This window comes from Mesorhizobium sp. 113-3-9 (assembly GCF_016756515.1).
Classification (GTDB): domain Bacteria; phylum Pseudomonadota; class Alphaproteobacteria; order Rhizobiales; family Rhizobiaceae; genus Mesorhizobium.
Map to the genome: position 1 here is coordinate 3,092,749 of NZ_AP023246.1, position 57,517 is coordinate 3,150,265.

At 63.6% G+C, this 57,517-nt stretch carries 48 protein-coding genes (2 of these 48 running past the window's edge); 23 read left to right on the forward strand and 25 right to left on the reverse strand.

Going from position 1 to position 57,517, the window contains the following annotated elements; translation table 11 throughout:
• Positions 1 to 469 carry the 5' end (the start) of an ABC transporter permease gene (locus tag MesoLj_RS14975; RefSeq protein ID WP_181180002.1) on the reverse strand. Its footprint begins 536 nt before the window's first position, so only the first 469 of its 1,005 coding nucleotides appear in the window; its start codon is at positions 467 to 469; its stop codon lies beyond the left edge, outside the window.
• 263 nt (positions 470 to 732) lie between these two features.
• Between MesoLj_RS14975 and MesoLj_RS14980 the strand changes: the two genes are divergently transcribed.
• Entirely contained in the window at positions 733 to 1,041 is a 309-nt protein-coding gene (locus MesoLj_RS14980) for a hypothetical protein (RefSeq protein WP_202326502.1), read from the forward strand.
• Between the two features lie 130 nt (positions 1,042 to 1,171).
• Here MesoLj_RS14980 and MesoLj_RS14985 read toward each other — a convergent pair whose 3' ends face one another.
• Positions 1,172 to 1,672 carry a peptide deformylase gene (locus tag MesoLj_RS14985; RefSeq protein WP_140774241.1) on the reverse strand — a complete coding sequence of 167 codons (501 nt, stop codon included), beginning with the start codon at positions 1,670 to 1,672 and terminating at the stop codon, positions 1,172 to 1,174.
• Between the two features lie 211 nt (positions 1,673 to 1,883).
• On the opposite strand from MesoLj_RS14985, the gene MesoLj_RS14990 reads away from it, so the two are divergent.
• Positions 1,884 to 2,906, forward strand: coding sequence for an LLM class flavin-dependent oxidoreductase (locus tag MesoLj_RS14990; protein WP_202326503.1), 1,023 nt, complete (start codon positions 1,884 to 1,886; stop codon positions 2,904 to 2,906).
• Between the two features lie 58 nt (positions 2,907 to 2,964).
• Positions 2,965 to 3,612, forward strand: coding sequence for a ThuA domain-containing protein (locus MesoLj_RS14995; protein WP_202326504.1), 648 nt, complete (start codon positions 2,965 to 2,967; stop codon positions 3,610 to 3,612).
• Positions 3,613 to 3,832: 220 nt separating this feature from the next.
• Here MesoLj_RS14995 and MesoLj_RS15000 read toward each other — a convergent pair whose 3' ends face one another.
• Positions 3,833 to 5,851, reverse strand: a complete 2,019-nt coding sequence (locus MesoLj_RS15000; protein ID WP_202326505.1) for an amidase — start codon at positions 5,849 to 5,851, stop codon at positions 3,833 to 3,835.
• 258 nt (positions 5,852 to 6,109) lie between these two features.
• On the opposite strand from MesoLj_RS15000, the gene MesoLj_RS15005 reads away from it, so the two are divergent.
• Positions 6,110 to 6,364, forward strand: coding sequence for a hypothetical protein (locus tag MesoLj_RS15005; RefSeq protein WP_202326506.1), 255 nt, complete (start codon positions 6,110 to 6,112; stop codon positions 6,362 to 6,364).
• A 78-nt stretch (positions 6,365 to 6,442) separates the two neighbouring features.
• Entirely contained in the window at positions 6,443 to 6,643 is a 201-nt protein-coding gene (locus MesoLj_RS15010; RefSeq protein ID WP_202326507.1) for a hypothetical protein, read from the forward strand.
• 36 nt (positions 6,644 to 6,679) lie between these two features.
• Here MesoLj_RS15010 and MesoLj_RS15015 read toward each other — a convergent pair whose 3' ends face one another.
• On the reverse strand, positions 6,680 to 7,900 hold the full coding sequence (locus tag MesoLj_RS15015) for an alpha-D-ribose 1-methylphosphonate 5-triphosphate diphosphatase (RefSeq protein WP_202326508.1): 1,221 nt from the start codon (positions 7,898 to 7,900) through the stop codon (positions 6,680 to 6,682).
• 437 nt (positions 7,901 to 8,337) lie between these two features.
• Between MesoLj_RS15015 and MesoLj_RS15020 the strand changes: the two genes are divergently transcribed.
• Positions 8,338 to 9,096, forward strand: coding sequence for an SDR family NAD(P)-dependent oxidoreductase (locus MesoLj_RS15020; protein ID WP_202326509.1), 759 nt, complete (start codon positions 8,338 to 8,340; stop codon positions 9,094 to 9,096).
• Complete coding sequence (locus MesoLj_RS15025) at positions 9,093 to 10,028, forward strand: sigma-70 family RNA polymerase sigma factor (protein ID WP_202326510.1); 936 nt, start codon at positions 9,093 to 9,095, stop codon at positions 10,026 to 10,028. Before MesoLj_RS15020 ends, MesoLj_RS15025 begins: the two co-directional genes overlap by 4 nt.
• A 101-nt stretch (positions 10,029 to 10,129) precedes the next feature.
• Here MesoLj_RS15025 and MesoLj_RS15030 read toward each other — a convergent pair whose 3' ends face one another.
• The gene (locus tag MesoLj_RS15030) at positions 10,130 to 11,164 is read right to left on the reverse strand and encodes a class I SAM-dependent methyltransferase (protein WP_202326511.1); all 1,035 of its coding nucleotides are present in this window, start codon (positions 11,162 to 11,164) and stop codon (positions 10,130 to 10,132) included.
• Between the two features lie 282 nt (positions 11,165 to 11,446).
• Here MesoLj_RS15030 and MesoLj_RS15035 point away from each other — a divergent pair, with 282 nt between their 5' ends.
• A complete protein-coding gene (locus MesoLj_RS15035) occupies positions 11,447 to 13,447 on the forward strand; it encodes a putative bifunctional diguanylate cyclase/phosphodiesterase (RefSeq protein ID WP_140774230.1) in 2,001 nt (666 codons plus the stop codon).
• Between the two features lie 55 nt (positions 13,448 to 13,502).
• Here MesoLj_RS15035 and MesoLj_RS15040 read toward each other — a convergent pair whose 3' ends face one another.
• From MesoLj_RS15040 to MesoLj_RS15050, 3 genes are all read right to left on the reverse strand, one after another.
• Complete coding sequence (locus MesoLj_RS15040) at positions 13,503 to 14,651, reverse strand: amidohydrolase (RefSeq protein ID WP_202326512.1); 1,149 nt, start codon at positions 14,649 to 14,651, stop codon at positions 13,503 to 13,505.
• Between the two features lie 48 nt (positions 14,652 to 14,699).
• Positions 14,700 to 15,155: a hypothetical protein gene (locus tag MesoLj_RS15045; protein ID WP_202326513.1), complete on the reverse strand. Its 456-nt coding sequence runs from the start codon at positions 15,153 to 15,155 to the stop codon at positions 14,700 to 14,702.
• A 119-nt stretch (positions 15,156 to 15,274) separates the two neighbouring features.
• The gene (locus MesoLj_RS15050) at positions 15,275 to 15,718 is read right to left on the reverse strand and encodes an SRPBCC family protein (protein WP_202326514.1); all 444 of its coding nucleotides are present in this window, start codon (positions 15,716 to 15,718) and stop codon (positions 15,275 to 15,277) included.
• A 251-nt stretch (positions 15,719 to 15,969) separates the two neighbouring features.
• Here MesoLj_RS15050 and MesoLj_RS15055 point away from each other — a divergent pair, with 251 nt between their 5' ends.
• The 4 genes from MesoLj_RS15055 to MesoLj_RS15070 are packed head-to-tail and all read left to right on the forward strand — an operon-like array spanning position 15,970 to position 19,833.
• The gene (locus tag MesoLj_RS15055; protein WP_202326515.1) at positions 15,970 to 16,830 is read left to right on the forward strand and encodes an FAD binding domain-containing protein; all 861 of its coding nucleotides are present in this window, start codon (positions 15,970 to 15,972) and stop codon (positions 16,828 to 16,830) included.
• Entirely contained in the window at positions 16,830 to 17,306 is a 477-nt protein-coding gene (locus MesoLj_RS15060) for a (2Fe-2S)-binding protein (RefSeq protein WP_140774225.1), read from the forward strand. Before MesoLj_RS15055 ends, MesoLj_RS15060 begins: the two co-directional genes overlap by 1 nt.
• A 2-nt stretch (positions 17,307 to 17,308) precedes the next feature.
• Complete coding sequence (locus tag MesoLj_RS15065) at positions 17,309 to 19,570, forward strand: xanthine dehydrogenase family protein molybdopterin-binding subunit (protein ID WP_202326516.1); 2,262 nt, start codon at positions 17,309 to 17,311, stop codon at positions 19,568 to 19,570.
• Between the two features lie 17 nt (positions 19,571 to 19,587).
• Positions 19,588 to 19,833: a MoaD/ThiS family protein gene (locus MesoLj_RS15070; RefSeq protein WP_023778960.1), complete on the forward strand. Its 246-nt coding sequence runs from the start codon at positions 19,588 to 19,590 to the stop codon at positions 19,831 to 19,833.
• A gap of 121 nt (positions 19,834 to 19,954) precedes the next feature.
• Here the strand turns inward: MesoLj_RS15070 and MesoLj_RS15075 are convergent, their stop codons facing one another.
• From MesoLj_RS15075 to MesoLj_RS15095, 5 genes are read right to left on the reverse strand one after another with little or no spacing between them, the layout of a single operon-like run.
• Positions 19,955 to 22,576, reverse strand: coding sequence for a GAP1-N1 domain-containing protein (locus tag MesoLj_RS15075; RefSeq protein ID WP_202326517.1), 2,622 nt, complete (start codon positions 22,574 to 22,576; stop codon positions 19,955 to 19,957).
• Between the two features lie 8 nt (positions 22,577 to 22,584).
• The gene (locus MesoLj_RS15080; protein WP_202326518.1) at positions 22,585 to 23,433 is read right to left on the reverse strand and encodes a TRAFAC clade GTPase domain-containing protein; all 849 of its coding nucleotides are present in this window, start codon (positions 23,431 to 23,433) and stop codon (positions 22,585 to 22,587) included.
• Complete coding sequence (locus MesoLj_RS15085; protein ID WP_202326519.1) at positions 23,430 to 24,476, reverse strand: TRAFAC clade GTPase domain-containing protein; 1,047 nt, start codon at positions 24,474 to 24,476, stop codon at positions 23,430 to 23,432. Before MesoLj_RS15085 ends, MesoLj_RS15080 begins: the two co-directional genes overlap by 4 nt.
• Entirely contained in the window at positions 24,473 to 25,510 is a 1,038-nt protein-coding gene (locus MesoLj_RS15090; RefSeq protein ID WP_202326520.1) for a GTPase-associated system all-helical protein GASH, read from the reverse strand. Before MesoLj_RS15090 ends, MesoLj_RS15085 begins: the two co-directional genes overlap by 4 nt.
• Positions 25,507 to 26,850: a metallophosphoesterase gene (locus tag MesoLj_RS15095; protein WP_202326521.1), complete on the reverse strand. Its 1,344-nt coding sequence runs from the start codon at positions 26,848 to 26,850 to the stop codon at positions 25,507 to 25,509. Before MesoLj_RS15095 ends, MesoLj_RS15090 begins: the two co-directional genes overlap by 4 nt.
• 280 nt (positions 26,851 to 27,130) lie before the next feature.
• On the opposite strand from MesoLj_RS15095, the gene greA reads away from it, so the two are divergent.
• Entirely contained in the window at positions 27,131 to 27,613 is a 483-nt protein-coding gene (gene greA, locus MesoLj_RS15100) for a transcription elongation factor GreA (RefSeq protein ID WP_202326522.1), read from the forward strand.
• Between the two features lie 13 nt (positions 27,614 to 27,626).
• Here greA and MesoLj_RS15105 read toward each other — a convergent pair whose 3' ends face one another.
• Together MesoLj_RS15105 and MesoLj_RS15110 are read right to left on the reverse strand one after the other, a co-directional pair.
• Positions 27,627 to 28,595, reverse strand: a complete 969-nt coding sequence (locus tag MesoLj_RS15105) for an ornithine cyclodeaminase family protein (protein ID WP_202326523.1) — start codon at positions 28,593 to 28,595, stop codon at positions 27,627 to 27,629.
• A gap of 198 nt (positions 28,596 to 28,793) precedes the next feature.
• A complete protein-coding gene (locus tag MesoLj_RS15110; RefSeq protein WP_244735434.1) occupies positions 28,794 to 30,665 on the reverse strand; it encodes a putative bifunctional diguanylate cyclase/phosphodiesterase in 1,872 nt (623 codons plus the stop codon).
• 364 nt (positions 30,666 to 31,029) lie between these two features.
• Between MesoLj_RS15110 and MesoLj_RS15115 the strand changes: the two genes are divergently transcribed.
• Complete coding sequence (locus MesoLj_RS15115) at positions 31,030 to 31,722, forward strand: N5-glutamine methyltransferase family protein (protein WP_202326525.1); 693 nt, start codon at positions 31,030 to 31,032, stop codon at positions 31,720 to 31,722.
• A gap of 242 nt (positions 31,723 to 31,964) precedes the next feature.
• Here the strand turns inward: MesoLj_RS15115 and MesoLj_RS15120 are convergent, their stop codons facing one another.
• From MesoLj_RS15120 to MesoLj_RS15140, 5 genes are all read right to left on the reverse strand, one after another.
• On the reverse strand, positions 31,965 to 32,231 hold the full coding sequence (locus tag MesoLj_RS15120) for an acyl carrier protein (protein WP_140774214.1): 267 nt from the start codon (positions 32,229 to 32,231) through the stop codon (positions 31,965 to 31,967).
• 162 nt (positions 32,232 to 32,393) lie between these two features.
• A complete protein-coding gene (locus MesoLj_RS15125; protein ID WP_202326526.1) occupies positions 32,394 to 33,950 on the reverse strand; it encodes a class I adenylate-forming enzyme family protein in 1,557 nt (518 codons plus the stop codon).
• A complete protein-coding gene (gene asnB, locus MesoLj_RS15130; protein WP_202326527.1) occupies positions 33,940 to 35,967 on the reverse strand; it encodes an asparagine synthase (glutamine-hydrolyzing) in 2,028 nt (675 codons plus the stop codon). Before asnB ends, MesoLj_RS15125 begins: the two co-directional genes overlap by 11 nt.
• Before the next feature lie 6 nt (positions 35,968 to 35,973).
• Positions 35,974 to 36,957 (reverse strand): NAD(+) synthase, encoded by a 984-nt coding sequence (gene nadE, locus MesoLj_RS15135; RefSeq protein ID WP_202326528.1) that lies wholly within the window; start codon positions 36,955 to 36,957, stop codon positions 35,974 to 35,976.
• Positions 36,954 to 39,704, reverse strand: a complete 2,751-nt coding sequence (locus tag MesoLj_RS15140; protein WP_202326529.1) for a non-ribosomal peptide synthetase — start codon at positions 39,702 to 39,704, stop codon at positions 36,954 to 36,956. The genes nadE and MesoLj_RS15140 overlap by 4 nt, the downstream gene beginning before the upstream one ends.
• Before the next feature lie 348 nt (positions 39,705 to 40,052).
• Here MesoLj_RS15140 and MesoLj_RS15145 point away from each other — a divergent pair, with 348 nt between their 5' ends.
• Positions 40,053 to 40,784: an AAA family ATPase gene (locus tag MesoLj_RS15145; protein WP_202326530.1), complete on the forward strand. Its 732-nt coding sequence runs from the start codon at positions 40,053 to 40,055 to the stop codon at positions 40,782 to 40,784.
• A gap of 452 nt (positions 40,785 to 41,236) precedes the next feature.
• A complete protein-coding gene (locus tag MesoLj_RS15150; RefSeq protein ID WP_140774209.1) occupies positions 41,237 to 41,650 on the forward strand; it encodes a DOPA 4,5-dioxygenase family protein in 414 nt (137 codons plus the stop codon).
• A 35-nt stretch (positions 41,651 to 41,685) separates the two neighbouring features.
• Here MesoLj_RS15150 and MesoLj_RS15155 read toward each other — a convergent pair whose 3' ends face one another.
• The gene (locus tag MesoLj_RS15155; protein ID WP_202326531.1) at positions 41,686 to 43,515 is read right to left on the reverse strand and encodes a dipeptide ABC transporter ATP-binding protein; all 1,830 of its coding nucleotides are present in this window, start codon (positions 43,513 to 43,515) and stop codon (positions 41,686 to 41,688) included.
• A 191-nt stretch (positions 43,516 to 43,706) separates the two neighbouring features.
• Between MesoLj_RS15155 and MesoLj_RS15160 the strand changes: the two genes are divergently transcribed.
• The 5 genes from MesoLj_RS15160 to MesoLj_RS15180 are packed head-to-tail and all read left to right on the forward strand — an operon-like array spanning position 43,707 to position 49,387.
• Complete coding sequence (locus MesoLj_RS15160) at positions 43,707 to 45,059, forward strand: LLM class flavin-dependent oxidoreductase (protein ID WP_181180000.1); 1,353 nt, start codon at positions 43,707 to 43,709, stop codon at positions 45,057 to 45,059.
• An 11-nt stretch (positions 45,060 to 45,070) separates the two neighbouring features.
• Positions 45,071 to 45,844, forward strand: a complete 774-nt coding sequence (locus MesoLj_RS15165) for a DUF427 domain-containing protein (RefSeq protein ID WP_202326532.1) — start codon at positions 45,071 to 45,073, stop codon at positions 45,842 to 45,844.
• A 53-nt stretch (positions 45,845 to 45,897) separates the two neighbouring features.
• Entirely contained in the window at positions 45,898 to 47,535 is a 1,638-nt protein-coding gene (locus MesoLj_RS15170) for an ABC transporter substrate-binding protein (protein WP_202326533.1), read from the forward strand.
• 20 nt (positions 47,536 to 47,555) lie between these two features.
• Complete coding sequence (locus MesoLj_RS15175; protein WP_202327304.1) at positions 47,556 to 48,509, forward strand: ABC transporter permease; 954 nt, start codon at positions 47,556 to 47,558, stop codon at positions 48,507 to 48,509.
• Positions 48,506 to 49,387 (forward strand): ABC transporter permease, encoded by an 882-nt coding sequence (locus MesoLj_RS15180; RefSeq protein ID WP_202326534.1) that lies wholly within the window; start codon positions 48,506 to 48,508, stop codon positions 49,385 to 49,387. Before MesoLj_RS15175 ends, MesoLj_RS15180 begins: the two co-directional genes overlap by 4 nt.
• Positions 49,388 to 49,397: 10 nt before the next feature.
• Here MesoLj_RS15180 and MesoLj_RS15185 read toward each other — a convergent pair whose 3' ends face one another.
• Positions 49,398 to 49,766 (reverse strand): response regulator, encoded by a 369-nt coding sequence (locus tag MesoLj_RS15185; RefSeq protein ID WP_202326535.1) that lies wholly within the window; start codon positions 49,764 to 49,766, stop codon positions 49,398 to 49,400.
• A gap of 17 nt (positions 49,767 to 49,783) precedes the next feature.
• Entirely contained in the window at positions 49,784 to 52,051 is a 2,268-nt protein-coding gene (locus MesoLj_RS15190; RefSeq protein ID WP_202326536.1) for a PAS domain S-box protein, read from the reverse strand.
• Between the two features lie 398 nt (positions 52,052 to 52,449).
• On the opposite strand from MesoLj_RS15190, the gene MesoLj_RS15195 reads away from it, so the two are divergent.
• Positions 52,450 to 52,593 (forward strand): hypothetical protein, encoded by a 144-nt coding sequence (locus MesoLj_RS15195; RefSeq protein WP_140774202.1) that lies wholly within the window; start codon positions 52,450 to 52,452, stop codon positions 52,591 to 52,593.
• Between the two features lie 25 nt (positions 52,594 to 52,618).
• Here the strand turns inward: MesoLj_RS15195 and MesoLj_RS15200 are convergent, their stop codons facing one another.
• Entirely contained in the window at positions 52,619 to 54,952 is a 2,334-nt protein-coding gene (locus tag MesoLj_RS15200) for a cation:proton antiporter domain-containing protein (RefSeq protein WP_446720311.1), read from the reverse strand.
• A gap of 88 nt (positions 54,953 to 55,040) precedes the next feature.
• Positions 55,041 to 55,733, reverse strand: coding sequence for a DUF2270 domain-containing protein (locus tag MesoLj_RS15205; protein ID WP_140774201.1), 693 nt, complete (start codon positions 55,731 to 55,733; stop codon positions 55,041 to 55,043).
• Positions 55,734 to 56,053: 320 nt separating this feature from the next.
• Between MesoLj_RS15205 and MesoLj_RS15210 the strand changes: the two genes are divergently transcribed.
• Positions 56,054 to 57,517, forward strand: the beginning of a protein-coding gene (locus MesoLj_RS15210; RefSeq protein WP_202326537.1) for an autotransporter domain-containing protein. Its footprint extends 3,912 nt past the window's final position; the window shows 1,464 of its 5,376 coding nt (coding positions 1–1,464); it begins with the start codon at positions 56,054 to 56,056; the stop codon falls past the right edge of the window.

Sequence of the window (57,517 nt, forward strand, 5' to 3'; positions counted from 1 at the left end):
TTGATGGCGCATAGAGCACGTCGGAGGCAAAGACGATGCGGCCCGAACCGTAGACCGAGGAGGCGATGGCAAGCGTGGCGAAGATCGGCGGGATTTCGGCAATCGCCACCATGATGCCGGTGAACAGGCCGATGGCCGCTGCAAGAAGGGCGCCGCAGACAACGGCCAGCGTGAAGTCCACGCCCCAGGTGGAAATCCAGATCGAGAAGGCGACGCCGACCACCATCACCGCCACCATGGTGAGGTCAATGCCGCGGCCGACGACGATGAAGCCCATGCCGACCGCCAGCGTGCCGAGGATCGAGACGTTCTTGAGGATGGCAATGATATTGCCCTGGGTCAGGAAATTGTTGAGCGTCGCGGAGAAGGCGAGGAAGAGGATGACCGAGATCGCGACGACGACGAGCTCCTGGGACATCTTGATGCCCATGCGCGCGCCGTCGGATTTGCCCGAACCAGCCAATTTCATTCCTCCCTCGCTGCCAGCGTCAAGCGGCAGCTTGCCCGAGCGGCATTGCCGCTCCGGCGTTTCCTCCACAGCCCTGAGCCGGCTGCCTCCCTGAAGACCATTGCGGCTCGGGGCGGAAGGGGCAATTTCGATTTTCTGATACGCTGTGCAGTTCGCTCCGGCGGACGGCAAATCGCGGGACAGGTAAACCGCTGCCTGGGAACCTTTGTTCGGCTGGTGATTTTGCCTATATAGGAATGCGAATGGCCAGAAGGGTGTTGCCGATGACGACGAAACGCTTTGCGATCTGCGCTCTTGCCCTGGCGATGGCCTGTGGCGTGTCCGCGCCGGCATTTGCCGGAGCCAAGCACCACCACCACCGGCATCACCACACTCAGAGCCAATACTACAGTCAGGCCGGGTCCGAACGCTACGTTCCCGCCGATGACGATCTCATCGGCTTCCTGTTCGGTGGCCCGCGCTATTACGACCAGCAGCTGTTCACGACCGCCGCTGGCGCCTGCTCCTACGACCGGGTGAGCCCGGACGCGAACGCGACGAACAAGATCAACGATCATCACTGCGGGAAATGAAGGCCGGAGAGATTCAGGCTGCTTCCCATCCCGCAAAGCGATCGGGGCGCAGCCATTCCTGGCCTGGATTGCAATCAGCGCGGAACGATGTTGCCGGCCAGTGCCGGTTCCCTGCGGTTTGTCGTGGCGCCTACGAGGCTCGCATCAGTTTGCCGTAACGCTTGATCAGCCGGTCGCGCTTCAGGCGCGTCAGCCTTTGCGTCCAGAAGACCCCGTCCAGTTGATCGATCTCATGCTGGTGGCAAACCGCCAGCAGGCCATCGGCGTCCTCGAACCGCTCGTTGCCATCCAGATCCTGATAGCGGACCCGGATGCGGGCGTGGCGCTCGATATCCTCCGTGACACCGGGCATCGAGACACTGCCTTCCGCATGACGGATCATTTCGGTCGAGGCCTGGATGATCGATGGATTTACGTAGATCCCCGGCTTTGCGGCGGAGGGAAGCTGGATCACGACCAGGCGCCTCAGAATGCCGATATGCGGGCCGGTGATGCCGATCCCCGGCGCCGCGTGCATGGTGTCGACAAGGTCGCGGGCCAATCCGTGCAGGTCGCCGTCGAACAGCTGTACAGGTTCCGCCACGGCGCGGAGGAGGGGATTGGGGAACCTTATGATCGGCCGAACCGCCATGGACCACTTTCTCAAATCGCCAATCATTGCCTTTTCAGCGGGACCGCAGGCGATCGACGGCCCCTGGGCATGAGACAGGACGCGGGGCATGAGACGGGACGCGGCCGGTCACTCCCTGTGTATGGCGCCCTTTGGTGTTGCTCAAGGCGACGGTGTGTAACCCCGCTGTTTTGGCATTGAAGCACGCGCCGCTCGCATATACTTCAGGGCCATGAAAAAAATCGGTTTCCTGTCATTCGGGCATTGGACGCCCTCGTCGCAATCGCAGGTGCGCTCGGCTTCCGACGCGCTGCTGCAGTCCATCGATCTCGCCGTCGCGGCCGAACAGCTCGGCGCGGATGGCGCCTATTTCCGCGTGCATCATTTTGCCCGCCAGCTGGCCTCGCCATTCCCGCTGCTGGCGGCTGTCGGCGCCAAGACCAGCCGCATCGAGATCGGCACCGCCGTCATCGACATGCGTTACGAGAACCCGCTCTACATGGCCGAGGATGCGGGTGCCGCCGACATCATCGCCGGCGGCCGCCTGCAGCTCGGCATCAGCCGTGGTTCGCCCGAGCAGGTCATCGATGGCTGGCGCTATTTCGGCTACCAGCCGCAGGAAGGCAAAAGCGACGCCGACATGGCGCGGCATCACGCCGAGGTTTTTCTCGACACGCTGCGTGGCGAAGGCTTCGCACAGCCCAATCCGCGGCCGATGTTCCCCAACCCGCCTGGCCTGCTTCGGCTCGAGCCGCATTCGGAAGGCCTGCGCGAGCGCATCTGGTGGGGTGCGGCCACCAACGCCACCTCGGAATGGGCGGCGAAGCTTGGCATGAACCTGCAGAGCTCGACGCTCAAATTCGACGAGACCGGCAAGCCGTTCCACATCCAGCAGGCCGAGCAGATCCGCGTCTATCGCGAGGCCTGGAAGGCGGCCGGCCACAGCCACGAGCCGCGCGTCTCGGTCAGCCGCAGCATCTTCGCGCTGGTCGACGACCGCGACCGCGCCTATTTCGGGCGTGGCAATGAGAGCCGCGACCAGATCGGCTTCATCGAGGAAAACACCAGGGCGATCTTCGGCCGCAGCTACGCCGCCGAGCCTGACGTGCTGATCAAGGAATTGGCGCAGGACGAGGCGATCGCCGAGGCCGACACGCTGCTGCTCACCGTGCCCAACCAACTCGGCGTCGACTACAACGCCCATGTCATCGAGGCGATCCTGACCCATGTCGCGCCGGCACTGGGCTGGCGCTGACGGCCACGCCGTGTAACCATCTCCCGAGGCGCGGCGCGCGGTTCGGGAGGTTCACGGCATGGCGAAGAAGGCCCTGATTGCCTGGGGCGGCTGGGAAGGCCACACGCCCGAGCGTAGCGCCGGGGTTGTGCGCAAACTGCTTGAGCGAAACGGATTTGATGTCACGCTGGGCGAGGGCGCGGCGATGTTCGCCGATCCGGAATTGTCATCCTTCGACCTCATCGTGCCCGTCATCACCATGTCGACGATCGAGAAGGCCGAGCTTCAGAACCTGACGCAGGCCGTTCGCGGCGGAAGCGGGCTCGGCGGCTTCCACGGCACGATGGGCGACAGTTTTCGCAACGAGCCCGACTACCAGTTCATGACTGGCGGCCAGTGGGTCGCGCATCCCGGCAACATCATCGACTATCAGGTGGTCATCACCCGGCCGGACGATCCGATCACCAGCGGCATCGGCGACTTCGCCTACCGGTCGGAGCAGTATTACATGCATGTCGACCCGAGCAATGAGGTGCTCGCGACGACGATTTTCAGCGATGCGCATTTCCCGGGCATTGGCGGGGTTGCCATGCCGGTGGTGTGGAAGCGCAGGTATGGCGCGGGGAAGGTCTTCTACAGTTCGCTTGGGCACACGGCGGATGAGTTCGCGGTGCCGGAGATGGCGCTGATCGTGGAACGCGGTTTGCTCTGGGCGGCGCGGGGGTAACAGTAGCCGTTGGCGCTCTACGGCGCCCCCCTCTGTCCTGCCGGACATCTCCCCCACGAGGGGGGAGATCGGCCGTCACCGCGGCCTTCGCGAATTTTCAAAGTTGCAGGAAAGAGCGAGGCGTCAAAGCTGCTAATCTCCCCCCTCGTGGGGGAGATGTCCGGCAGGACAGAGGGGGGGCGTGACGGAACTCGACGGTGGGTGTTGGCTTTACCGCTGCTCACCCAATCCCGCCCGTAACCACATAGGCGCCAGCACTACGCCCATCCTCCAGCCGCACCACCGCCGTCACGATCGAGCCATACGAAGCGCGCCAGACGCTGTGGGACCTCTGATGCTCGGCGGCGAGAACGAAGGCGCTCCCGTTGAAGCGCGTGCCGCTCCGTTGCATGGTGACGGGCTCTCCGTTGACGTGCACCTTGATGCCGGCGTTCTTCGCCTCGACGGGCAGATCGAGCGTGATGACGATTTCGTCCTGATCGCCCAAGGCGCGCGTCTCGGCGGCAAGTGCGATTGCGAGCGGTGGCGCCTTGCCGCTGCCGGCTTGAGTGGATCGGCCCGAAAACACATCATCGGCCAGCTCAGGCGTGCGTGGCGGGCTCGTCCGGCGCTGGGTCGATTGTTCGAAATCGCCGGCCATGCGCAGCAGCCTTTCGTCGTCATAGGCCTTGCCGGCGAAGGTGAGGCCGACGGGCATGCCGATATCGGCCATTGTGCCCATCGGCACGGTGACGGTCGGGATGCCGAAATGGCGCCAGACCAGATTGCCGTTGGCGACCCAGGTGCCGTTGCGCCAGGCGAGGTCGGCCGACGCCTCGTTGATGTCGGCGTCGGCCGGTCCGACATCGGCGGCGGCCGGCAGCACGACGGCGTCGATGCCGTGTGCGTCCAGCCAGTCCTCGAAATCGACGCGCCTTGTTGTTTCCAGCCCCGTCAGCCCATCTGCAATCGTCGGGATGTCCTCGAAGGGCGTGACGCCGGATTTCGCGCGCTCGACATATTCAGCAACATCGAAGCCGCCTTCATAGCGGTCGGGCAGCGTGCCGGGCGGCTGCGGAAAGATCCTGGGGCCGTCGACCGAGGCGAGATCGGGAAGCGCCGGGTCGGCATTGGCGCGCAGGAAATCGTCCCAGCCCCAGATGCAGAGATCCCAGATTTCGCGTTCGGCGAAATCCGGCGGCACCAGCCCGCGCTCTGCCATGGTGCGCGCGCCGGGGCGATCGCGTTCGTAATTGGAGACGACGGGAAAATCGACCTCCACCACCTCGGCGCCCAGTCTTTGGAGGTCGGCCGCTGCCTGCTCCCACAGCGCAAGCACCGAGGCGCGGGTTTCGATCGGCCGGTCGGCTCCGCTGTCGCGGCCGATATACATGCGGGGCACGCCGAGCCGTTTGCCCTTCAGTGAACCCGCGAGCGTCAATTCGGTGTAGCGTGGCGGCCGCGCCTCGGAGCTCCTGGGCAGCGCGACCCAGGGCTGCGCGCGCCAGAAGTCGCCTCGCGTCTCAGGATCGTCGGCGACGATCACGTCGAGCAGTTCGAGCATGTCGGGCACGCTGCGCGTGTGAGGCACGACCACGTCCATGGTCGGCACCAGTGGCCAGTTGCCGCGCACGGAAATCACGCCGCGCGAGGGCGTGTAGGCGACAAGCGCGTTGTTGGTGGCCGGCGCGCGCCCGGACGACCAGGTTTCCTCGCCAAGCCCGAAGGCGCAGAAACTGGCCGATGTCGCCGTGCCGGAGCCATTGGACGAGCCCGAGGCAAAGGCGGCGGTCAGATAATCGGCATTGTAGGGGCTTTCGGCGCGGCCATAGACGCCGCGCTGCATGCCGCCATTGGCCATTGGCGGCATGTTGGTGAGACCGACCAGCACCGCGCCGCCGGCGCGCAGCCGGGCGATGGTGAAGGCGTCCTCATTGGCGACGAGATGCTCGAAGGCCGGCGAGCCGGCGGCGACCGTCAGGCCTTTGACCTTGTAGCTGTCCTTGGCGGTGTAAGGGATGCCGTCGAGCGGCCCGAGCAAGGCGCCGTCGCGCCGACGCCGGTCGGAAGCGGCGGCCTCCTCGAACATATCAGGATTGAGCACCGGAACGGCATTGAGGCTGATGCCGTGACGGTCGAAATGCGCGATGCGCCTGAGATACACCCCGACCAGTTCGACGCTGGTGACGAGGCCCTCGTCGAGCGCACGTCGCAATTGTTCGATGGTGGCTTCGACGATGTGCAGGCTGGCATCGGTCATCTTCTGGTCCCCGGCTCGTTTCCAGGCCATGGATGAGCGAGGCCGCCGGCTTCGGCAAGGGCCAACACGCAGTCTTTGTCGGAACGTGTTGTTCCTGCGGTCGCCAGCCAGGCGATTCTTGCGCGTCCCGCCGCATGACATGGCCCCATGTCGGCGATGCCGCTGGCATATACGTTCCATTGTGATAAAAAAAGCATCACCTGTTGCAACTTCAGGCGAGCGGTTGCGTTAACGGCTCCCGGGGACACGAGGTTTGCATTGGACCGTTTTGAGATCCTGAACGAGCCGACAGGCACGTATTCGATTTTCGACAGATTCACGGAGTTGCCGGCGACGGCGGGAGGCAAGACATTCATCGGGCTCTACCGGCACGAAGTGCCGCTGGCGCTGCTCGCCATCATGGAGGCTTTCAGGCCTGGAGCCGGGTCACTGCTACCGTCACTCGCGGTGCTGGGCGGCTGGCGTCAACAAAATGACTTGAAAGATCATCAATCGGACGGCTTGCAAGCGTAAGTTGAATCTCGCAGAAGTTGCGCCGAGAGCATATGATTGAAGAAAACACCGCCGCTATCCCAGCATGAGAGGGGAATCATGTCTGACCAGAATGCCCTTATCCGCGCGGCCATTGGACGGCTGCTTTCGGAGAAAACCGGAGCCGCGGTCATTTCCATGAAAGAGAGTGTCGCCGAGCTGCTGGCCATGACCGGCGCGGTGCAGACCGTCGAAACCCTGCAGGACCTGCTGCTGGAAATGGCCGAGGTGCGCGGCATGACGGTCATGCTCGACGTCTAGGGCAAGCCACCGTTTCACGTTTTTCCTGGAGCAGCCTCAGCGCAATTCGAACCCAGCCGGTACCCGTTGAGCCGCGTGGCCAAGGTGTTCCACTTGCCGCGCCGGTGCCAGCGTGCCGTCGCCGTAGATCATGCGTCCGGCGCGGAAGGTCGCACGGACGCGTGGTACCGGATGGCGGTCGGCCACGACGAGATCGGCCAGGAGGCCGGGCTCGATGGCGCCGCGATCGGTGAGCCCCACGGCCCCGGCAGGATTGGCGCTTGTCAGCGCCGCCGCTGTCACCAGCCCTTCGCCACGCAGCTCCGCCAGGCCGAGCACGGCCGGCAGGATCGAGGCCGGGTGGTAGTCACTCGCCAGCATGTCGAGCAGCCCGGCCTCGTAGGCCTGCCGCGCGGAGAGATTGCCGGAATAGGATTCCCCGCGCAACGCGTTGGGTGCGCCCATGGCCGTGTGCATGCCGAGCCTGCGGGCTTCGCGCGCTGCTTCGAGCGTCACCGGGAATTCGCTGAGCGCGGCGCCCAGGCCGTGGACGAGTTCCACCTTCTCCAACGTGTCGTCGTCATGCGAGGCCAGCACGACGCCATGGGCCCGCGCGCGGGCCGACAGGTCCTGCAGCGCGTTCAGCACGTCGCCCTGGCCCTGGCGGCCGGCCATGCGCTTGCCGACGACCTCGGAGGCCGCGGCAACGGACATGCCGCGCTCGTTGGCGACGCGGGCGATGTAGAGTTCGACGTCGCGGTATTGCCCTTGTCCGGGTGTGTGGTCCATCAGCGAGATCAGGTGCAGCCGGCCCGCATCCATCAGCTTCTGCAGCATGGCGATCGCGGGGGTGAAGGTCACCTCGAAGCGGGCATGGATGCGGTGGTCGACCAGCAGGTCGTCCTTCAGTTCGGCGATGGTCTCGATAATCGCCGACGTATGATCTTCCGAGCGCAGCACGCCGCTGGTGACACTGGCGCCGATGAAGGAGAGCGCGGCATAGGCCGTGGTGACGCCACATGAGGCAAGCTTCTTGTCGAGCTCGGCGATGCCGATCCGCATCGGCACGTGGACGCCGGTGCGCGGCTCGACTTCCTTCTCCACCATGTCGCCATGCATGTCGATGAAGCCCGGCAGCAGCAGGCGCCCGCCGCCCTCAATGTCGGCATGCTCGACCGGCGCGTCGCGGATCTCGGCAATCCGGCCGTCTTCGATCCTGACGGCGCCGTTCGGGACGACACGGTCGCGCAGGACGATCTCGAATTCACTCAGCCACATCTGATGTCTCTTGCAAGGAAGCTGTTTCAAGGTGGGTTTCGCGGTCGGCAAGGCCGGCGACATCATCGGGGTGATGCGTCTCGAGGACCTTGCCGAGCCCGGATCGATAGCACGAGGGACGATCAATCAGGCGAAAATTGTATGGTCATGGCAGGGCCTGTAGCTTGGCGTGAACGGGTTGCGGGGCGCGCTGACCCGAGTGGACTGGTCGGTACCTTATGTTGCACGAATCAGCCCGTCGCGCGTGACCATAAGGCTGTTCGCTATCGTCTTTGTGACACCGGGGATCGTGTGAAACGAGCGGCATGTGCCGCGGCGCGCGCGCTGCGACCCTTGCCGCCAAATCGCTCGTCGCCGCCACGTTTCTTCCGGCAGTGCTGACTCTTTTCCGAAAGCTCGAACGTCTTAGCTACAGTGAAGCAATGGAGCAGGGTCAAATGAGCCTCAAGGACAAGAAAATCGTGGTCACCGGTGGCAGCCGGGGACTTGGCCTCGGGCTGGTCGAAGCGCTGGTCGAGCGGGGCGCAGAGGTGACCGTCGTCGCGCGCGGCGCCGAGGCGCTGGAGGCGGTCGGCGCGCGGCTTGGCGTTGCAACGATCCGCGCCGACGTTACGGACGAGGACGCCGCCTATCGCATCCTCGGCGAGGTTCGCCCCGACATAGTGGTGCTGAACGCTGGTGCCGTCCCCCGGATGGGCCGGCTGGATCAGCTGAAGTGGGAGGATTTCTCCGTCGCCTGGGAAACCGACGTCAGGGCCGGACTCTACTGGCTGCAGGCGGCGCTCAACCTGCCGCTCAAGCCGGGCAGCCGGGTGCTGGTGGGATCGAGTGGTGCCGCCGTTACCGGATCGCAGATGTCGGGCGGTTATGGCGGCTCCAAGCGCATGCTGTGGTTCATGGCCAAATATGCCAATGGCGTGGCGCAGGAGAAGAAGCTCGGCATCCGCTTCCAGGCGATCGTGCCGCGGCAGATGATCCTCGGCACGGGAATCGGGGATGCGGCAGCCGGCGCCTATGCCGGCTCCATGGGCATCACGCCAGAACAATTCGTCACCCGTTTCGGCGCGCCGATGCCGCCCCGGGCGTTCGGCGACAGGGTGGTTTCCGTGCTGGAAGACCCGCAATATGCCGAGGGCGTCGTCTTCGGCCTCAACGGCGACGCGGGCGTAACGGTCATGGAGGGTACAGCGGCTTGAGCGAGCGGGAACCTGCCGTGGATCGCGACCGACAGGAAGGGCTGCTTGCCCTTGCGACCGCTCTGCGGCCGGAACTGCACCGCTATTGCGCGCGCCTGATGGGGTCGGTCATCGACGGCGAGGACGTGGTGCAGGACACGTTCGCGCGAGCCTTCGTCGCCCTGGACGAACTGTGCGACGTGCCGCAGCTCAGGCCCTGGCTGTTCCGGATCGCCCACAACCGCGCGCTGGACCTGCTGCGCAGTCGCGCGATCCGCGCCTCGGAGCCCATCGAGGCAGCGCTTGAAATTGCCGATGACAGCAAGGTCGATCCGGTGGAGATGCTGATGCACAGGGAGGCGGTAGAGACCGCCGTGTCGCGCTTCGCGGAGCTTCCGCTGCTTCAGCGCAGCGTCGTCATCCTCAAGGATGTGCTCGACGAGCCGCTGGCCGAAATTGCCGCCTTGCTCGGCATTTCGGTCGATGCGGTGAAGGCGCATCTGGCACGCGGCCGCGCCCGGCTTCGGCAGATCAATGCCCAGGCCGAGCCGCTTCCCGACGCGCGCATCGCGTCGGCCGCCGTGGTGCGCTATGTGACACTGTTCAACCGGCGCGACTGGGATGGCTTGCGCGCGCTGCTTGCCGACGATGTGAGGCTTCAGCAGTCCATGCATCCGCCGCGCTCGGGTGCCGCCGATGTCGGGATGTTCTTCACCATCTATGCAAAGAGCGATGGCCTGTGGCTCAAGCCGGCATGGGTCGAGGGCCGTGAGGTGATCGCCGTGTTCGAGCACCGGACCGCGCCGAAGCCGATCCACTTCATGTGGCTGGAATGGCGGGAAGGGCGGATCAGCTTCATCCGCGACTATCGCTATGTCGGCTATGTCACCGACGATGCCGAACTGGTGCTGCCAGGCGACGCAGGATCCTTCGGCCGCGGCACCGGATATTGATGAGCGGCGACCTGGCGCCGATCTCGCTTGGCGACGTTTGGCTACCGGCAGCAATGCGCAAGCATCACCGCCGGGCTGATGGCAAGGTTCAGCGGAGGTTGTTACCCGCGCTTTTCAATCACGGCGTACAGCACGTTGCGGTTCTCGCCGAAGTATACCTGCGCCTCGACGGTGTTGCGATCGACGCTGGCATTGACGATGTTCCACATGTCGACTTCCGAGCGCAGCAGCAGCACCCAGTCCATGAACGTTTCCCGGTAGCCGGCGTCGGGGGTGCCCTCGGCGTAGTTGGCGAACAGGAATGTGCCGTTCGGCTTCAGCATCTGCAGGCAGGTCTTGGTCAGCTTCACGGCGACGTTGTGCTGGAGGTAGTCGTAGAGGCCGGAGGCGTAGATGAGATCGAACTTGCCGAGCTTGTGGCCCCTGGTCAGCACCGTCCGCACCGAGCCGTCGATGGCCTCGACCGCGGTGCCATGGAAGTCGCGCGCGATCAGCCCGACGCTCTGCGGATCCTGGTCGAGCGCGACCCAGCGCTTGAGCCGGCCCTCGGCGAGCGCGACGGAGCGATTGGCTTCGCGCAAATGGCCGGCGGCGATCGCCAGCACCTCGGTTTCCGGTCCGTTCCTGGCCGCGGCCTCGTCGACATAGCGGGTCAGGAGATCGCGCCGTTCCCGCGCCGCGACGCATGACGGAACGTTCTGGGTATGGCTGTAAAGCGCCTTGCCGACCTCCGAGGCGTTGGCCACGCTCTCGGCCACGTGCGGGTCGCAATAGATGTAGTCGAGCAGTTCCGCGTCGCCGGAATACCCCCTGGGCTTGGTGAAGGACCAGTGCGTCAGCGGATCCTGGAGGAAGTAGTTCAGGATCGGGTGGTTCTGCGCCACCGGTATCAGGGCTTGCCAGACGTCGGGATGAACCTTGGCACGCAGCGCATTGAGCAGCGACAGCAGGCGGCGCACGATCTCGGCCGGAAATTTCTGCTGCTCGACCTGTTGCTGTGTCGCGTGGAGGATGAGCGCCAGTTCGGCACGGGCGGTTTCGAACGCTTCGCCATGATGTTCAAGCGTGCCTTTACGCAGACTGCCGGCGATGATCTCTGCGGTAATCAGGCTTTGCCCATCGAACACGGTTTGCACACCAGGACTCCTTGGTTAACAGTCAGTTAACTTATTACTTAGAATGCTCCATTTGCCAACGGAGGGTCGGGAGCATTTTATTGTTATGATTAATTTCCCGCTAACCATCTCAATTTATTAGCGATCTTGCAGATAAGAATCCGGGTTCGAGTTAACGCAAACTTGTCTGGCGCCACTGCATTTTACCGCGTGGCAATCGTGTCGCGTCCCAAGGAGTCGTCCTGCGTGGGGGCAGAAGCTGGAAAAGAGTTCGGATCGCAAAGCCCCCTTCGAGAGGGGTTTGTGAACGAGCGCGCGTCATCCAGATTGGCCGATACGGTGGATGTGGAGCCGTATGATCCGCGCCACGAACTGGGGGCCGACGAACTCCGCATCCTTTACCGCAGGGAAGCCCAGGCGAAGCGAAGGGCGGAGGCCAGGCCGGGCCTGTGGATCGCCGTCGTCATCTATGTGTTGTTTTCGGTATCGGATCTGCTGCTGATACCTGACGTGGCGGCCTACACGATCACCGCGCGCTTCGCGGTTGGCCTGACCGCACTGCTGGTCCTGGAAGCACAGCTTCGCCGGGGTGCCGCGACGGAATGGCTTGACGTGACTTGCGCCGCGGCCATCATCTTTGGCTATATCGGGTGGTTGTTGCCCGCATCCATGGGCGCAAACAAGGAAAGTGTCGCCTATTACATGGTATTCGGCACGATCTTCATGATGAGTGCCAATCTATTTTTTACGTTCAGGTTCAAGGTGTCGATCATAACGTCGACAATCATATTGTGTATCTTGTATGTGGTAAATTACTTTGTTCCGGCGTCGCTGACGTACAAGATGGTATTTGGTACTTTTTACGTTTCCTGCTTCACGTTCACCTCCTATGTGAACTGGAAGCTGAACGAGGAGCGCTACAACGTCTTCCTGAACGCTCTCGAGGCCAAGATCCAGCACAAGGAGGCCACCGAACGCGGCAAGGCCCTGCTGAGGCTGTCGCGGACGGATCCGCTGACAGGCCTGGAGAACCGGCGCGCCATCGACGAGAAGCTGCGCGATTACTGGAGCGACTGGCAAAAGCTCGGCAGCAAGTTCGCGGCCATCCTCATCGACGTCGACTTCTTCAAGAAATTCAACGACTGCTACGGCCACCAGGAAGGCGACCGCTGCCTGATCCATGTCGCCAATGCGCTGAGCGATCTGATCAAGAACTACAATGGCTCGATCGGGCGCTACGGCGGCGAGGAATTCATTGTGCTCGCCCGCATGGACAAGAAGAGCCAGGTCGCGGAGCTGGCGGAAGCCATCTGCCGCACAGTGGAGAACCTCGCGCTTACCCACGAGCTCAGGCGGGACGGGATCTCGATCGTCACGGCGAGCGTGGGTGCCGCCTTCACCAGGACGCAGGCTGGCGCCAAGCTGGAGAAGATCATCCACGAGGCCGATCGCGCGCTCTATCTGGCAAAGGCCAGCGGCCGCAATTGTGCCCGGCTGTTCGACCCGACCGATCCGCAAAGCAGCGACGAGAGCGAAAACCTCGCGGCCTTGCTGAAGATCGCGATCGGCCAGAGCCTCGTTTCGCTCGTCTATCAACCTATCCAGGATGTCGTGTCGGGCCGGGTCGAAGCCGTGGAGGCGCTGATGCGTCTCAAGATGCTGGACGGCACATTGGTTCCGCCGAGCCTGTTCATTCCGGTGGCGGAGCGAACCGGCGCGATCCTGGAACTGGGGCGCTGGGCGATAAGGACGGTCTGCTCCGAACTGCTGGCGGACGATCACATCCGTCTCGTCAGCGTCAACGTCTCTCCGATCCAGCTCAAGACGCCCGGCTTCGCGGCGTCCGTCGCGACCATTCTGGGCGAGACCGGCGTGACCGGCAACAGGCTGGCCTTCGAAATCACCGAAGGGCTCGAGATGGAGATGCACTCGGACATCCTGCGCTGCATCAGCGACCTGAAGCTGCTGGGCATCAAGATCTGGCTCGATGATTTCGGGACCGGATTCGCCGGCCTTTCATGGCTGCGTCTGATCGATTTCGATACGGTGAAGATCGACCGTTCGTTTCTTCACGATTGCGGCACCCCGAAGGGCATGGCCATGCTCCAGGACATCATCGCCCTGGTCCGCAATCGCGGCCACCAGATCCTGGTCGAAGGGGTGGAAACCGACGAGCAGATCGCCCTCATGCGCGAGTTCGGCATCGACAAGATCCAGGGCTTTCGCGTGGGCCGACCCGTTCCCGCCGCGAATTTCCAGGCCAAGAGGGCCATCCACAAACGCCCGTTCCTCAGGTCCGCCTGACAGGCGCGGACGAACGCGGTTTGCGAGGCCGCGACCGGCTTGCGGCGGCGCCAACTCACCCCAGCAGATTGCGCGCCGTGCGCATGAAGATCCTCGAGCCGATCGGGATCAAATCGTCGGGAAAGTCGTAGTCCGGATTGTGGAGCGCCGGGTGGCGCTCGCCGGCGCCCAGGAAGAACATCGCCGACCTGGCGCTGTGGCCAAACAGGCCGAAATCCTCCGAGGCGCGCATCGGCAGGGCTTCTTCACCATGCACGACGCCCTCTTCCTGAAGCGCGCGTTGCAGGTGTTCCACCGCATCCGGCGCGTTGACGCTGGCGACGAAGATCTCGTGATAATCCCAGCGGGCGGAAAGGCGGTGCCTGCCCGCGATCTCCCCGACCAGCGCCTCGGCGGCGGCGCAAAGGTCCGCCATGCGTTCGTCGCGGCGGGTGCGCAGCGTTGCCCAGACCTGCGCATGCGCGGGCGCGATGCCGAACACGGCTTCACCCATCTCGGCATGGGTGACGGTGACCATGGAGAAATCGTCGTCGGCGAAGGTGGCGCGGCCGAGCGCGGGCAGCGCCGGCATCAGCTCCGAGATCGCCGGCATGGGTGAGACGCCGGTCTCCGGCATGGAGGAATGGGCGGTCTTGCCTTCCAGCACGATGCGCATGCCGCGCGAGGCGCAATTGACCACGCCGGGCTTCAGCCGCACCTCGCCGAACGGCACGCCGGGCAGATTGTGCAGCGAGAAGGCGAAATCCGGCGCGATCTCGCCGTAGCGGGGATCGGCGACGACGCCGGCCGCGCCATTGCCGGTCTCCTCCGCCGGCTGGAACATCAGCACGACGCGGCCGCTGGCCGGGCGTTCGCGGCCGAGCTGACGGCCAAGGGCTGCCAGGATCGCGGTGTGCCCGTCATGGCCGCACATATGCGACTTGCCCGGCACTTGCGAGGCATGCGGCACGCCCGACAGTTCCTCGATCGGCAGCGCGTCGAGTTCGGAGCGGAACAGCACGGTGGGACCTGCCTTGCCGCTGTCATAGACCGCCGCCACGCCGTGTCCGCCCAATCCGGTCAGCACCTTGTCCGGGCCGGTATCGGCGAGGAAGGAGACGACCTCTTGCGCCGTCTTCTCTTCTTCATTGGAGATTTCCGGCTGCCGGTGCAGCTTGCGCCGCCACTCGGTGATCTCGACGATATCCCGGTTGGTGAGGGTCACGCGTTTCCTCCGCCGTTTGCCCTGATCAGCACAGTGTCGCAAACGCCGCTAGCGTACGCGATTGGGGCAGAGCGCTTTGAACTGGTCCAGCGTGACATCGTATGACGAGGCGCCGGAGCCATCGAGCAGCACATTGTCATCGATCGATGTGATCAGGTAGTCGGTGGTCACGTCCGTGCCCTTGTTGCGGCCCTGGAACAGCATGTTGGCACCGTAGAAGGTGGTGAATTTGCCGGTCTTGCAGTTGGCGGTGATCTCGAAATGCAGCGGCGACTTCATTTCCGCGTCAATGCACTCCTTGGAGAAATCGTGGCCGTATTCGCGGCAGTAGACGCCCGCTTTGCGCCTGTCGTGCTTGGCCAGGATGCTGGCATGCGTGGAGCCGATGCCTGACTTTTTGACGATGGTCAGTTCCATTCCCACCTTGTTGCCGTAGTAGATCGTACTCGCTTGCGCCGCATTCGCCAGGATCAAGGCGGGCAACACAACCAACAGATGTCGCATGGAACTCCTCCCTTTGACCGGGAAAGGATTCACGCACGCGATCGTGCGGTCAAGGCCCAATGCACAACCGCCGCCGACGGGCATGTCATCGGCGGCGGCGGGCACTTTCGGGAATGGCCTTATTGATTGATCTCGGGCTCGACCAGCTTGGCCAGGTTTCGCAACGATTCCTGCCAGCCGAGATAGCAGGCCTCGACCGGGATGACGTCGGGAATGCCGGCCTGGGTGATGTCGATTTCGGTGCCGACCGACACTTTTTTCAAGGTGATGGTCACCTGGATCTCGCCGGGCAAATTGGGGTCGTCGAACCGGTCGGTGTAGCGCAGGCGCTCGCCGGGAACGAGTTCGAGATACTCGCCGCCGAAGGCATGGCTACCGCCTGTGGTGAAGTTGCGGAAGGACATCTTGAACGTGCCGCCAACCTTGGCCTCGAGATGATCGACCGTGCAGGTGAAGCCGTTCGGCGGCAGCCACTTGGCCAGCGCGTCGGCTTCGACGAAGGCGCGATAGACCTTCTCCGGGCTGGTGGTGAGAACGCGGTGCAGACGTACGGTTCCGGGCATATCGTGTCCTTTCATGATGCGTGTTCGATGTCCCAAGGACGAACGGGGCTTGACCGATCCGACACAGGCTCTCAGATTTTTTGAGAACCGGCGTCAATGCGGCCGTGCAGGGTTGGCGTACGGCAATTCCGGTTGATTTGGGACTCGATTTTGCGGCGGCTGGACCAATCGTCGCAAATGACGAACCGGATAGCCATTATGAGGAGAGTGTTTATAACGGTCGCTGAAATCGCGATATCCAAGGGGAGACGATGCGCTACATACGTCCGCTTTCAATCGAAGATGCCGTCGGCCAATTGGCCGGAGCGGCTGGCACGGCCGCCATCCTGGCCGGAGGCAGCGACCTTCTGGTGAGGATGAAGGGGGGCTTTGTCGAGCCCGACCTGATCGTCGACATCAAGTCGATCGCGTCCTTGAGCGAAATCCGCGAAACGGCCGACGGCTTCAGCATTGGTGCCGCCGTTCCCTGCGCCGTGCTGGGCGAGAACACCGCCCTGAAGAAGGCATGGCCAGGGGTCGTCGAGGCGGCCAAGCTGATCGGCTCGAAGCAGGTGCAGGGACGCTGCACGATCACGGGCAATCTGTGCAACGCCTCGCCGGCGGCGGACAGCGTGCCGGCGCTGGTGGCGGCGGGTGCAAGGGCCGTGGTTGCCGGGCCTTCGGGCAAGCGCACCATCCCCGTCGAGGCCGTGCCGACCGGGCCGGGCAAGACCTCGCTCGCCAAGGGCGAGATCATCGAGGCGATCCTGCTCGACAGCCAAGCGCCGCGCTCGGGCGATGCCTATCTGCGCTTCATCCCGCGCACCGAGATGGACATCGCCGTGGTCAGCGCCGGGGTGAACCTGACGATCGACGAACACGGCGTCATCACCGCCGCCCGCGTGGCGCTGGGTGCCGCGGCGCCGACCGTGCTGCTGGTCGAGGAGGCCGCCGAGGCGCTTATCGGCAGGAAGCTGGACGAGGCGGCGCTTGAGCGGCTGGCAAAAGTCTGCGCCGGCGCCTGCCGCCCCATCGACGACAAGCGCGGTACCATCGAATTCAGACGGAAGGTTGCGGGTGTGCTGGCCAAACGTGCCGCCACATCAGCCTACGCACGTGCAGGAGGCAAATGATGGCTGGCATTGCAGTCTCGACCACAATCAACGGCGACAATATCGAATATCTCTGCCAGCCTGACGAGCCGTTGCTCGACGTGCTGCGCGACCGACTCGGCCTGACCGGCGCCAAGGAAGGCTGCGGCACCGGCGACTGCGGCGCCTGCTCGATCATCCTCGACGACCGGCTGGTCTGCTCCTGCCTGGTGCTCGGCGCTGAAGCCGAGGGCCGGCGCATCGAGACCGTCGAGGGCATGGCGCATGGCGACCAGTTGCACACGCTGCAGCAGAAATTCCTCGAGCATGCTGCCCTGCAATGCGGCATCTGCACGCCGGGTTTCCTGATCGCGGCCAAGGACCTTCTGGCGAAAAACCCCGACCCGAGCGAGGAGGAGATCCGCTTCGGCCTCGCCGGCAACCTCTGCCGCTGCACCGGCTATGACAAGATCGTGCGCGCCGTCCAGGACGCGGCACATGTGATGAAGGGAGCCTGAAGATGAATTTCGATCCGCGTTTTTCCGGGCGTAAATTCACATCCGTCGGCACACGCCCCATCCGTCCTGACGGCGTCGACAAGGTGACGGGCCGCGCCCGCTACGGCGCCGACTTCAACATGGCCGGCCAGCTGGTCGGCCGCGTGCTGCGCAGCCCGCACGCGCATGCGGTCATCAGGAAGATCGACACGTCGAAGGCGGAAAAGCTGAACGGCGTGAAGGCGGTGATCACGGCGAAAGACCTGCCGGACCTGACCGATGGCGATGCCGCCATGTACGATATCCTCGACAATTGCATGGCGCGCACCAAGGCGCTCTATGACGGCCATGCGGTGGCCGCGGTCGCCGCTGTCGACGCCCGCACGGCGCGGCAGGCGCTGAAGCTGATCGAGGTCGACTACGAGATCCTGCCGCATGTCACCGATGTCGACGAGGCGATGCAGCATCACGCCCCGCTGATCAACGACACGATCTTCACGGAAGGCCTTGAGGAAAAGCCGGTAAAGCCCTCCAACGTCACCAAGCGCAGCCAGTTCGGCCATGGCGATGTGCATCAGGGCTTTGGGCACGCCGATTTCATCGTCGAGCGCTCCTTCAAGACCGAGCAGACGCACCAGGGCTATATCGAGCCGCATGCCTGCGTGGCGAGCGTTTCGTCCGACGGCACCGCTGATCTCTGGGTCTGCACGCAGGGCCATTTCGTCTATCGCCAGCATTGCGCCCAGCTGCTTGGCATGGAAGCCTCGAAGCTGCGCGTCACCTCCTCCGAGATCGGCGGCGGCTTCGGCGGCAAGACCCATGTCTGGGCCGAGCCGGTGGCGCTTGCCTTGTCACGCAAAGCCGGACGGCCGGTGAAGCTGGTGATGACCCGCGACGAGGTGTTCCGCGCCTCAGGGCCAACCAGCGCCACCTCGATCGACGTCAAGATCGGCGCCCGCAAGGACGGCACCATCACCGCGGCGGAGGCGACGCTGCGCTATTCCTGCGGCCCCTATGCCGGCGCCTGGGCCGAGATCGGCGCCATGACGGCGTTCGCCTGCTACAAGCTCGATAACGTCAAGACGGTCGGCTACGAAGTGCTGGTCAACCGGCCGAAGACCGCGGCCTATCGCGCGCCGTCGGCGCCGATGGCGGCCTTCGCGGTGGAAAGCGCGGTCGACGAGCTCGCCAAGGAGCTCGGCATGGACCCGGTCGACTTCCGCATCAAGAACGCCGCGCAGGAAGGCACACGCTCGTCCTACGGCCCGGTCTACGGACCGATCGGCATCGGCCCGACGCTGGAAGCGGTGAAGAACCATCCGCACATGAAGGCGCCGCTCAAGAAAAACCAGGGCAGGGGCATGGCCTGCGGCTTCTGGTTCAATTTCGGCGGCCAGACCTGCGTGGACCTCAACATCGGCATGGACGGCTCGGTGTCGCTCGCCGTCGGCACGGTGGACGTGGGCGGCTCCCGCGCCTCGCTGTCGCTGGTGGCGGCGGAGGAACTCGGCATCGACTACACCCAGCTCAAGGCGATCGTCGCCGACACGTCGAGCCTCGGTTACAACGACATGACCGACGGCAGCCGCGGCACGTTCTCCTCCTCGATGGCGACGATCTCGGCCGCCCGCAACGCGATCAAGATCCTGCGTGAGCGCGCAGCACAGATGTGGGACATCCCGGTCGACGACGTGATCTGGGAAAAGGGCCATGCCATCGCCAAGGGCGAGAAGTACGGCAACCTCGCGGCGCTGTCGCTGAAGGAGATCGCGGCGCAGTCCGGCAAGACCGGCGGGCCGATCGCCGGCCACAGCGAGCTCGTCGCCGACGGCGCCGGCGTCTCCTTCGCCACCCATATATGCGACATCGAGGTCGACCCGGAGACCGGCTCGACCAGGGTGATCCGCTACACGGTGGTGCAGGATGCCGGCAAGGCGGTGCACCCGACCTATGTCGAGGGCCAGTACCAGGGCGGTGCCGCGCAAGGCATCGGCTGGGCGCTCAACGAGGAGTATATTTACGGCAAGGACGGAAGGCTGCAGAACGCCGGCTTCCTCGACTACCGCATCCCGGTCTGCTCCGACCTGCCGATGATCGACACGCAGATCCTGGAAATTCCCAACCCCAACCACCCCTATGGCGTGCGCGGCGTCGGCGAAACCTCGATCGTGCCGCCGCTGGCGGCGATCGCCAACGCGGTGTCGAACGCGGCCGGCGTGCGCATGACCCACATCCCGATGTCGCCGCCCCGCATCCTGGCGGCGATCGAGGCGGAACGGGGCTAGGGCAGGGGCGAGCAAAGATGGTCGAAGTCACCCTTTGGGGCGCGCTCGGCCAGCTCGCCGGCGGCAAGAGCAAGGTCGAGGTCGAGGCCAAGGACATCAGGGAACTGTTCAGGAAACTGGCTGAACAGTATCCCGGCTTCGAGCCGTGGATCGATCGCGGGATTGCGGTTGCGATCGACGGGGTGATTTACCGGGATACGTGGAGCAAGAAGCTGCCGGAGGGGGCGGAGATTTTTTTGCTGCCGCGGTTGGCTGGGGGGTGAGGGGGGAAACTGGTTTGATGCAGATGCAACTTGGCGTGTTAAGTTGGCCATTGTGTCGGAGGCCAAGCGGCTCAGGGCGGACAAGCGAAATAGCGAGGCTGGTGGTAAAACGGACATTGCCTCAAAGCGGCTTAGCACTCCGTTTGTCTTGTAGCACAGCGTAGACTTGCCCACGCCAAGGATCAGGAATCTCGAACAAGTTCCGTTGGATATCCTTGATAGCTCGCAAGCCGTCGTCCTCACTCGCGATACGCCCCAAAATGCGCCCAACGTCCCCGGCCCGTGCGGCGGCAAGCGCAATATCGGTCGCGCGCCAATTCGATTTCATAAACGCCTCGACGAGATCGCTTCTTGCCGTCTTGCATTTGTCCCAGTCAACGAACACGAAAAACTTGAGAAAATCCGGCGCATCGTTGTGCTTCTTCAGCTCTTGGTAGACAGAAGGGAAAGCAGCCGCAATGAGAGGGGATGCCGGCTCGCGCCGAGATCGCAGCAGGAAAGGCATAAGCGCAGCTGACGCTCGAATAAAAGCGCGCTTGTCGACGTGGGCCGAATCCCAAAGCAAACTGGCAGCATCGGCCGCCGCGCTTTCGGGAAAGTCAATACGGCCACGCGCAATAATGGCCGCCGCCAATTCTTCGATTGCAATCAGAATACGCTGGCGAGCGCCGGGGGTGGCTCTGTTGAACGCGGCAAGATTCTCGGTGACTAATTCACTGGGTACCTCGCGCTTGAGACCAAGTCGAACTGCAACTGGGCCGTCAAGTTTTGAGCCTATCGTATCTAGAAGGGTGTCGAGGGTCGCAGCCCTGCCCCTTCCTGTGTCCCTTGGAAGAATGATGTCGAGCGCACCAGCGGCAAGCGCGCGCGCCCGCCCTGATTCGACGCGCGGCAAAATTTGGACAGTAGTGGCTATTGCCGCGACTGGTTCGACACTTCCATCCTCAAGAATACGCTCGATCAAATCTAAATTGCCATCGATATCGCGTGTGAGCCACTGCAAAACGACCTCAGCTAGCGTCCCGGATGCTATCGCATTGAACTCCTCGATAGAGGCGCAGCGCAGAACACTGCTAACCATGCCGACGCGCCTTTGATCTGCAATCACCGTCGTGTCTAAGAGCCAAGCTAGACCGTCAAGATCCTTGCCGATCAGTCGATACAATAGCGCGTCTGGACCCGGTCCAACAGGTAACTTAGCCACTGCGTCACATAATTCTGAAGTGACTCCAATTGTACTGGCTCGATCTGCGATCGCTATATGAAGACTTGCTGCTGCCAAGGCATTTGCCGCGTGCAGAAGGCGGACTTCGGCGATCAGTCCTTCGCGATCGAGATTGGCAATGAGCAAACGGGCAGCGTCGGCATGATTGTCTTCAACAAGTAAGTGAAGCAACTGGCGCTGCGCGTCGAATTGCAACTGCAGCGGAGCCGTAGCCAAGGCCATCGCAAGCGGGGCCGATAGCTCCGGGAATCGGGACAGAGACACTTCAGCCACACTTGGGCTAAGCAACAGAAGTTGTAGAATATTGGCAGGATCGAGCTTAAGTACCGCCTCTGCGCATTCTTTGTCGAAGGCTTGCGCAATGCCGTCGCCAACCGCGCCTAGCAACAGCTTATTGTCGTGGCTTGTAGAGAACACCGGCACATTCTCTATCGCTTCTACTGGTGCCTTCACTGCTAACTGGATTGCAGCGCTACGAATTGTTTTCGCTACCGATGCACTTATTCGCACGTTGCGCAATTTATCGGTAAGGGCATGTAGGAACCGCCAAGCTTCAATCGGAGGCTGTGACGCAGCAGCGAGTTGCGCAGCACGTCCCAGTGCGGGCTCAAGTAATCTTATTGCGTCGATGCTTTGAATCGATCGGCTATTAGCGATGTCGAGCAGGCCTAGTGCCGCATTTGGCGAGGTCTCAAGCTTGTCGCGGAGCTCATCCCAAAGCAGCGATATTCTAAGTTCGGCTTCCGAGCCGCCTGTCTCCGAAGCAAACTCAATAGGCGTGTCGTCGGGAAGCAAGGAGGGTGGATCAACGGCGAACACACGAGTGGCAATTTCGTTTGACCAGCGATGACGGCTGCTGGCGGGCTTGCGCCCGTCGATGCGACGCCCTGGCCAATCGCTAAATCGGGACCTTGCATTCTTGGGAGCGAAAACCAGGTCGAAACTGCGGTCACCTATGGAACGGGGCGAAAGCGCAAATGTTGATACCGAGAATGTGCGGCGCAAGGACGGCCAAAAGGCAGCCAACAATCGAAGTGTGATCGCTTCCGGATCGGGCGCATCGAACACTGCGATCGGCTTTCGATCTTCGAGGAAAAGGGCTTCGACTAGCTCAATCCCTTGGGAAATATCGACCTGTCGAAATAGTCGCGGCGAGCTATGCTTTTCCATTCGTTCGGCCGGAGTGGTGGGGCCGCTCATCGACAGGGCCTCGGCCAAACCGTCGATCTCCAAGCCAGCAGTCCATTCCTTCATAGGGACAATCAGGCTGCGGGTTCGCACACAGCCTGCGCGTGGGGCTTCTAGGTCCTGCCAAGTACGAGCGAGAACGTAATGCAATCCGGAGGGCAGTGGATAGCATGTGAGATAGGAGTCGAAGATTTCGCCGGCACGCAGAGGACCCGCGATATCAGACAGCCGGTCAACGAGTTCTTGATCCGTTTTCGACAGCTTGGTGGATGCCGAGAGCAGTTGATGCCCGTGCCGATACCCATGCAACTGCTGATCAACGATTGGCATGCGAGACCTCAGTCTTCGATGACCCAGGCCACAGGGAGTGTGACATCCGGGCTCTCCTGCCATGACCCGCCACTTTCAAATGTGACTGTACCGCTCTCGGCCATTATCATGTTCTGATATCTTTTCCGGAACTTATCATCGCGTTTTAAGTCGCCACCCACGATAGTTACCCCGTATACGCGCATCTCCATCCGTTCCAAGTCCTCAAGAGCACCTGCGAAAAGAGGAAACTCCTTGCGCAGGAACTCCATCGGACCAACTGCCTGCTTTTCCGGGTCAAGGTTATCCCAAGCGGTCACCATCACTGCTAGCCGAGGACGAGTTCCGTTCGGTTTGTCCGCAAGCCGTTGCTGGAGGTGCCGCAGCAGTTCGCAAAGTATCACCTGTGTTGGTAGCTCCAACTCCTCATTGCCCTCACCGTGCTTCCGCAATATGTCGCGAGAGGTCACCCAATCAAGCGGCTGAACGTTGAGTGGGGAATGGACGCGAACAAACAGAAGGGCCCCGTCTGCGTTTTCCAACTCGTCTAGCCATTCACGAGGAATCTCTGAGTTCTTGATAGCGTCACGCCAAAGCTCGCCTGTAAAATCCGGAACGATGAGTTCAGTCGGCTCGGTATCCTCGCGGGTTTTGAGCGGAATGCAAAAGTCTTGACGCTCAGAATTTGTGTCCGTACGCCCTGCGAACTCGCCTCTTAACAGGTGCTCGCATATGCTTTCCACGTATTCGATATTCCTGGGCATTCCTGTACGTTTCAAAGCACCTCGGCCAGCCTTGAGTGAAGCCCATAGGCGCCCAACATAGTTACTCTTACCGGAATCCGGTCCCCCGACGAGAATGATCGACTTCCTACTCATACGCGAGTTCCAAAGTTCAGAAAGGCGCGCTCCGACTGCAAGCGTGCATGCGCGGGCCATGGATCTGGTCGTTGAACATGAGAGGTGAGGCTGCCTTCAATCAATTCGGACATTCCGATGCCCGGATGGACATCATTGTTGTCCGAAAAGGAAGCGATGGACGCTAATTCGATCGCAAACCCGAATTGCTCGCCGGAGGCCTGAACTCGTTTTAAGGCGCCTTCAGGAAAGTCGCCCTTGTCTCGCCAACTGGCCACGAGAATTGTTCTTGGGCGTGGAACATCGAGGATGTTGGCCAAGCGCTCAATGAGATTAGTCGTCTTGTGAATGGCGAGTTCCCGCGTCTGCGCTTCGACGAACTCGCGGCCATCTACCATCAGCCATATCACCTCGGCAGACCTTAGAAACGAAAACCGTTCCACGTCACCCCTATTGATAAGGGTGCGCGACCATTCCCCCGGCAGGTCAGGCACAAGTATATCGAATTTCTGACTGTCGGCGGCACGGCGGAGGCGGAGATGCAGGAAGCCCGCTTGGCGGTCATCCGCCAGCTCTGTGTGGACGGTCATCTGTTTTGGCGGATCGCCATCATTCCACCGTCGAGTCCCGCGCGCGATCTCCTCAAGCGCCATGAGCGTCTGGCTATTCGCATAGCTGAATCCTTTGAGCGAACCGTGGGCGAGGAGCAAATACAGGCTGGCGATGCACGCCGTTTTGCCGGCGTCTGGCAAGCCAACCACGCCGATCATATTAACGTACCGACTGCGCATCAGTCTATCAGCCTCGCGCAGCCCTAGGGTGCTACTGCGCGGTAGTTGCGGCTTGTCCTCCGGCGGGGAAAGAACTGCCTCACCGCTGATCTCTCGGGCTGCCTGCACGGGTACTGCGTCAGAATCAGCGTCGACGTTCTGTTCTTCCATTTCCCTGATTCTTTTCACCGCACCTTGGTGATCCGGACAGTCGGCGGGATCAGGGTAGCTCCGCACGCACACGCCGGTCTGCGGAAAGGTACATTCAGCAATGTCGCAGACCCGTTCGATCATAGTGTGCCGACCGTTCCGACTTGCAGATGGCGGATCGCCCCCTCTAACAACGCGCGAGCGCCCCACTCGGACGGGGCGAGTTTCTCCGCGGCAAAGGGTACTTTGCTGCTGCCGGTGGTTATTGCATCAATCAGCGGAAAAACGGCGGGTGCCTCGGCAACGAGCGGCGTTTGCAGGTGCTCAACCAGCGCTGCGCGACGATCACCAAGCTGCTTGACGAGTTCCAGTAACGCCAATTTCTCCTCACTCACAATATTGCGTAAGACGATATTTTTATGGGCGTCGGCGGGCAGCTTCCTGAGCTTGGCGGAGGCGTCGAAGCCGGCCACGACGGCCCGGGTGGCTTCGGGCATGGCCGCAAAAGGCTCGTCAAGGCTATCGCTACGATCCGACAGCACCCACCACATGAAATCCAGTTCCTCCCGATCTAGGGCGGCGTTTTCGCGCATCACAGATACCATCGGCTCTATGGCCCTAGTGAAAGCGGTATTTACCTTGGTCCCGGCCACTGAATCTTGAGCAATGTTGACAGGTCCGATCTTAGGTACGGCGCGTCGTCTGCGCGCGTCGCTGGCAACTTGGAGGACTCGTTCCCGGCTCGCGGAGAGCAGGTCTTGACGCAGTCTCTCAATCTTTGGCTGATCAAGTGGGGCTTGAAACCATAGCGCCGACCAGAACGAAGCAGCTAGCGCGTCGGCCGAGCCCCAGCCGCCTTCTGCCGCCGGTCTGTGGCTGACCACATCAATGGCAGCCGCCATTAGCACAACCTTGATCTGTAGTTCGCCCTCATCGGCGCTGACCACAAAGGACGAGGCATGATTCTGAATCTTCTGCTCTCCGGCAGCGACAATCTCGCTGGGCAGTGCCGAGCCAGCGACGGCGGCTGCAATACCAGAGGCTATCTTAATTGCCTGCGAAGTGGACAACTCGCCCATCCAACGCTTGGCGTCCGTCACGGCCAACTTCCGCTTCTCTACCCAATCATCACCGGTTGCTGTGTCGAAAATCCGGGCATACTCCGCCATGTTGCTCATCGTGCTCCCCTCGTTCTTTCGCGTTTGATCAATGCCTCATCGACCTTCCTGCGGAGATCGTGGAAGCGGTTCGCACGCACTACGCTTCTGAATAGCCTGCTTTCTATCTCGTGATTGAAGCCGCCAGCTATGTCGCCGGAAATTGCGTCCAGTTCGACAAGTATCCGAAGACGCTCGCCCTCGGTAAGGTCACGGAAGAAGCGTAGATACAAGTTCTGGTATTCGGCTTCGTCCACCTGAGCGTCAGCCGCCACATCCTCCTCCTTGGGTACGATGATTTCGACCATCGCTGTCTGAGCGTGAGCGTCGAGAACGTCAGGTTCCAGCATTTTGGGTCGCGGAGCGCGGCGGAAATTAGGGGACCCAAGCACGATTCGGGAATCCCGGCCGCGGAGCCTGACGTCATCGGCTTCGAAGCGCTTCATATCATCGTTCCAAGAACGGGGATGGAGCGTGACTGCCAGAGCGTCTTCGTGTTCGTCCCAGTCGAACTCAATAATGTTATACGCGTAGTTGTATGTGTCGTCGATCTTGTCCGGCGTCGTGGCGCCTGCAGCGAGCAACATCAGATCGCGGCCCTTCTCGATATGCTGAACATCGAGAGCAGCTAGGTGCTCGTGCCCGGAGACGAATACGCGCGCTCGACCCCGCAAGAATTTTCGCGCGTCATCTGCGTCTGAATACCAGTTAAGAGGGTGATGAGTCAGAACGACTAGCTCCTCACCAGGGCCAGCCTCGAGTACCCGCTGACGCTGACCAAGGAGAAGATGGCCCTCCTTGTCGCCCTTCGAGCAAATAAGCGCCGAGTTAAGCCTCACGAATCGGATAGCACGACCTTCCGCCAACTCAACGCGCCGCTCAGCACTATTGTTGCCCGTGCAGTCTAGTGGACACTGGTAGGCATCAGCGAAGCGCCTGTACTCAGTGAAGCGTGAGTAAAGCACGTCACGATCAACCTGCTCCTCCAGGAAACGATTTAGCGCCTCCTCACCTTCGGCAATGATGGCTTCGAGCATCATCTGCGTCGCGCCTTTGATCTTGTCGCGGTCAATGTCATGGTTGCCGGGGATCATCTGGATGTCGGCGGCCTTGCAGCCGACCCTGCGGGCCAGTTCGTCAAGCCACTTACCGGCGGCATCATACTCCTCTCGCTTTCCTGCATAGGCGAGGTCACCGGTAACAATGATGCCTGACGCTCGTTTGTTTGGAAGAGCGGCAATGACTGCGGCCGCGTCCTCTATCAGCTCCCGTCGGGCGTCATTATTTATCTTAAGTTGGCCGCCATTCTTTTTTTCTTGGCCGAAGTGAATATCCGAAAGATGCACGAATACTGCAGTCAACTTTACCCCCCCCCAGCGATTCCCCAACACCAACAAACATAGGTTGTCTGAAGGAAATTACAAAGAGCGCCTAACATCCACGTCCATTCGATCTGTGACACCTCTTACTCACCTCACCTTGCAGTCGAAACGCCACTGCCTCACAAGGCGTGGGGGGTCTATGTCGCTGACAAGGATGGCGCCGCCCTTATGCCGCTATCAGCCGTCGAATTTTTGAAGCTTTGTTGTCGCCCATACGCTATCCCCTAACCACCACCATTCCACACGGAGTTACTCCCCATTGAGCGTAGCCTTTGCCAAGGAGGAAAGTGCGGAGGCGGCGTCGGAGACCATCCTGCCGGCTCGGCCTGTCTCCGATCGGATCAACCTCGTCACCGAGGCGGGCCTCAAGATGCTAAGGGATGAATTGGCGCGCGCCCGGCAGGCGCTCGAGGCGGCCAGCGTGCTGGACGATGTCAACGAGAGGCGACGGCAGTCGGCGGTTCCGGTTCGGGATGTCACCTATTATGCCGAACGCGTCCGCACGGCTCAGCTCATGCCGGTGCCGACGTCCAATGACGTGATCGCCTTCGGGCACACCGTTACCTTCGCGCGTGATGATGGCCGCACCCAGACCTTCCGCATCGTCGGGGAGGATGAGGCCGACCCGTCTCGAGCTTCCATCTCGCATGGTTCACCGGTCGCGATCGCGCTGATTGGCAAGAGCGTTGGCGATGTTGTCCAGCTGGGGCCGCGCGAACTCGAAATCCTGTCCATTTCCTAGCGGACCATACTTCCTAGTTGACCACCCCCGCCGCCTGCGCGCGCACATACGCCAGCGCCGCCACCGCCAGATCCCCCACGGCCATGCCCCGGAACACGAACGCCGTGGCCTCGCCCGGGCTCTGCCGCCCCGCAAAGTCACCGCAGACCAGGCCTGTCAGGTCGCCGGCGACCAGTGCTGCGTCGACCATGGGTTTGGGCATTTTCTTTTCCTGCTCCAGGTCGTCGACGACGATGCGGTCAAAGCGGGGCATGGTTGCGGGCAGCCAGGGCAGTGCGAGGTCGGTGATGGCGGTGAAGCTTCCCGGCTTCAGCCAGTTGGCGTCGAGGAACGGTTCGGGTTCGGGCACCAGGGTCACCGTTGTCACCACCATGTCGGCGCCTTCCACCGCTTCCCTTGCCGTGTCGCAGGGGATTGCTTCCAGGCCGCGCGAGCGCGCCATTTCGCACAGCGCGTCGCGATTGCTTTTTCCCCGACCGAAGGCGCGGATTTCGCGCAGGGGAAAGAGGTCCGCGAAGGCTTCCAAATGGCCGCGCGCTTGCACCCCGCAGCCGATGAAGGCGACGGACGACGCATCGTGCCTTGCCATGCGCCGGGCGGCGACGGCGCTCAGGCCCGCCGTGCGCTTGGCGGTCACCCAATTGCCGTCGACCAGGGCCAGCGGCAGGCCGGTCTCGGCGTCGAGCAGGCTGATCAGCGAATTGATCGTGGCCAGGCCGCGCGCGGCGTTGCGCGGGTTCACCACCAGCGACTTGGTGGCCAGCACTGAGGGCACGGAGGCGACGCCGAGCGTGGCCATGAAGTAGCGGTCGTCGCCCGGCCACACGGCTGCCTTGGGCGCGCACCAGACTTCGCCCCGCCTCTGGCCGATGATCTGGCGTTCGATCTCGTCGACCACATCGGGCGTGGAGATCGCCAGGCGGTCGAGAACCGTCGAAGACAGATAGGGCAGCGTTTCGGCGGCCGGGGACTGGTTGTTCATCTTGTCATGTTCCCTAGAGCATGATGCCGAAAAGTGTGAAGCGGTTTTCGGACGACATCATGCTCTATCTGTTTGATTTTAGAGACGGATTCAGATTTCAGGTCGATTCGACCTGAAATCATCCGGCTCTAGGAGATCATCAGACTACACGATGCGCGCGGGACCGAAAGCCTCGCGCCGCGCGCGGCTTGTGCAAGGTCAGGCCGCGCTGCCGCTCTGGCGCCTTGCGGCGAGGTCGAAGAGCGCTTCAGCCGCCAGCGTCCGGCTGGAATGGGCGGCTTCATAGGCAAGCGCGTCGGGCGCGGGGAGGGCGGGCGAGAACAGAAAGCCTTGCGCGACCATGCAGTCGAGCGAGCGCAGGATCAGGCGGTCGGCGTCCGTCTCGACCCCCTCGGCCATCACCTCTATGCCCAGCGTGCGGCCGAGATCGATGACCGTCCTGACCAGCGCCTGGTCCTCCACGGACTTGGCCAGGTCGCGCACGAAATGCTTGTCGATCTTGATCTTGCGGATGCGGCTGTCCTTCAGCGCGACCAGGGTCGAAAAGCCGGTGCCGAAATCGTCGAGCACGATGGATATGCCGGCGTCGGCGAGGCGGCCGATCTTCTCGTCGACCCGGTCGCGGTCGACCGGCGCTTCCTCGGTGATCTCGATCTCCAGCATCGCCGCGGGCAGGTTCCTGGCCTTCAGCATGTCCAGGATCATGTCGTCGACATTGCCCGCCTCGAGCTCGCGCGGCGACAGGTTCATGGCGACCCGGACATCGCCGCGGCCGCTCGCCGCCAGTTCCTCGATCATGGCGCAGCAATTGCCGAACACCGTTTCGGTCAGCAGCGGCAGCAGGCCGGTCTCGCGCGCCGCGGTGACGATCTCGGGCGGCGCGATCGCCCCATGGAGCGGGTGCTGCCAGCGCAGCAGCGCCTCGAAGCCGACCACCGCGCTGGTGTCCAGGCGCACCAGCGGCTGGAACCATGAGCACAGCGTACCGGCCTCGATGGCGCCGCGCAGGTCGCGCTCGATACAGTGCTTGCGCTCCAGCGCCTGGTCGAGCCCGGCATCGAAGATGCAGTATTCGTTCCTGCCCTTGCGCTTGGCCGCATAGAGCGCGAAATCGGCCCGCAGCAGCATCTCCGTCAGTCGTGGATTGTCCGAAACGTAGATGCCGACCGAGGCGCCGACGCGCACCGAGTTCAACGCCGGATCCGGCTGCGCGATCGCCGCGATAAGCGCGCTGGCGAGCGCCCCGGCCGCATGCGCGGATTTCGCGGCGGAAAACAGCAGCACGAACTCGTCGCCGCCGATGCGTGCGATCGTGGCGCCTTGCGGCGCATGGTCTTCGATCCTGCGCGCGACCTTGACCAGCAGGTCGTCGCCGATGTTGTGGCCATAGGTGTCGTTGACGGATTTGAAGCCGTCGAGGTCGATCAGCATGGTCACGAACGGGCCGTCGGAAGGCCCGAGCTGTCGGATTGCCTGCTCGAGCCCGTACCGGTTGAGCAAAGTCGTCAGCGGATCGCGCCTGGAATTGCGGTCCATCTCGGCGGCGAATTCCCGCGCCTCGTATTTGAGGCGGCTGGTCTCGCGGAAGCTCGCCTGCCCGATCAGAGCGCTTCGCACCATTCCGCCGAGGAACAGCACGATGGTGAAAGCCAGGACGTAATTCTCGATGCCGCCCCTGGCCAGCACGCATCCGGCGGCGACGAGAAGCGGCAGCGTCATGAAATTGATCGCCGCCGGCGTGTATGAGGCCGAATAGGTGACGGAGCCGGCCGACAGGCCCGCGAGCACGATCAGATAGAGCGGCGCCTGCGCCGTGGTGTATCCGTCCGCCAGCACGGCCAGGAAAGACCAGGCAATGCCGGACGCCAGCGCCAATGCGCCGTAAAGGGAAAGCCGGGCGCTGACCGGCCTCGGGCCGTTCCCGGAAATGTCGGGCTGGGCGGCGGCAAGCGCCAGGCGCGCGCTGTTGATGATGCTGACCGCGGCGAACCACAGCACCGCGCCAAGGCCGCCATGCGAAAGCATCTGCACGGCCAGGATCAGCGCCGACAGCACCGTGGCGATCGGCATGGAAATGAAGACCCCTTTCCGCAGATCAGCGAACTGATCGCGGAGGATCCCCGTTGCCACGGCTTCGCTCTGCCCCTTGAGAGAGGGGCCAGCAAACAAGCGCTCGAAATGCCCTGCCATGGCATCGTGGTTAGGGCAGCGGAATGAAAATCGTGTTAAGGATTTCAGCGGTTTACGGCGTATCTCTCAAATAAAGGCAGGCAGCGGGCCGTGGCGGAGCATCTCAGGAAGCGTCCATGACCTCGTGTCCTGCGTGCCCCGGTTTCGAGGCAAAAGCCGGAGAAATTTGGCTTCAGAGCAGGTTTGACTGGCGCGCGGATGCCGAACATCTATACTGGTAGGACCAAGCGAGTGGGGGGTCGCCATGAGCAAAGAGTTCAGTGTCGCCGACGCCTATGGCACGGGCCGCGCCGTCTTCATGGGACTTGAGCTGCTCGTCGCGCCCGGTGCGCTCGTGCCCCGGCCGGAGACGGAGTTGCTCGGCGCGACGGCTCTTGGTGTCTTGCATCAGATGAACCTGCCGGCACCGCGCATCATCGACATGTGCTGCGGCGCCGGCAACCTGGCCTGTGCCATCGCCCACCGCGTGCCCGCCGCGCGCGTCTGGGCGAGCGACCTCACCGATGGATGCGTCGAGGCGACACGGCGCAACGCCGCCCATCACGGCATGGCCGACCGCGTCTCGGTGCATCAGGGCGATCTGTTCGGCGCTCTCTCGGGCCAGGGACTTGACGGGACGATCGACGTGATCGTCTGCAATCCGCCCTACATCTCGGAAAAACGGCTCGAGGGCGACCGCGCGCATCTGGTCGAGCTCGAACCGCGTGAAGCGTTCGCGGCCGGCCCTTACGGCCTCAGCATCCATATGCGGGTGGTGAAGGACGCGCCGCGCTATTTGCGGCCTGGCGGCGTCCTGCTCTTCGAGGTCGGCCTTGGCCAGGACCGGCAAGTGATGGCCCTGCTGGAGCGCAGCAAGGCATATGAGAACATCCGCGCCGTCTCCAACGAAGCCGGCGAGGGCCGGGTGGTGCTGGGGCAAGCCAAAGCGCAGGCGTGAGCGTGCGGAACGCCCGAGCAATTCCAGGAAAAGTGTGAAGCGGTTTTCCCACGGGAATTGCGTCAATTCCAGAAAAACTCAGTAGCGGTCTGTCGCCCGAAATTGCGTGAAAACAAGGAGATAGAGCGCTTCGCGCTGAAACGGATTCATGCGATGCGCTTCAAGCCCTTGTTTTCATGCATGTCGCTTTCCCAAAACCGAGGTCGCTTCCGGGCGACATCCATCAAGCTCCACGCCGGCAATCAGTTCATCTTGCGTAGGATGTACTGTTCGATGCCCTGAATGGAATCGAGGTTTTCGGGCAAGAGCTCGCTGTCTTCGACGATGATGCCGAAGGTTTCCTCGATGAAGCCGATGATCTCGAGCACGCCCGTCGAGTCGACGATGCCCTGATCGAGCAGGGATGTGTCGTTCACCAATGCCTTCGCGTCGCTCACGTAGAAATTGGAAACCAGGAAACTGCGAATTTGCTCGCTGTAGATTCCGTTGCGTTCCTTGGTAGTCAACATGACTTTGCCCTCCGTTGCGGCCTTATAAATCCAGTAACTTCGTCCCCCAAAGCGCCTCGCGTTGAAACGGATTCATGCGACGCTCTTTCCAGGTCCTTGTTTTCATTGCATGTCGTTCTCCCGAGACCGGGGTCACTTTCGAATGGCATGCGGTAGCCCGCCTCATGACAGGGCGGTCTTCTTGAGTTTGCCGGTGTCCGTCATCGGCAGGCTGGCCACGACGACGATGGACTTCGGGACCATGAAGTTCTCCAGTCGCTTCTGGCACTCCATCTGCAACTGCTTTTCGCCGATGGTTTTTCCGTTCTCCATCACGACAAATGCCTTCACCGCCTGTCCAAGGAGTTCGTCCGGAACACCGATGACCGCCGCTTCCCGGACCCCTGGAATATTCATGAGCACGTTCTCGACCTCCTTCGGCGCCACCTTCTCGCCACGCGACTTGATGATCTCGTCGCCACGGCCGACGAAGTAGAGGTAACCCTCCGCGTCCATCCGGCAGTAGTCGCCGGTGTACAAGACCTGCTCGCCCGGCAGCGGGCCGGGCTTGAGCTTCCTGGCCGTCGCCTCGGGCTTGCCCCAATATCCCTTCATCACCGTCGCGCCGCGAATGACGAGCTGGCCGACGACGCCGGGGCCGACCCGCCTGTCATGTTCGTCGACGATCCACATTTCCGTGTTCGGGATAGCGATCCCGACGCTCAACGGCTTTCGCTCGAGGTCCTCCGGCGGCAGATAGGTGCAACGCTTGCATTCGGTGAGGCCGTACATCGAATAGATGCGTGCGCTCGAAAACAGATCCTGGAGCATGAGAATATGCTTGAGCGGCAAGGCGGCCGCGGTGTTGGTGACGTAGCGAATGCGCGAGAAATCCTGGTCCTTGAGGGACTTGAGCTCGGAGAGCGCCGCAAAGATGGTCGGCACGCCGGGAAAGCCCGTAACCCCCTCTTGCCTGATCAGTTCAAGGACCCGCGCCGGGAAGGCGAACGAGCGTTCGAGCACCAGCCGGGCGCCGGTGCGGAACGCCATGATCATCTGGTACAGGCCGTAGTCGAAAGCTAGGGGCAGGACGTTGAGGATCACCTCGTCTTCGCCAAGCTCGAGATACGAGGCGATGGACGTGCAGGCGGTCATCATGTTTCTGTGCGTCAGCATCACGCCCTTGGGTTCGCCCGTCGAACCGGAGGTGTAGATGATGGCGGCGAGATCGACATCGATGCAGCGCCGCGCCGGCGGTGCGGAGCCGTCGTTGGCGACCGCGGTGTCCCAGCGCACGGCATGCGGCAGTCGGGCGAGCTCGGCGTCGTCGATCGACCCGGAAACGATCATGCGCAGAAGTGACGGGCAGCCGCGCGCCGGCTCGCGGAAGATCGCGAGCAGATGCCCGTCCGTGATCAGCGCCGTCGGCTTGCAGTCGTTGAGCAGGTAATCGAGCTTGTCGCTCTTGGTGAGCGGGTTGACGATGCACACCACCGCATTCGCCTTGAGCACCGCCCAGAAGCTCACCACTGTCTCGACGGTGTTGTCGGCGAAGATCATCACGCGGTCGCCGCGCACGACGCCTGATGCGGCCAGATCCCGGGCGATCGCATTGGCGCGGGTTTCAAGCTCGCCATAGGTGACACGCTGCTTGTTGCACACCAGCGCAACCTTGCCGCCGAGCCGGCGGGCGGAGTGGGCGAGATAGTCGTGCAGCAGGGGTACGGCATCATGCAACATGCAAGCGTTCTTCCCGATGTTCGCGGTCAACGTCGACGCTGAGCGCATATTCGCGAGTTGCACTGGGACAGCTCGCGACAAATTGCCGGTGAAGGAGCTGGGTCGACAGCACGCCGACCAGCGCCATGTTGTCGGCATTGGACAGATCGCCGTCGCCGGTCCTGGCCTGGCACTTGCCGAGCAGGCGCGTGACCGCCTTCGGATCGAAGATATTGGCCTCGCGCAGCGCCGTCTCCGAAAGCGCCTCGCGAACGTATTCCGGTGCGTCGTCGGCGACGAAGCAAAGCGCGTTGGGCGCGCGGAACGGCTGCTTCTTGCGGGTGACGATCTCGGAGGGCACGATCGGTTCGGCCACGCGTTTGAGCACGTGCTTCTCGTCGAGGACGCGCAGCTTGTAGGCGGCCGGAAGCGAATTCGCGAGCCTCACAAGCTCATCGTCCAGGAAAGGGAAACGCCCCTCGACGGAGTGGGCCATCAGCATCCTGTCGCCTTGCGAGGAGAGCAGATAGCCAGACATCAGCGTCTGGACCTCGAGATACTGGTCCTGCGCAAGGGGGCTCCAGCGCGGGAACTCCGCGGGCAGGCGGGCGAGCAACTCGGACACGGCGTCGCGGCGCTCGGTCTCGGCGCGCATGTCGGTGGAAAACAAGCGCTTGATGGCGCTGGTGGTATGCCAGCGTGTGTCATGGGCAAAGCCCGGCGCATCATAGGCCTGGATGTTGCGCCCGAAGAACTGGCGCGCCATCGCCTGCTGTTGCACCGGCGAGCGGGTGAGGTAGGGGTAAAGGCGTTCCAGGAGCCGCGAGCGCCGTGTCGATGCCGGCTGGCGGCCCCAGAACCGGCGGACCTTGGCTTCGCGGAACAGGTCGTAGCCGGCGAACATCTCGTCAGCCCCTTCGCCGGTCAGCACGACCTTGATGCCACGCTCGCGCACCAGCCGCGAGAGCAGGAACAGCGGCGCCGGGGCGGTCCGCAGTATCGGGCGCTCGGTGTGGTGGATCACCTCCGGAAAGATGGCGGCGATATCGCTACGCGAAACCACCACCTCATGGTGCTCGCTGCCGGTTGCCTCGGCAACCAGGCGCTGGAAGCGGGTCTCGTCATATTCGGCGTCGGCGAAACGCAAGGAGAAGGTCTGGAAGCGTTCGCCGGCGAAGCGCCTTCCCAGCGCGGCCACGAGCGAACTGTCCAGTCCTCCGGAGAGATAACACCCGACAGGCACGTCGGCGCGCACCATCCTGAGCGCCGTCGCGGCCTCAAGGGCGTCACGCACGCGGTCCACCGCGTCATCGCACGATCCGGTGAACTCGCCCTGCCGCGATCCGGAAATCTCGGGGTAGGAAGGCTGCCAAAAGGCCCGGTCGCGAACGGTACCGTCCTGGTAGGTGCGGACATGCCCCGGCTCGAGCTCATTGATTCCTCGGAATACCCCTTGCGGGGGAACGACCGTCCAGAGCGTGAAAGTCTGATCGATGCCGGCGGGATCAAAGGCGCGAGGTATGGTTCGATCGGCCGCGAAAATGGCCTTCACCTCGCTGGCGAAATAGAGGCGGCCCGCGTGCTCGCAGAAATGCAGGGGGCAAATGCCGAACCGGTCGCGCGACAATACGAGACGACCCGTCATCGAGTCCCAGATGGCGATGGCCCATTGGCCGTTCATCCGCTCGAAGGCTGCTTCGCCCCACGCACGATAGGCGTGGAGCGCGACCTCGGTGTCGCTGCGGGTGCGGAAGCGGTGGCCGAGCGCGATGAGCTTTTCCCGCAGCTCTACGTAGTTGAAGATCTCGCCGTTGAACACGATCCAGGTCGTATCGCCCGTGTCAGCGAGCGGCTGCTGGCCATTAGAAAGATCGACGACGGAAAGCCGCGCATGCGCCAGCCCCGCGCGCCTGTCCCGGTAAAGGCCGTGCTCGTCGGGGCCGCGATGTGCTAGCGCGCCCACCATCCGCATCAGCGCCTCACGCGAGGGAGAAGCCGCCGCGGCGTTCAGCGCCACTATTCCAGCGATGCCGCACATCCCCGGTCAATCCTCGTCAATTCCGGCGGACAGCAAGGGCCGCGCGTGAAGATAGTGGGCGGCCCGCCGTTTCGCGTCGATGTCCTTGAAGACTTTCTGAAGCTGGGGCTCGGTGAGGCCTGCCGCCGCCGCGACCTCATCGCCGGCGATCCCGTGGTTCAGGCCATAGAGGCATAGATCCATCAGGTGATAGGGCAGCGCGAAATAGAATTCCTCCTGGCTTTGCGCCATGGAGAAGGTGTCGGTGGTGGGTGGCCGCCGCTGGATTTCCTCGTCCACCCCGAGACAGTCCGCGAGCTGATAAACCTGGGTCTTGTAAAGGTGGACGATCGGCATGACGTCGGCGGTTCCGTCACCCTGCTTGACGAAAAAGCCCTGGTCGTACTCAAGCCGGTTTGGCGTCCCGGCAACCGCGTATTTGAGGCGGTCGGCGTGGTAGTATTCCGTCATCTTGCGCAGGCGCTGCTTGTAGTTGGTCGCGGCGACGATCTGCAGGTAGGCGGCAGGCGACAGGCGCACTGTGTCGACCTTGCCCTCCGGATCCTGGACAGTGAGCCGGGTGATGTTGAGGCCGTTGCTCTCCAGAACCGATGCGAGCACCAGCTTGCATTTCCAGCCGTCTCCATAGTCGGGAACGATGGTCTGGATCGCCTCGATCTGCCGGCGGTAGGCGCCGGTGGCCTCCAGTGCCGGTGCTATGTCTTCCACGACGTTTTCAATGCCAAGCTGTGCCGCGACACGGCGGCCAAGTCTCAGCGAGTCGCCGGAGGAATCCCGCTCCGGCATGAACAGTCCCAGGACCCTGTCCTTGCCGAACGCGCGCGTGCACAAGGACGCAACGACGGAACTGTCGATGCCGCCGGAAAGGCCGACAACCACGCCGCGACGATGGAGCGTGCCAAGGACCTGCGTGCGCAAGGTTTCCACGATGCGCTCGACCTCCGCGGGAGCATCGAGCAGCAGCGCGTCCTTGCTGAAGTGTGAGATCACGTCGATGACAAATCCTCCCTTTTGCGAGACTCTGCCGCGGAGTAGGTCTGCACAACGGCCCTCTCGATGAGGGGACGGTTGGTGGCAAGATGAGGCTCGACGACAAGGTCGATGTGGTTGCCGTCGATCGCAACCACGTCCAGCCGTGCCAGGGCGCTATCCCAGCCCAAGGCCTGAGGCATTCCCTCCCGGCGGCATCGAAACAAGGTGCCGCCGATCGGGAGGGCCGGTTTCGGCGCGTCCAGCCACTGGAAGAAAGACCGCGCCCGCAAGACCTCCTGCAGTTCCAGTTTGGTTCTGAAGCTCGTCGGGTTGAACTCTCCCTTGGCGGAGCGGTCGAGGAACCTGGCGAGATACGCCTCGCAGCCCATTGCAACGGTGATCTTCGCAAGGGCCCGGCAAGCCATCCGGTGGGCGGATATGCGATTTGTGCGAATGCGATGGAATGTGCGGGTCAGCGTCGCCCACGGGTCGCTCGGCTCGTTCAGAAGGCTCGTGTCGAGGATGCCCAGAAACCTGACCGGCCGACCGGCGGCCAGCAGCCGTGCGGCAACCTCGAATGCGACCGCGCCGCCAAGCGAATGGCCGAGAAGTCGCACGGGGCCGGCAGGCTGGGCGCGGCCTATCTGTTCGAGCGCGGCGGCAGCCATGGCGGAGAGAGAGTTATGTCCGTCCAATATCTGGGCGAGACCAGGGTACCTGATGGGGTTGACCCGGGCGACTTTGCCCATGGCGGCCGCGAAGGCGGCCAGGCTCGGGCCATAGCCGACGGATCCAGGAAACAGGAAAAGAACCGGGGGGTGATGCTTCTTCTCGCGCCGTTCGCCTGCCTGCGCGGACGCGACCGCCTCAACCATCTCGTTGAAGCTCATTCCGACGGTGAAGGCCTCAAGGCCCAGTTCCTGGCCGATAGCGCTCTCGATCGCCATGACGCAATGCAGCAGCTGCAGCGAATCCCCTCCCGCATCGTCCCAGTTTCCCGCCGCAACGCCCGTGTTGAGAACCTGCATCCACGCGTGCTGCACGATTTGCCTGGTGTTCAGTTCGCCTCCGGCGGGCGGCGGCCGGGCAGCGGGCGGTTGGGCGGCTGGCGCCGTCTTTCTGTCCGAACGATCCATTTGGGCGAGGCTTGCCAAGTCGACCTTCCCGCCCAGCAGGCGCGGGATGGCGGCGATGGTGTGCAACCGCGAGGGACGCAGTGGCGCCGGCAACGTCGTTCTGACGAGCTGGCGAAGCTCCTCCGCGAAAGCAGCCCCGACCAAGTGCTTGGCAACCGCGAATGCGATGAGTTCTTTCTCCGGCGTCACGATTGCCACCGCATCCGCCACCGAAGGCGCGCCACGCAGGACCCGTTCGAGCTCGGCGGGTTCGACGCGTCGACCATTGATCTTGATCTGGCGCCCCTTGCGGCCGACGACCCACAACAGCCCATCATCGTCCAGCCGAACGAGGTCGCCCGTCGCAAAAATCCGGACGCCGGGATCGTCAGGGTCCGTCCGCGCGGGAACGACGACGCCGTTCTCCCAGTGACCGAGCAGAACATAGGGGCTCCTGATCAGAAGCTCCCCGCTCTCGCCTGTCCCGACACTGCGCTCCGCTTCGTCGACAATGGCGAATGCCATCCCGGGAAGCAGCCTGCCAACGGGGACCGACGTGTCTTGCTCCGGCCAGTCCGCCGGCAAGAACCATTGCGAACCGGTGGTCTCGGTCGACGAGTAGCCGATCTGGATCAGGCACTGGTCCGAAACGGCCTTGCGCAGCAACGCGATGTCGGTCCACGACACCTTCTCCCCGCCGATCCGGGCCACCCTGAGTGAGTGGAAAGCGTCGGCGGGGGCCTCGGTCAGGAGCGCCCGGAGCAGCGCCGGCACCAGATAGGCGACCGTCACGCCTTCGGCCTGTAACCGGGCGCGCACCGCGCGCAGGCCGACCGCCTCCACCTCGAGAAGATGCAACGCGGCGCCCGTCAGCAGCGCGGCGAGAATCTCCCGGCAACCGGCAATCGTGGCCGGCCCGGTCAGCGGCAGGAAAACGTCCTCCGCGTTTATATGGCACGCGTCGACATATTGCAGGACCCGCCAGAGCAGGCTGCGTTGGCTGTTGACGATCCCCTTGGGACGTCCGGTGCTACCTGAGGTGTAAAGCACCATTGCGGGCGCATCGACGGAAACGGGCGGCGGTTGTTGTGACGCCCGCTGAGCGTCCGGCGCGACGCCGGCGGCAATATCGATCCACAGCACGTCCCGTGCCAGATCGACGGGGCGACCATTTCCAGCGCCTATGATGGCGCCGAGCCGGGCGGCATTCACAATCTCGATGATCCGAGAGCCCGGATCTCTCATGTTGAGCGGGACCGAAGGCCGCCCGGCCGCCATGCTCGCCAGCATTGCCACCGGGTACCAGACGGAGTTGGCCTGAAGGATTCCGACCGCCTGTCCCTCGGGGACGACGGCGGCGATATGGCCGGACAGTGTCTCGACAGCCCGCAAAAGCTGGGAATAAGTCAGGCGGTCGGCACCGTCGCTGATCGCGAGCTTGTCCGGATATTGCCTTGCGACATTTGCAAGGTGATCGAAGATGGGAATGTCCGCGAAATCGGCGCCCATCCGCTGATAGTGGCGCCAGACAGGCCCACCCTCATCGAGAGCATATTCGGGCACGTCAGACCATCGGCGGGGTGTCGTTGGCCGACAATCCGCCTGTAGATCCTGGTCCACCGCTTCCGATTGCAAATACGCTGGAGACATTCAGAGCCCCACCAAGCTGAATGTCGACCATCGCTCGCCACCGGAATCTTTTCATCAATCATTCGGATGATGCCTCGATCTTGAGCGGACAGCTTTTTCACGATCGGCCTCGGCGGAAGTACTCTAATTCCTACCAGCAACGGCCGGGCCCGCCCCAAGGTCCCGCGGCCGCGAGACGCTTGCCCAGGACCAATGCCGCGTGTCTGTGGCGGCAGGAACCCATGAGCCCTCCCAAGGAGTCCACGGAGCTGACAGTCATTCAAATGAATGTTGGTGGGGGTTGTAATCTGGCTAAGCTTTGAGTCGCAGGTGAGTGACTGCCTGCTTGGAGACGCTGGGCATTTCGGCATGATCATCGAGTTGTTTGGGCCGCCTGGTGCAGGCAAGACCACACTTCTTCGCGGCCTCTGCCAGGGGATGGCGAAGCAAGGCATCAACATAAAGACAGTGAACGGCTATCGCCTGATTGAATACGGGTCGGCCCAGGATGACGGTCCGGAGGTACGCCATGGCATTGGCCGTATTGGCAAAAAGATCGCCACCTCCGCTCCTGTCTTGCTATCGACCTTGCCAAAGGACGGGGTAGCGGCGCGGCTTCTGGCATCAATCCCCCTGCGGAGCCGCACATGGTCGTGGCGCATGAAGGTCGACATCGCCCTGCTATGCGAGTCCTGGCGCAAGGCGCAGGAATCGGAAGGTTACTTCATTTTCGAAGAAGGCCTGATCCAGGCTTTGTGCGCGCTGGTTCTGCTGGCGCGCACTCCAAGCATCGACGCGGTTCGTGACACCCTGGCGTTCCTGCCGCGACCGGATGTCCTTATCCAAATCGATGCGCCGCAGGAAACCTTGCGCCGCCGTCTTACGGACCGCCATGCCGGGCAACCGCTGATCGAGGTCCTCCTGTTCGAACTCGGCGTGGACAGGGGCTTGAAGCAAGCCAATATATCGAGGGAGGTCGGCGAATGCTTGCGCCAGGACGGATGGCCCTTGATAAAAGTCAACGGCGCCGACCCTCACGATTTCGACAGGATCATCAAGCGAATCCTGGGAGAGCATGTCAATGAGACCGCCGTGGCGTGACCAGGCATCTCAGGATTTGAACAGTTGCGTGGTTCGGGCCCCAGGAGCGATCCGGCGGGGCTGCATCTCGTACTGATTTTACCGTCCGACCGGACTACGCAGGCTGCTCGGGCACCCATCCAGGCCGACACATGCCGGTCGTCGGCCCGGGCGCTCACCCTCACAACAAAAACGTTTGCCTCTCTCGCAATGTCGCCGCGATGGCGGCAAGGCCGTCCCCGATCTCTCGTCCGCTGGCGTGGTTCGCATCGGCAGTGGCGCGCCTTTGCCGATCGATCGCGGCGGGTGTGCCTGGCCGACGAGAACCTCGGGGCGGTCGGGCGATCTTGCTTAAAACCTCGTTCTTGGGCTGAATGCCTGGACATTCGCCACGTTGCCGAAACAAGTGAAACAGGGTCCGCCTCCGCGCATCGGCCTGCCGGGCGCGACAATCATCGAAGGAGAGCATTGTGATGAACGAAGCCAGTCCAAGGCCTCTCGCGGAAATCGCCAGCTATCACGCCCACATCTACTATGACGGAGAGACCGAGCGGCAACGCGCCGAATGGCTGCGTCTTCGCATCGGCGAGCGTTTCCGCGTACGCCTGGGCAATTGGCACGACGGCAAAGTCGGCCCGCATGACCAGGCCATGTACCAGGTCTCCTTCGCCAACGAGATTTTCGGCACGCTCGTTCCCTGGCTGATGCTGAACCATGGCGGCTTGAGCATCCTCATCCACCCGAATACGGAGAACCCCAAGCGCGACCATCTGGTCGATCCGGTCTGGATCGGCCGGCCGCTGGGGGTGCATGGCGACGTGCTTCCGGACGACCATGAGGCGGAAGAGCCGCTGGAGCCGAACACCGAGCCGTCGCTGCCGGCGTAACGCTTCCCGGCGCGACCGGGTTCTCCCGGGATGTCTCAGCCGGCGCGCTTCCAGCAGGCGATGAAATGGCCGGCTTCAACTTCCCGGGCGACAGGTTCGGCCTCGAGGCAGCCGGCATCCGCCAGCGGGCAGCGGCCGGCGAAGGCGCAGCCGCCTGGGCCAGCCTCGATGGCGGTTTGCGCTTCGGCCATGGCCGTCGCCTGCCCATCGTTCGAGGACGCCGCCAGCAGCATTTGCGTGTAGGGGTGGTTGGGGCCGGCGAAGATCTGGTCGGAGGAACCGGTCTCGACCAGGCGGCCGCGATAGAGCACGCCGATGCGGTCGGCCATGTAGCGCACGACCCGCAGATCATGGCTGATGAAGAGGTAGGCGGTGTCCTTGCTCTTCTGCAGGTCGTTGAGCAGGTTGAGCACGGTTGCCTGCACCGAGACGTCTAGGGCCGAGGTCGGCTCGTCCAGCACCACCAGCCTCGGCAGGCCGGCGAAGGCGCGTGCGATGGCCGTGCGCTGGCGCTGGCCGCCCGACAGCGTGCCGGGCTTTTGTTCCGCCGTGGTGGGCGCGAGGCGCACCGAAGCCAGGAGGTCACTGATGCGCTGTGGCACCGCGCGGCGGGGCAGGCCGGCCAGTCGCCGCAGCGGGCGGCCAAGGATGCGGCCGATGCGCTGGCGCGGGTTGAGCGTGCGGTCGGGCGACTGGAACACCATCTGCACATCGCGCCGCTCGCCTGGCTGGCGCCGTTCGACCAGCGGCGCCACGGTCTTGCCGAACAGCGCGACGGTACCAGCCGTCGGCGGCTGCAGGCCGGTGACGATGCGGGCCAGCGTCGACTTGCCGGAGCCGGACTCGCCGATCAGCCCGAAGGTCTCGCCGCTGGCGATGTCGAGGTCGATGCCGTGCAGCACCGGCTGGCCGCCAAAGGATTGTCTTATCCCACGGCAGGAGACAGCGATTTCGCGCTGCGGCGCGGGCAGGGCGCTGTTGTCCTCGCTCTCCCCAGCAAGCACCTCCGAAGCGAGCACCACGGGGCTTGCATCCTCGGCCAGCCTGCCGTCGCGCTTGGTGCGGTTGAGCGTCGGAATGGCGGCGACCAGTGCCCTTGTGTAGGCATGGCGCGGGTTGTCGAACACCTCCCCGGCGGCGCCGGTTTCGACAATCGCGCCCGCCTGCATCACCGAGACCCGGTCGCAGGAGCGGCGGATCAGATTGATGTCGTGGCTGATCAGCAGGATCGAGGTGCGGTGCTCGCGGCGCAGATCGTCGAGGATGGCGATGATCTCGGACTGCACGCTGGCGTCGAGCGCGGTGGTCGGCTCGTCCATCACCAGCAGCGACGGGTCGAGGGCGATGGCAATGGCGATGTTGGCGCGCTGTTGCATGCCGCCCGACAATTCGTGCGGATAGAGCTGCAGCACGCGTTCGGGATTGGCGACGCGGACGCGGCCAAGCAACTGTGCCGCACGGCCAAGGGCCTCGTCGTGGTGCATCGGGCGATGGCGCAGGATCGTCTCGGTGATCTGGCCGCCAATGGTCATGCTCGGGTTCAGCGCCGAGCCCGGATGCTGGTAGACGGCGGCGATGCGATCGCCGCGCAGCCGGCGCAACTCGTTGGTCGAGAGGTCGCGGATCTCGCGGTTCTCGAAGGCCAGTTGCGCGGCTTCGACCCGGGCGTGCCTGGGCAGGTAGCGCAGCACCGCCAGCGCCACCGAGCTCTTGCCGGAACCGGATTCGCCGACCAGCCCAAGCGCTTCGCCCTGGGCGATCTCGAGCGAAATGTCATCCACCGCGCGGTGGATGCGGCGGGCTCCCCCGTAGGAAACGGAGAGGTGCTCGACATTAAGAACCGAAGACGACGATGAAGAGGACATGCCCGAAACCACTTTCTGTCCGCGCGGCGATCAGGGGCAATCGCTTCCGCTTTCATATGGAACAATCTCTATAAAATTACTCGAATTAAGCTCGAGCGCAATCTAACTTTCGCTGACTGGAAGATTTTCGGGGGCACGGCCACAGGCCGCGGCACCGGCGTTTTTCCGCATCCGCAGGGAAGGGTATCCAGATGTCGCACATGATCCTCAGCGCGTTCTTCTTCAACCCGCAGGGCGACCATCGCATGGCATGGCGCCACCCCCGCGCGCCAGGCCGCGAAGTGCTCGATTTCGACTATTATCGCGAGCTGGTGCAGGCGGCCGAGCGGGCCAGGATCGACACCATCTTCGTCGCCGACCATGTGTCGATCTGGGATTCGGTGAAGAGCGGCGTCGCGCACTACGCCAATGCGCGTCTCGAGCCGCTGACGCTGCTGTCGGCGCTGGCCGGTGTGACCAAGCATATCGGCCTGATCACCACGGCGTCGAGTTCCTACAGCGAGCCCTACAATGTGGCGCGCCTGTTCGCTTCGCTCGACCATATCAGCAAGGGCAGGGCGTCGTGGAACGTCGTCACCTCGGCGATGGACGAGGAGGCGCGCAATTTCGGGCGCGACGGCAATATCGAGCACGCCTTCCGCTATGAGCGGGCCGGCGAGTTCCTCGATATCGTCAAGGCGCTGTGGGACAGCTGGGAGGACGAAGCGCTCCTGATCGACAAGGAGACGGGCTATTTCGCCGACCCGGACAAGGTCCATCCAATCGACCACAAGGGCAAGCACTTCAAGGTGCGCGGGCCGCTCAACGTGTCGCGGCCGCCGCAGGGCCATCCGCTGATCGTCCAGGCCGGCTCGTCCGAGGACGGCAAGAATTTCGCCACTGCCCAGGCCGATGCCCATTTCGCCATCTACAGCACCAGGGAAGACGGCATCAAATACCGCCAGGACATCAACGAGCGGCTGGCGCGCCACGGCCGGCGGCCGGAAAGCTTCAAGATCCTGCCCGGCATCCTGCCTGTTGTCGCGGCCTCCGAGGCGGAAGGACGCGACAAGCAGGAATATCTGCAGACGCTGCTTCCCGACCAGGTCGGCATCGATCTTCTGTCGAGCTGGAGCGGCATCGACCTGTCGGCCTACCCGCCGGACGGCCCGCTGCCGCCGCTGCCGGACGAAAGCACTTTCAATGGCGGGCGTACCTCGCTCAACCGCGTCAAGCAATGGTCGAAGCAGAACCTCAGCTTGCGCGACATCGCCCGCAAGCTCGCCAATAGCGGCTCGGTGCCGACGGTCGCCGGCACGCCGAAGCAGATCGCCGACCAGCTCGAGGACTGGTTCGTCTCGGGAGCCGCCGACGGTTTCAACCTGATGTTCCCGCTGCTGCCCGAGGACTGGGTGAATTTCGCCGAGCAGGTGGTGCCGGAATTGCAGCGGCGCGGCCTGGTGCCGACCGAATATGCGCCGGGCACCTTGCGCGACCGCTTCGGGCTCGCCCGCCCGGCCAACCGCTTCGCCGAGCAGCGCGCCAATGCGCGCGCCGTGTCCTAAGGGGAACGGCCATGACCGCGGCACCGAACCTTCAGCCTCGCGAAGCCACGGCTCCGCGTCTCGTCAATGTCCTGCACAGCCCCAAGCGGGTGCGCGTCAAGTTTGGCGGCCGCACCATCGCCGACAGCCGCAATGTGCTGGTGCTGCGCTCCAACCATTTCCTGCCGATCTATTTCTTCCCGCCGTCCTCGGTCGATCCGTCGGTGCTGAAGCCGTCGCTGCATCGCGAGCCGCACGCCGTTGGCGGCGAGACCGCCTATTGGGACATCGACAGCGGCGACAGGCGTGCCGCCAATGCGGCGTGGTCGTTTGTGGCGCCGCCGGACGAAAACCTGGCGCCGCTCGCCGGCCGCATCGCCTTCACCTGGAAAGCGGTCGACCAGTGGTTCGAGGAGGAAGAGGAAGTCTTCGTCCACGCCCGCGATCCCTATGCGCGTATCGACGTGCTGCACAGTTCCAGCCATGTCCAGGTCTGGTTCGACGGCGAGATCATCGCCGACAGCCAGCGCCCGGTGCTGCTGTTCGAAACCCATCTGCCGACGCGTTTCTACCTTCCCGCGGAGGATGTCCGGCTGGACCGGCTGACGGCGTCCAATTCGACGACGCGATGTCCCTACAAGGGCATCGCCTCCTACTGGTCGGGTCTCTTGAAGGACGGTTCGGTTCGACCCGACATCGCCTGGACCTACCGCGACCCGATCGATGAAATGCCCAAGATCAAGGGACTGATCGCCTTCTATCCGCAAGCGGTCGACCGCATCCATCTCGACGGCCAGCCAGCCTGACGGCGGCTTTCCCACCCATTCATGCCCATTATCCAATTCAAGAAAGAGAAAAAATGACGAAACGTTCCGACATCGATTTGCTGCGCAACCAGTCCGGTGACATCTGGAATGTCGCGGTCGACGAATATGCGCAAGGCTTCCTCAAGCGCCGCGACCTCCTGAAATATGCCGCACTCCTCGGCCTCACCGGCTTTGCCGCCTCGCAAGGCCTGTTCACGCCAGGCGCGGCACGCGCGGCGACCACTGGCGGCACGGTCCGCGTCGGTCTCGGCCAGCCAACCAAGGCGATCGATCCCGTCACGGTGACCGATCCGGCCAGCATTGGGGTGATCAGCCAGGTGGGTGAATATCTGATCCTCGACGATCCCAAGGATGGGCTGCAGCCGAAGCTTGCGCTCTCGTGGGAAGCCGACGAGACGGCCAAGCGGTGGACCTTCAAGCTCAGGCCAGGCGTGAAATTCCATGATGGCCGCACCGTCACCGCAAAGGATGTGGTGGCGAGCTTCGAGCGGCTTGTCGATCCGGCCAGCGGCTCGTCCGCCTTGTCGGCCTACAAGGGCATCCTCTCCAAGGGCGGCGCCAAGATCGTCGACGACGAAACCGTTGCCTTCGACCTCGACCAGTCGAACAGCAACTTCCCGTTCTATGTCTCCTCCGACGTCTACAATGCCGTCATCCTGCCGGCCGACTATGCCGGCGATTTCGAGAAGAATTTCAACGCCACCGGCCCGTTCAAGCTGGACTCCTTCCGTTCCAAGCAAGGTGCCAGCTTCGTGCGCAACCCCGATTATTGGGGCGACAAGGCGCTGCCAGACCGGGTCGAGATCAAGTTCTTCGACGACGAGCAGGCGCAGGTGCTGGCGCTGCAGGCGGGCCAGCTCGACGTCATCCCCTCCACCACGCGACTGGAACTGGCGATCGAGGGCAATCCCAACTTCAAGCTGCTCAGCGTGCAGGCAAGCTCGCATGACGAAGTGCATCTGCGGACCGACCAGGCGCCGTTCACCGATAAGCGCGTGCGCCGCGCGCTGGCGCTCACCATCGACCGCGAGGCCGTGGTCAAGGGCTTGCTGAAGGGCCGCGCCATCGTCGGCAACGACACCCCGTTCGCGCCGATCTTCCCGTCGGCCGATCCGTCCGTGCCGCAGCGCAAGCAGGACATCGAGGAGGCCAAGCGGCTGCTTGGCGAGGCCGGCGTGCCCAACGGCTTCGAGGTGACGCTGACCACCGAGCGTGCCTACGACATTCCCGACTATGCCGTTCTGATCCAGAACTTCGCCAAGAAGGCCGGCATCGACATCAAGCTCAACGTGCTGCCGCAGGATGCCTATTACGGCTCGGCGACATTCGGCAGCTCGCCATGGCTGGATTCTAATCTCGGCATCACCGATTTCGGCCATCGCGGCACGCCCGACATCTTCCTCAACGCGACGCTGAAGAGTTCGGGCGCCTGGAACGCGGCGCATTTCAACAATCCCGACTATGATGCGCTGCTGGCCGACTACGGCAAGGCGCGCGACCTGCAGGCGCAGCGCGTGGCCGCCGGCAAGATCCAGACCTTGCTGCTCGACGAGACGCCGCTGATCATCGGTTATTTCTCGCAATACAGCCGCATCGTCTCCTCGAAGGTCGAAGGCGTGCGCTTCACCGCCATCTCGCACCTGCTGCTCGACAAGGTGTCGTTCGTTTGAACGGCATCGCCTCGATGGCGATCGTCCGGCCTCTGGCCGCACGCGCGAGCTCGCTGCTGCTGACGCTGTGGCTGGTCAGCGCGCTGGTCTTCCTCGCCGGGCAGGTGCTGCCCGGCGATGTCGGCCGTGTCATGCTCGGTCCGTTCGCCGATGCGCAGGCGGTCGCCGAACTCAACCGCAAGCTCGGCACCGACCAGCCTATCCTTGCCCAATACTGGCACTGGTTCAGCCGGGCTGTTTCAGGGGATTTCGGCGACTCGCTGTCGATGCGGGCGCCGGTGGCGCCGTTCGTCCTGTCCAGCATCAAGAATTCCGCGGCACTGGCCGGCGTCGTGCTTTTGTTCCTGGTGCCGATCGGCATCGGCGCCGGCGTCGTCGCGGGCCTGCGCTCGGGGAGCCTTGTCGACCGCCTGATCGTGCTGACCGGCGTTTCGCTGAGCATCGTGCCGGACTTCGTCTCCGGCCTGCTGTTGCTGATGGTCTTCGGCCTCTGGCTGGCCTGGTTTCCGATCACCGGCACCGCGCCTGATGGAGCCGGCTTCTGGACCTCCAGCTACTATCTCATCCTGCCGGCGCTGCCGCTGGTGTTGAACCTGATCGGCTATGTCGCGCGCATGACCAGGGCAGGGGTGATCGAGGCGCGCGCGGCGGACTATACGCGCACCGCCATCCTGAAGGGGCTCAGCCCGTCGCAGGTGCTGTTCAAGCATGTGTTGCGCAACGCGCTGGTGCCGACAGTGGCTGTCATCGCCACACAAAGCGGCTTCCTGCTCGGCGGCCTGGTGGTGATCGAGGCGCTGTTCGGCATACAGGGCCTCGGCAACCTCGTGCTGAGTGCGGCCAAGGCGCGCGACTTTCCGATGCTCGAGGCCGGCGTGCTGGTGATGGCGACGATTTTCGTGTCGACGGCGGCGATCGGCGACCTCCTGCAGGCGCTGCTCGATCCGCGCCAGCGCCGGCGCAACGCGCCATGACCGATCTCGCGCAATCTCCCGTGCGTAGCGACATCCGGCTTTCCTGGATCGGCCGGCTGCGTGGCCTTCTGCCTGACGCGGCGCCATCGACCGTGATCGGCTCGGTGGTGCTTCTGTTCTGGGTCGCCTGCGCGGTGTTCGGTGCGCAATTCGTGCCGTTCGACCCCTATGCCGAGGATTTCCTGTCCATGATGACGCCGCCCGACGCGGTGCACTGGTTCGGCACCGACCAGCTTGGGCGAGACGTGCTTTCACGCATCATCGTCGGCTCGCGCGATATCCTCCTGGTGGCGCCGCTGGCGACACTGGCGGGCGTCACGGCGGGCAGCATCATCGGGCTGGTGCTCGGCACCTTCGGCGGCCTGGTCGATGCCGTCGGCGCGCGGTTGCTCGACGCTGTCATGTCGCTGCCCTTCATCGTGCTGGTGACGATGGCGCTGGTGGCGATCGGCCCGTCCAACCTCACCGTCATCGCGGTGATCGGCCTTGCCTATGCGCCGCTGGTGGCGCGCACGGTGCGCACCGCCGCGCGCGAGCAGCGCGAGCGCGACTATGTCAGCGCCGCGCGGCTCGCCGGCGAAGGACGGCTGGCCATCATGTTCCTGGAAATCCTGCCCAATGTGCGGGAAACCATCCTGATCGAGCTGATCACCCGGCTCGGCTACGCCTTCTTCTCGATCGCGACACTGAGCTTCCTCGGCCTCGGCATCCAGCCGCCATCGGCCGACTGGGGGCTGGCGATCGCAGACGGCTACGGCTTCCTGACCGGCGGCAAATGGTGGGTGGTGGTGTTCAATTCGGCCGCCATCATCTCGCTGGTGATGGCCACCAATCTCATCGCGCAAGGCATCGGCGCCTTCGAGAACAGCGACAAGTGAGCCGTGGAGCCTAGTCGAGCAGGCCCTGGATGGTGGCTGCAACGGCCGCGGCCGCATAGGGCTTGGGTAGAAAGACGCCGCCGCTCGGCATCGCGTCCCGCGCCGGCTGTTGCTTGCCCGAGGTGACGATGATCTTGACCGGGGGCCAGCGGTCGCGCACGGCGGCGGACAGGCGCAGCCCGTCCATGGAGCCGGGCATATCGATGTCGGTGAACAGGATGCCGATGTCCCGATGGGCTTCCAGCAGGCTGATCGCCTGATCCGCATTGCTGGCTTCGAGCACGTCGTACCCTGCCTCGCGCAGTTCGTCGGCGATGGCGAACAGCAGAAAAGCTTCGTCTTCGACGACGAGGACGGTGGCGGGGGTCTGAATGGTCATGGCATGCCCCTATGTAGTCAGTACGGTGCTGTCGGCAACTGGGGTGCCGGTGCGTTCAACACGCATTCAACGCCGTCGGGGTGGTAGTCGATCCGCACGGTTCCGCCGAAGTCGGTACCGAAGACCCGCTCGATCAGGAAGCGGCCGAAGCCGCGCCGGCTGGGCGGCGTCACTGGCGGACCGCCGCTCTCGCGCCAGCGCCAGATCAGCCTGATGTCGTTGGGCTTGTCCTGCGATGGCTGCAGCGACCATTCGATCGCCACCTTGCCTTCCGGTGTCGACAGCGCGCCATATTTCAGCGCGTTGGTGGCGAGTTCGTTGACGGCGAGCGCCAGCGTCAGCGCCATCTTGGGATTGATCGGCAACGCCGGGCCGGAAATCGACATCTGTTCGAGCGGGAAGGTGGCGACGGTGTTGTCGACCACCTCGCGGATCGAGGCGCTGGTCCAGCGGGTCTTGTTCAGGATGTCATGGGCGTTGGCCAGCGCGCGCAGACGCTCGTTGAAGGTGGCGCTTGCCGTGGCGATGTCGGTGTTGCGCAGCGTCTGCGAGGCGATGGCCGCGACCATCGCCAGGATGTTCTTGATGCGATGTTCGAGCTCATGCGTCAGCAGCTCCTGCCGCGCCTGCGCCTCGCGCCGGTCGGTGACGTCCTGCATGACGCCGAACATCTTGACCGGCTTGCCGGTCTCGTCGTGGACGAAATCGATGTGGCGCGACAGCCAGCGCAACTCGCCGGTGTCGGGCCGCCTGATGCGGTACTCCACCGCCGGCACGGCGGTGCCCTTCTCACGCGTTTCCGGGTTGGAGCGGACGTCCTTGTCGGCGGGAATGACGATGTTTTCCAGCACGGAGATGTGCACGCTGTCGCGCGGCGAAAGCCCCCAGAGACCCCAGAAGCCCTCGGAGCCGACCACGGTTCCGGTGGGGATGTCGAGTTCGAGTGCCGCGATGCCGGCTGCGTTCTGCGACAACTGCAAGCGACGCTCGCTCTGCAGCAGGGCCTGGGCCGCCTGCTTCTGGTCGTCGATATCGGTGTTGGTGCCGATCCAGCGCAGGATGGCGCCGTCGGTATCACGTATCGGAACTGCGCGCGCGATGAACCAGCGATAGATGCCGTCATGGCGACGCAGCCGGAACTCGGTCTCGTAGAATGTGCCGGCGGCCGCCGTCTGTTGCCACTTTTCCGAGGCCGCGACGATGTCGTCGGGGTGCACGATATCGGCCCAGCCATTACCGTCAAGCTCGCCCGGTTTGGCGCCGGAATAATCGTAGACACGCGGGTTGAACCAGTCGAGCAGTCCCTCCGGCGTGGCCGTCCAGACGTGGTTGGGCATTGCCTCGGCGAAGGTGCGGAACTGCGTTTCGCTCTGGCGCAACGCCTGTTCGGCAATCAGCCGTTCGGTGACGTCGACACCTTGCACGAAGATACCGAACACCTCGCCCGCGGGGTTGCGCACCGGCTGGTAGACAAGGTCGATGAAGCGGTCTTCGATCGCCGCGCCCGGCGTGCGCTGCAACTCCGCCTTCAAGGCGTAGCCGATGAATGCCTCACCGCTGGTGAAAACCTGGTCGAGCAGTTCGAAGAAGCCCTGGCCCTCTATCTCCGGCAAGGCCTGGCGGATCGGCAGGCCGATAATGTCGCGGTGGCCGACAAGCTGCATATAGGCGGCGTTGGTCAGTTCGACGACATGCTGCGGACCGGACAGCATGGCCATGAAGCCCGGCGCCTGTTCGAACATCTGGCGCTGGCGGTCGCGCTCGCCCGCGCGCCAGCGCTCGGCGGCGACCTTGGCGGTCGTCTCGATGACGATGGCGATGACGCCGGCCGGTTCGCCGCTTTCGTCGAGCACCGGCGAATAGTCGAGATCGAGCCAGACCTGCTCGGGCTTGCCGGTGCGGTTCAGCGTCAGCACCTGTTCGCGATAGGCAAGCGTGCCGCCTTTGCCCAGGCACACCTTCATGATGTTGTCGTTGAAGTCGGCCACCTCGGGCCAGCCTTCCCGCACTTTCGAGCCGAGCAATTGCGGATGGCGGCCGCCGGCGAATTCCGAGTAGCCGTCATTGTAGATCATGACGCCGTCCTCGCCCCACAGCATGACGATCGGCACCCTTGAGCGCAGGATCAGCGAGATCGCTGTCTTCAGGCTCTGCGGCCAGCCCCCGATCGGTCCGATCGACGTCGAGGCCCAGTCGAAGGCGGCGATCAGGCGGCCAAGCTCTCCGCCGCCCGACAGGAAAGCGAGGTGGGGATTGCCTACGGTCGCTGTGCTGGTTTGCGGCATGGAGTCCTGGATCGGTCGGCGTTGCTCGAGGGTCGATTGGTGCTGGCTAACGTGTCAGATTCCGTGGATCGTTCGCTTCGTGTCGGCCCGCACGACATCGCGGCGCGGGCGCGACCGTGGCCATGACAGATAGCATCTGGCGAGACGTGAACAGGCATTTCCTCCCCGATCGCCACAACCCCGGAACAAGCCATTCGGTTCCCGGTGCCTGTCGATTTTCCTTCGATAGGGTTGTCGGATCGAGGAGGGAAAGCCGGCTATTTGATCTAATTTCTTTGCAGGCCGTTAATTCGGCCATGCTGTTAATAAGTGCATTCTAATGCATGTCCACCGAAACCGCGTGGCGGTTTCGGGATAACGACATGCGCGAAACTGATTGGTTTAGCGCGGGGTACGCAATGACCAAGAATCTCGGCAATGCACGCTATGTGCCGCCCAAGGACACAAAAGCGTCCTTCTTCAGCAAGGCCGCGCCGGCGTTGTTCCCGCTCGTCGTGGCGGCGCTAGGCTACATGATCGGGCGGCAGTTCTTCGGCATATAGGTTCCGGCTCCTCGGCCGAGGTGTATCAGGCGCTGATTTCGGCTGCCGTCTCCTCGGCGTTGGCGTCAGCCCGCTTGACGCGTTCGCTGGCCAGAAGCACGACCGGGCAGGCGACCGCGGCCAGTACAGCTGTCGCTGTGTCGCCGAAGAACAGCTCCTCGCCCGGCCGTTGGGTGACACCCATCACCACCATGGCGGCCCCTTTGGCCACTTCCCTGGCGATCGATCTGTCCGCCGTGGCCCGGGTGCGGATCGCGGTGTCGACGGCGACGCCGTAGCGGTCCGCGAGATCGGCGACGTCCTTGAGTACGGCTTCCTCCCGGCGGTGCGAAACCGAGCCGGGCCGGTTGCCCTGCCTGGCTTGCGAGACATAGAGCACCTTGACGCGGGCCCGGTGCGGCCGCGCCAGCGCCAGCGCGAAATCGGCGGCGCGGCGCGCGACCTCGGTGCCGTTGACGGGGACCAGTATCGTCGTTCCGGCGCGCAGTACGGGCATCTTTCCATTGGCTTTGGCGCCGTTCAGCACGAGGCAGAGCGGGCCGTCGAAGCCACTGCTGATGTCCTTCAGCGCGCCGCTGAAGGTACCCTTGTCGCTCAGAGTGTTCTCCAGCCCCACCAGCAGAAGCCCATAGCCCTTGCGAGCTTCCGCCGCGATTGTCTCGGCGCTGGCTTCAAGCTCGGTGCGGGCTGTGAGATGGACCTTGTCGACAGGCGTGTCCTCGGCCTTGCTGACGGCCTTCGCACTCCTGGCGGCACCCTTCTTGACTTCCCTGGACGCGCGCTCCGGACCTTTGTCGTTGACCTGCCGGGCGAGCTTGCCATCCTGGAGATGAAGCAGCGTGGTCGGCATGCCGCTGCCGCCGCCGACCAGGCCTGCGAGGTAAGCCGTGAACTTGCCGGCCGGGCTGTCGTCGACCAGCAGCAGCAGGCGCTCCAGCCTGGAGACGAAGCCGCGCTCGTCGAGCAGTTCGCGCTCGACGCGCTGCTTCTCGGCATCGTTGACGGGCAGGCGGCCGAGCGCCCAGCGCAGCATGGGCGGCATGGCGAGCGTGGTGATGACGGCCATGGTGACGATCATTGTGAACAGATTGTGGGACAGGATATTCATCGACAGGCCGATGCTTGCGACGATCACCTCGGTCGAGCCGCGCGCGTTCATGGCGCTGCCGACGGCGGTGGCTTCCTTCATAGACATGCGGGCCAGCCGGCCGCCGAGGAAGGCGCCGCCGAACTTGCCGACGCTGGCGATCGCCACGAGCGCAAGCGTCAGCAACGCCAGCGTCGGGTCGGTAAGCACGGTGAGGTCGGCTGAGAGGCCGGCCATGCCGAAGAACACGGGCATGAACAGAGCCGTGATGACGCCGCGCAGCTGGCTCTCGATGTGATCGGACAGGATCGGCGATTCCCCGACCAATATGCCGGCGACGAAGGCGCCGAGCACGGTATGGACGCCGATCAGATTGGTGATCAGCGCCATCACGCCCATGATGATCAGGATGACCGTGATGACGGCGTATTCGCTGCGGAAATAATCATTGCTCCAGCGGATCAGCGTGAACACCAGGCGGCGGCCGATGGTGAAGGAAAACACCATGAACAGCGCCACCTCGGCCACCGTGGTGGCGAGCGGCAGTAGCTGCAGGCTGCCGTTGGTGGCGATGCCGAAGGTGACGGCGACGATCAGCCAGCCGATCGTGTCCTCGATAATGGCCGAGGAGATGATGACCTGGCCGAGATTGCGGCGCATGAAGTTCATCTCGCGCACCACCATGGCGACGATCTTGACCGAGGAGATCGACAGCGCCGTGCCGATGAACAGCCCGGCGACGACGCGCTGCGTCGGGTCCGGCAAGAGCGATTCCGGCAGGAACTGCGCCAGCGTGAAGCCGAAGGCGAAGGGTACGACGACGCCCGTGATCGAGATCGAGAAGCAGGCGGCGCCCACCCGGCGCACCAGGCGCAGGTCCGTCTCCATGCCGGTCAGCAGCAGAAGGAGAAGGATGCCGAGCTGGGAGACGGCATCGATCATGCTCTTTTGCGCCGGGTCGTTGGAGAAGATCAGGTGCTGGGCGTCGGGCCATATCCAGCCGAACAGCGATGGCCCGAGCAGGATGCCGCCGATCAACTGCCCCATGATCGCCGGCTGGCCATAGCGCTGGAAGATTTCGCCCAGCCCCCGGCCGACCAGCAGGAGAAGAACGATCTCGGCGACGAACACGCCTTCGGCCGAGCCGCCCATGCCCGAGGCATGTCCGGCAGGTTGCGCGGCCAACGCCTGGCTTGCGGGCGCCAGGACGACAAGGGCCGGCAGAAGGGCGGCCACGATGCCGTGTGACCTTGTAGCCGGTTGACGGTTCATGGATCCCTCAAGATGCGCTGCGGCGGGCTGACCCTCACAACGCGCGACCGGTGTTTGCGTTGCAGCCGCGTGGCCTCAGCCATCGAACTCAGACATGGACATCGCCGAAGGAGAGTTCGCCGTCGTCGCCCGCCGCGAAAAGGACGATGGCGAGCAGTCCCACATAGAACGCGGCCACGATCGCGACGATGGCGACGCCTGGAATGGGACCGAGGGCGGCGCTGTCGACCGCCTCGCGCAGCGAGCCGACAAAGCCGGTCCTGACGCCGACGGTTTGAAGGCTGGGTGTCGATATTTTCAGCACCCAGGCCAGCAGCAGGATGAGGAACAGGTAGATGTAATTGCGGCGCAAGCGGCGCGCCAGGGCGGCACGCTGCGACAGCAGGAACTTCGGCGCACGCAGACCCTCCCCGACAATGAGCAGCCAATCCGAGGCGAAGTCGGGCTGCGGAGAGAATATCTGCGCGAAATAGTGGCGTTCGAACTGGCGCACGCGTGCCCGGTAGAAGTCGAAGAACCGGTAACGGCGCGCCTCGATCCACAACAGCAGCAGGATCAGCAGCATGGCAAACAGCAGCACGCCATGATGGGCGCTCGCCGTCGACAGCGACACCGACAGCATGGCCGCCACGACGGTGATCGCCCAGTTCGTCGTCCTGTCCAGACGATCGCGCCACCCGGCCATGCGCGCGATCTCGGCACGGTGGAAATGCGACAGCGTGTTCACGCGCTCCGTCGATGAAAGGGCGGGGCCAGCAGGCTTTGCCGACGCGTCGTTCATGGCATCCTCCGGCAAGGACTAAAACAGTTTGCCGGCAATATCGTTCCCGGTTTCCGCGGGCGGCGCGCCGATCGCCGATTCCCGATCGGCGCGACAAGGGAGCGATTCTGTCCCGGCGACAGCGCCGTGACGGCAATCGCGAGCCGGCGGACGCCCCGATGTCCTGAATTGCCCGCATCTGTCCCTAACTGCCGGTATCGACGATCGGCGCACGCCTCTAGCGTTTCGGAGGGCCACCGGCCGGTGTGCCCGAGGGGATGTGCGCGGGCCGAAGGCCGGTCCGCAGGCGATGGGGCAGGGGCGGAATGGACAATCAACCGATGGCAGGCCGTCGACCGATGGCAGGCCGGCGTGCCTCGCTTGCGCTGGGGCTGGCGGCGCTCCTGTTGTCCAGTTCGTCCCTGGCGCTGGGCGCGTCGCTGACCTGGAACGGATCAAGCTCGGGCAACTGGTTCATATCAGGCAACTGGACGCCATCCTCGCTGCCGACCGCCAGCGACCAGCTCACCATCAACAGCGCCGGCGTCAACACGGCGACCATCAGCTCCGCCGGAGCGGCCGCCCAGACCGTCACTATCGGCAGCTCGGCCGGCTCGAATGGCGCGCTCGTCGTCACCGGTGCCGGCGCATTATCGGTGGGCGGCAACTACCTCATCGTCGGTGACTTCGGCACCGGCGCGCTGACCGTGTCGGGCGGCGGCAAGATCACCAGCGCCGGCGGTGTCGTTGCCAACAATCCGTCCTCCTCCGGCACGGTCACCATCACCGGCGCCGGTTCGCAATGGACGAACACTTTCCTGTCGATCTCGGCCGATGCCGGCGCTATTGGCCGCGTCCGGGTCGAGGCCGGCGGCAAGCTTTTGTCCACCGGCAATGTCATGATCGGCGAAAGTTCCGCGCTCGCCGACGGCCAGCTGATCGTCACCGGCAGCGGTTCCGATTTCACCATGAACAATGCCGGCGTCGCCCAGTTCATCGTCGATGTCACCGGCAAGGGCGATTTCCAGCTGCTGGACAACGCCACCGCCACCACCAAGCTTAGCTATGTCGGCGGCAATGCGGGCTCGGTCGGCACCGCCACCGTTTCCGGCGGCGCGACATGGGCCACGGGCAATCTGTTTGTCGGTTCGGTCGGCACCGGTACGCTGACAGTCTCGGGTGGCGGCAAGCTGACAACCACGCACAGCCTGGCCACCAACACCGTCGCCATCACCAACGGCAAGGCGACAGTCACCGGCGCCGGTTCGCAATGGACCATCACCGGCGTCTACAACAATGTGCCGCTGGCGATCGGCTCCACCAGCCAGACGGCGGAACTCAATGTGCTTGCCGGCGGCGCGGTGCTGATCGATTCCACCGCGTCCAACTCCATCAGCGGCGACACCAGGCTTGGCTATACGGCCAACAGCAAGGCCGCACTGACCATAGATGGCGCCGGTTCCAGCTTCACCACGCCCTACCGGCTCTATATCGGCAACGGCAACAACTCGACCGTTGCGGTGACGGTGTCGGGCGGTGGCAAGCTGAACACCGGCTATACCAATCTGGCCAGCGCCGCCGACGCCACGACGGCCACCGCCGACACCGTCACGGTGACGGGCGCCGGTTCGGTCTGGACCATCACCAACACGCTCGGGGCCGCATCGAATGAACTGCAAGGCCTGACCATTGGTGGCGCCGGCAAGGGCGTGCTGACCATCGCCGATGGCGGCATCGTCAAGGTCAACACCACGGACGCCACGGTCGGCATCGGCGCGCTGGCCGGGTCCTCGGGCACGCTCAAC

Bases quoted from the DNA above. Each gene is read 5' to 3' on its own strand.
- MesoLj_RS14980 (WP_202326502.1), top strand. From the start codon at position 733: ATGACGACGAAACGCTTTGCGATCTGCGCTCTTGCCCTGGCGATGGCC.
- MesoLj_RS14985 (WP_140774241.1), bottom strand. From the start codon at position 1,672: ATGGCGGTTCGGCCGATCATAAGGTTCCCCAATCCCCTCCTCCGCGCC.
- MesoLj_RS14990 (WP_202326503.1), top strand. From the start codon at position 1,884: ATGAAAAAAATCGGTTTCCTGTCATTCGGGCATTGGACGCCCTCGTCG.
- MesoLj_RS14995 (WP_202326504.1), top strand. From the start codon at position 2,965: ATGGCGAAGAAGGCCCTGATTGCCTGGGGCGGCTGGGAAGGCCACACG.
- MesoLj_RS15000 (WP_202326505.1), bottom strand. From the start codon at position 5,851: ATGACCGATGCCAGCCTGCACATCGTCGAAGCCACCATCGAACAATTG.
- MesoLj_RS15010 (WP_202326507.1), top strand. From the start codon at position 6,443: ATGTCTGACCAGAATGCCCTTATCCGCGCGGCCATTGGACGGCTGCTT.
- MesoLj_RS15015 (WP_202326508.1), bottom strand. From the start codon at position 7,900: ATGTGGCTGAGTGAATTCGAGATCGTCCTGCGCGACCGTGTCGTCCCG.
- MesoLj_RS15020 (WP_202326509.1), top strand. From the start codon at position 8,338: ATGAGCCTCAAGGACAAGAAAATCGTGGTCACCGGTGGCAGCCGGGGA.
- MesoLj_RS15045 (WP_202326513.1), bottom strand. From the start codon at position 15,155: ATGCGACATCTGTTGGTTGTGTTGCCCGCCTTGATCCTGGCGAATGCG.
- MesoLj_RS15050 (WP_202326514.1), bottom strand. From the start codon at position 15,718: ATGCCCGGAACCGTACGTCTGCACCGCGTTCTCACCACCAGCCCGGAG.
- MesoLj_RS15055 (WP_202326515.1), top strand. From the start codon at position 15,970: ATGCGCTACATACGTCCGCTTTCAATCGAAGATGCCGTCGGCCAATTG.
- MesoLj_RS15060 (WP_140774225.1), top strand. From the start codon at position 16,830: ATGGCTGGCATTGCAGTCTCGACCACAATCAACGGCGACAATATCGAA.
- MesoLj_RS15065 (WP_202326516.1), top strand. From the start codon at position 17,309: ATGAATTTCGATCCGCGTTTTTCCGGGCGTAAATTCACATCCGTCGGC.
- MesoLj_RS15070 (WP_023778960.1), top strand. From the start codon at position 19,588: ATGGTCGAAGTCACCCTTTGGGGCGCGCTCGGCCAGCTCGCCGGCGGC.
- MesoLj_RS15075 (WP_202326517.1), bottom strand. From the start codon at position 22,576: ATGCCAATCGTTGATCAGCAGTTGCATGGGTATCGGCACGGGCATCAA.
- MesoLj_RS15080 (WP_202326518.1), bottom strand. From the start codon at position 23,433: ATGAGTAGGAAGTCGATCATTCTCGTCGGGGGACCGGATTCCGGTAAG.
- MesoLj_RS15085 (WP_202326519.1), bottom strand. From the start codon at position 24,476: ATGATCGAACGGGTCTGCGACATTGCTGAATGTACCTTTCCGCAGACC.
- MesoLj_RS15090 (WP_202326520.1), bottom strand. From the start codon at position 25,510: ATGAGCAACATGGCGGAGTATGCCCGGATTTTCGACACAGCAACCGGT.
- MesoLj_RS15105 (WP_202326523.1), bottom strand. From the start codon at position 28,595: ATGAACAACCAGTCCCCGGCCGCCGAAACGCTGCCCTATCTGTCTTCG.
- MesoLj_RS15110 (WP_244735434.1), bottom strand. From the start codon at position 30,665: ATGCCGATCGCCACGGTGCTGTCGGCGCTGATCCTGGCCGTGCAGATG.
- MesoLj_RS15115 (WP_202326525.1), top strand. From the start codon at position 31,030: ATGAGCAAAGAGTTCAGTGTCGCCGACGCCTATGGCACGGGCCGCGCC.
- MesoLj_RS15120 (WP_140774214.1), bottom strand. From the start codon at position 32,231: ATGTTGACTACCAAGGAACGCAACGGAATCTACAGCGAGCAAATTCGC.
- MesoLj_RS15125 (WP_202326526.1), bottom strand. From the start codon at position 33,950: ATGTTGCATGATGCCGTACCCCTGCTGCACGACTATCTCGCCCACTCC.
- asnB (WP_202326527.1), bottom strand. From the start codon at position 35,967: ATGTGCGGCATCGCTGGAATAGTGGCGCTGAACGCCGCGGCGGCTTCT.
- MesoLj_RS15140 (WP_202326529.1), bottom strand. From the start codon at position 39,704: ATGTCTCCAGCGTATTTGCAATCGGAAGCGGTGGACCAGGATCTACAG.
- MesoLj_RS15145 (WP_202326530.1), top strand. From the start codon at position 40,053: ATGATCATCGAGTTGTTTGGGCCGCCTGGTGCAGGCAAGACCACACTT.
- MesoLj_RS15150 (WP_140774209.1), top strand. From the start codon at position 41,237: ATGAACGAAGCCAGTCCAAGGCCTCTCGCGGAAATCGCCAGCTATCAC.
- MesoLj_RS15155 (WP_202326531.1), bottom strand. From the start codon at position 43,515: ATGTCCTCTTCATCGTCGTCTTCGGTTCTTAATGTCGAGCACCTCTCC.
- MesoLj_RS15160 (WP_181180000.1), top strand. From the start codon at position 43,707: ATGTCGCACATGATCCTCAGCGCGTTCTTCTTCAACCCGCAGGGCGAC.
- MesoLj_RS15165 (WP_202326532.1), top strand. From the start codon at position 45,071: ATGACCGCGGCACCGAACCTTCAGCCTCGCGAAGCCACGGCTCCGCGT.
- MesoLj_RS15170 (WP_202326533.1), top strand. From the start codon at position 45,898: ATGACGAAACGTTCCGACATCGATTTGCTGCGCAACCAGTCCGGTGAC.
- MesoLj_RS15180 (WP_202326534.1), top strand. From the start codon at position 48,506: ATGACCGATCTCGCGCAATCTCCCGTGCGTAGCGACATCCGGCTTTCC.
- MesoLj_RS15185 (WP_202326535.1), bottom strand. From the start codon at position 49,766: ATGACCATTCAGACCCCCGCCACCGTCCTCGTCGTCGAAGACGAAGCT.
- MesoLj_RS15190 (WP_202326536.1), bottom strand. From the start codon at position 52,051: ATGCCGCAAACCAGCACAGCGACCGTAGGCAATCCCCACCTCGCTTTC.
- MesoLj_RS15195 (WP_140774202.1), top strand. From the start codon at position 52,450: ATGACCAAGAATCTCGGCAATGCACGCTATGTGCCGCCCAAGGACACA.
- MesoLj_RS15200 (WP_446720311.1), bottom strand. From the start codon at position 54,952: ATGAACCGTCAACCGGCTACAAGGTCACACGGCATCGTGGCCGCCCTT.
- MesoLj_RS15205 (WP_140774201.1), bottom strand. From the start codon at position 55,733: ATGAACGACGCGTCGGCAAAGCCTGCTGGCCCCGCCCTTTCATCGACG.